General features: G+C 33.3%; 57 protein-coding genes and 1 riboswitch (1 of these 58 cut by a window edge). Of the genes, 19 read left to right on the forward strand and 38 right to left on the reverse strand.

Features of this window, described 5'->3' with window-relative positions; translation table 11 throughout:
- Positions 1 to 370 precede the first annotated feature (370 nt).
- The 5 genes from E0Y80_RS08710 to E0Y80_RS08725 form a co-directional block, all read right to left on the reverse strand.
- Positions 371 to 1,084: an AAA family ATPase gene (locus E0Y80_RS08710; RefSeq protein WP_156307278.1), complete on the reverse strand. Its 714-nt coding sequence runs from the start codon at positions 1,082 to 1,084 to the stop codon at positions 371 to 373.
- A gap of 211 nt (positions 1,085 to 1,295) precedes the next feature.
- Positions 1,296 to 1,667 (reverse strand): MFS transporter, encoded by a 372-nt coding sequence (locus E0Y80_RS20610; RefSeq protein ID WP_197091523.1) that lies wholly within the window; start codon positions 1,665 to 1,667, stop codon positions 1,296 to 1,298.
- Between the two features lie 24 nt (positions 1,668 to 1,691).
- Positions 1,692 to 2,438 carry an MFS transporter gene (locus E0Y80_RS08715; RefSeq protein ID WP_197091524.1) on the reverse strand — a complete coding sequence of 249 codons (747 nt, stop codon included), beginning with the start codon at positions 2,436 to 2,438 and terminating at the stop codon, positions 1,692 to 1,694.
- 14 nt (positions 2,439 to 2,452) lie between these two features.
- Entirely contained in the window at positions 2,453 to 3,028 is a 576-nt protein-coding gene (locus E0Y80_RS08720) for a GNAT family N-acetyltransferase (RefSeq protein WP_156307279.1), read from the reverse strand.
- 39 nt (positions 3,029 to 3,067) lie between these two features.
- Positions 3,068 to 3,985 carry an SRPBCC family protein gene (locus tag E0Y80_RS08725; protein WP_156307280.1) on the reverse strand — a complete coding sequence of 306 codons (918 nt, stop codon included), beginning with the start codon at positions 3,983 to 3,985 and terminating at the stop codon, positions 3,068 to 3,070.
- 185 nt (positions 3,986 to 4,170) lie between these two features.
- On the opposite strand from E0Y80_RS08725, the gene E0Y80_RS08730 reads away from it, so the two are divergent.
- Positions 4,171 to 5,157, forward strand: coding sequence for a GlxA family transcriptional regulator (locus E0Y80_RS08730; protein WP_156307281.1), 987 nt, complete (start codon positions 4,171 to 4,173; stop codon positions 5,155 to 5,157).
- A 225-nt stretch (positions 5,158 to 5,382) separates the two neighbouring features.
- Here the strand turns inward: E0Y80_RS08730 and E0Y80_RS08735 are convergent, their stop codons facing one another.
- The 3 genes from E0Y80_RS08735 to E0Y80_RS08750 form a co-directional block, all read right to left on the reverse strand.
- On the reverse strand, positions 5,383 to 6,174 hold the full coding sequence (locus E0Y80_RS08735; RefSeq protein WP_156307282.1) for a hypothetical protein: 792 nt from the start codon (positions 6,172 to 6,174) through the stop codon (positions 5,383 to 5,385).
- A 313-nt stretch (positions 6,175 to 6,487) separates the two neighbouring features.
- Positions 6,488 to 7,465 (reverse strand): TraB/GumN family protein, encoded by a 978-nt coding sequence (locus E0Y80_RS08745; RefSeq protein WP_231596001.1) that lies wholly within the window; start codon positions 7,463 to 7,465, stop codon positions 6,488 to 6,490.
- Positions 7,466 to 7,577: 112 nt separating this feature from the next.
- Positions 7,578 to 9,977 carry an ABC transporter permease gene (locus E0Y80_RS08750; RefSeq protein WP_156307284.1) on the reverse strand — a complete coding sequence of 800 codons (2,400 nt, stop codon included), beginning with the start codon at positions 9,975 to 9,977 and terminating at the stop codon, positions 7,578 to 7,580.
- Between the two features lie 538 nt (positions 9,978 to 10,515).
- Between E0Y80_RS08750 and E0Y80_RS08755 the strand changes: the two genes are divergently transcribed.
- The 5 genes from E0Y80_RS08755 (at position 10,516) to E0Y80_RS08775 (ending at position 17,674) form a co-directional block, all read left to right on the forward strand.
- Positions 10,516 to 11,142 (forward strand): RNA polymerase sigma factor, encoded by a 627-nt coding sequence (locus E0Y80_RS08755; RefSeq protein ID WP_156307285.1) that lies wholly within the window; start codon positions 10,516 to 10,518, stop codon positions 11,140 to 11,142.
- 80 nt (positions 11,143 to 11,222) lie between these two features.
- Positions 11,223 to 12,296 carry a FecR family protein gene (locus E0Y80_RS08760; protein WP_156307286.1) on the forward strand — a complete coding sequence of 358 codons (1,074 nt, stop codon included), beginning with the start codon at positions 11,223 to 11,225 and terminating at the stop codon, positions 12,294 to 12,296.
- Positions 12,297 to 12,332: 36 nt separating this feature from the next.
- Positions 12,333 to 15,413, forward strand: a complete 3,081-nt coding sequence (locus E0Y80_RS08765) for a SusC/RagA family TonB-linked outer membrane protein (protein ID WP_156307287.1) — start codon at positions 12,333 to 12,335, stop codon at positions 15,411 to 15,413.
- 13 nt (positions 15,414 to 15,426) lie between these two features.
- Entirely contained in the window at positions 15,427 to 17,004 is a 1,578-nt protein-coding gene (locus E0Y80_RS08770; protein ID WP_156307288.1) for a RagB/SusD family nutrient uptake outer membrane protein, read from the forward strand.
- A gap of 310 nt (positions 17,005 to 17,314) precedes the next feature.
- Positions 17,315 to 17,674, forward strand: coding sequence for a VOC family protein (locus tag E0Y80_RS08775; RefSeq protein ID WP_156307289.1), 360 nt, complete (start codon positions 17,315 to 17,317; stop codon positions 17,672 to 17,674).
- Positions 17,675 to 17,789: 115 nt separating this feature from the next.
- Here E0Y80_RS08775 and E0Y80_RS08780 read toward each other — a convergent pair whose 3' ends face one another.
- The 4 genes from E0Y80_RS08780 to E0Y80_RS08795 all read right to left on the reverse strand — a co-directional run bounded on the left by E0Y80_RS08780 (position 17,790) and on the right by E0Y80_RS08795 (position 20,616).
- The gene (locus tag E0Y80_RS08780; protein WP_156307290.1) at positions 17,790 to 18,209 is read right to left on the reverse strand and encodes a hypothetical protein; all 420 of its coding nucleotides are present in this window, start codon (positions 18,207 to 18,209) and stop codon (positions 17,790 to 17,792) included.
- A 178-nt stretch (positions 18,210 to 18,387) separates the two neighbouring features.
- The gene (locus E0Y80_RS08785) at positions 18,388 to 19,107 is read right to left on the reverse strand and encodes an ABC transporter permease (RefSeq protein ID WP_156307291.1); all 720 of its coding nucleotides are present in this window, start codon (positions 19,105 to 19,107) and stop codon (positions 18,388 to 18,390) included.
- Complete coding sequence (locus E0Y80_RS08790) at positions 19,097 to 19,972, reverse strand: ATP-binding cassette domain-containing protein (RefSeq protein ID WP_156307292.1); 876 nt, start codon at positions 19,970 to 19,972, stop codon at positions 19,097 to 19,099. The genes E0Y80_RS08785 and E0Y80_RS08790 overlap by 11 nt, the downstream gene beginning before the upstream one ends.
- A gap of 146 nt (positions 19,973 to 20,118) precedes the next feature.
- The gene (locus E0Y80_RS08795; RefSeq protein ID WP_156307293.1) at positions 20,119 to 20,616 is read right to left on the reverse strand and encodes a DUF1990 family protein; all 498 of its coding nucleotides are present in this window, start codon (positions 20,614 to 20,616) and stop codon (positions 20,119 to 20,121) included.
- A gap of 270 nt (positions 20,617 to 20,886) precedes the next feature.
- On the opposite strand from E0Y80_RS08795, the gene E0Y80_RS08800 reads away from it, so the two are divergent.
- The gene (locus tag E0Y80_RS08800; RefSeq protein WP_156307294.1) at positions 20,887 to 21,654 is read left to right on the forward strand and encodes a hypothetical protein; all 768 of its coding nucleotides are present in this window, start codon (positions 20,887 to 20,889) and stop codon (positions 21,652 to 21,654) included.
- A 72-nt stretch (positions 21,655 to 21,726) separates the two neighbouring features.
- On the opposite strand, the gene E0Y80_RS08805 is transcribed toward E0Y80_RS08800, so the two are convergent.
- The 4 genes from E0Y80_RS08805 to E0Y80_RS08820 all read right to left on the reverse strand — a co-directional run bounded on the left by E0Y80_RS08805 (position 21,727) and on the right by E0Y80_RS08820 (position 25,411).
- On the reverse strand, positions 21,727 to 22,305 hold the full coding sequence (locus E0Y80_RS08805; protein WP_156307295.1) for a hypothetical protein: 579 nt from the start codon (positions 22,303 to 22,305) through the stop codon (positions 21,727 to 21,729).
- Between the two features lie 112 nt (positions 22,306 to 22,417).
- Positions 22,418 to 23,416: a TlpA family protein disulfide reductase gene (locus tag E0Y80_RS08810; RefSeq protein ID WP_197091525.1), complete on the reverse strand. Its 999-nt coding sequence runs from the start codon at positions 23,414 to 23,416 to the stop codon at positions 22,418 to 22,420.
- Between the two features lie 466 nt (positions 23,417 to 23,882).
- On the reverse strand, positions 23,883 to 24,605 hold the full coding sequence (locus tag E0Y80_RS08815) for a LytR/AlgR family response regulator transcription factor (RefSeq protein WP_156307297.1): 723 nt from the start codon (positions 24,603 to 24,605) through the stop codon (positions 23,883 to 23,885).
- Complete coding sequence (locus E0Y80_RS08820; RefSeq protein ID WP_197091526.1) at positions 24,602 to 25,411, reverse strand: sensor histidine kinase; 810 nt, start codon at positions 25,409 to 25,411, stop codon at positions 24,602 to 24,604. The genes E0Y80_RS08815 and E0Y80_RS08820 overlap by 4 nt, the downstream gene beginning before the upstream one ends.
- A gap of 461 nt (positions 25,412 to 25,872) precedes the next feature.
- Between E0Y80_RS08820 and E0Y80_RS08825 the strand changes: the two genes are divergently transcribed.
- The 3 genes from E0Y80_RS08825 to E0Y80_RS08835 are packed head-to-tail and all read left to right on the forward strand — an operon-like array spanning position 25,873 to position 27,523.
- Positions 25,873 to 26,319 (forward strand): hypothetical protein, encoded by a 447-nt coding sequence (locus E0Y80_RS08825; RefSeq protein WP_156307298.1) that lies wholly within the window; start codon positions 25,873 to 25,875, stop codon positions 26,317 to 26,319.
- Positions 26,319 to 27,293, forward strand: a complete 975-nt coding sequence (locus E0Y80_RS08830; protein ID WP_156307299.1) for a hypothetical protein — start codon at positions 26,319 to 26,321, stop codon at positions 27,291 to 27,293. Before E0Y80_RS08825 ends, E0Y80_RS08830 begins: the two co-directional genes overlap by 1 nt.
- A 17-nt stretch (positions 27,294 to 27,310) precedes the next feature.
- Positions 27,311 to 27,523, forward strand: a complete 213-nt coding sequence (locus E0Y80_RS08835; protein WP_156307300.1) for a hypothetical protein — start codon at positions 27,311 to 27,313, stop codon at positions 27,521 to 27,523.
- A 123-nt stretch (positions 27,524 to 27,646) separates the two neighbouring features.
- Here the strand turns inward: E0Y80_RS08835 and E0Y80_RS08840 are convergent, their stop codons facing one another.
- From E0Y80_RS08840 to E0Y80_RS08850, 3 genes are all read right to left on the reverse strand, one after another.
- Positions 27,647 to 28,153, reverse strand: coding sequence for a GNAT family N-acetyltransferase (locus E0Y80_RS08840; protein WP_156307301.1), 507 nt, complete (start codon positions 28,151 to 28,153; stop codon positions 27,647 to 27,649).
- 20 nt (positions 28,154 to 28,173) lie between these two features.
- Positions 28,174 to 28,614: an NAD(+)--rifampin ADP-ribosyltransferase gene (gene arr / locus E0Y80_RS08845; protein ID WP_156307302.1), complete on the reverse strand. Its 441-nt coding sequence runs from the start codon at positions 28,612 to 28,614 to the stop codon at positions 28,174 to 28,176.
- Positions 28,615 to 28,870: 256 nt separating this feature from the next.
- Complete coding sequence (locus E0Y80_RS08850; protein WP_156307303.1) at positions 28,871 to 29,935, reverse strand: hypothetical protein; 1,065 nt, start codon at positions 29,933 to 29,935, stop codon at positions 28,871 to 28,873.
- A 245-nt stretch (positions 29,936 to 30,180) separates the two neighbouring features.
- Here E0Y80_RS08850 and E0Y80_RS08855 point away from each other — a divergent pair, with 245 nt between their 5' ends.
- Positions 30,181 to 32,403 (forward strand): S41 family peptidase, encoded by a 2,223-nt coding sequence (locus tag E0Y80_RS08855; RefSeq protein ID WP_156307304.1) that lies wholly within the window; start codon positions 30,181 to 30,183, stop codon positions 32,401 to 32,403.
- A gap of 17 nt (positions 32,404 to 32,420) precedes the next feature.
- Here the strand turns inward: E0Y80_RS08855 and E0Y80_RS08860 are convergent, their stop codons facing one another.
- Both E0Y80_RS08860 and E0Y80_RS08865 read right to left on the reverse strand, forming a co-directional pair.
- Positions 32,421 to 33,062: a response regulator gene (locus E0Y80_RS08860; protein ID WP_156307305.1), complete on the reverse strand. Its 642-nt coding sequence runs from the start codon at positions 33,060 to 33,062 to the stop codon at positions 32,421 to 32,423.
- Complete coding sequence (locus tag E0Y80_RS08865; protein WP_156307306.1) at positions 33,052 to 34,968, reverse strand: tetratricopeptide repeat-containing sensor histidine kinase; 1,917 nt, start codon at positions 34,966 to 34,968, stop codon at positions 33,052 to 33,054. Before E0Y80_RS08865 ends, E0Y80_RS08860 begins: the two co-directional genes overlap by 11 nt.
- 117 nt (positions 34,969 to 35,085) lie before the next feature.
- On the opposite strand from E0Y80_RS08865, the gene E0Y80_RS08870 reads away from it, so the two are divergent.
- Both E0Y80_RS08870 and E0Y80_RS08875 read left to right on the forward strand, forming a co-directional pair.
- Entirely contained in the window at positions 35,086 to 35,727 is a 642-nt protein-coding gene (locus E0Y80_RS08870) for a hypothetical protein (RefSeq protein ID WP_156307307.1), read from the forward strand.
- Between the two features lie 403 nt (positions 35,728 to 36,130).
- The gene (locus E0Y80_RS08875) at positions 36,131 to 36,634 is read left to right on the forward strand and encodes an SRPBCC family protein (RefSeq protein WP_156307308.1); all 504 of its coding nucleotides are present in this window, start codon (positions 36,131 to 36,133) and stop codon (positions 36,632 to 36,634) included.
- Positions 36,635 to 36,836: 202 nt separating this feature from the next.
- Here E0Y80_RS08875 and E0Y80_RS08880 read toward each other — a convergent pair whose 3' ends face one another.
- The 4 genes from E0Y80_RS08880 to E0Y80_RS08895 all read right to left on the reverse strand — a co-directional run bounded on the left by E0Y80_RS08880 (position 36,837) and on the right by E0Y80_RS08895 (position 40,709).
- Positions 36,837 to 37,361 carry a DinB family protein gene (locus tag E0Y80_RS08880; RefSeq protein ID WP_156307309.1) on the reverse strand — a complete coding sequence of 175 codons (525 nt, stop codon included), beginning with the start codon at positions 37,359 to 37,361 and terminating at the stop codon, positions 36,837 to 36,839.
- Between the two features lie 71 nt (positions 37,362 to 37,432).
- Positions 37,433 to 38,251, reverse strand: a complete 819-nt coding sequence (locus E0Y80_RS08885; protein ID WP_156307310.1) for a glycoside hydrolase family 16 protein — start codon at positions 38,249 to 38,251, stop codon at positions 37,433 to 37,435.
- Between the two features lie 65 nt (positions 38,252 to 38,316).
- Positions 38,317 to 39,072, reverse strand: a complete 756-nt coding sequence (locus E0Y80_RS08890; protein WP_156307311.1) for a hypothetical protein — start codon at positions 39,070 to 39,072, stop codon at positions 38,317 to 38,319.
- 122 nt (positions 39,073 to 39,194) lie between these two features.
- Entirely contained in the window at positions 39,195 to 40,709 is a 1,515-nt protein-coding gene (locus E0Y80_RS08895) for an NAD(P)H-dependent oxidoreductase (protein WP_156307312.1), read from the reverse strand.
- A 179-nt stretch (positions 40,710 to 40,888) separates the two neighbouring features.
- Between E0Y80_RS08895 and E0Y80_RS08900 the strand changes: the two genes are divergently transcribed.
- Both E0Y80_RS08900 and E0Y80_RS08905 read left to right on the forward strand, forming a co-directional pair.
- Entirely contained in the window at positions 40,889 to 41,803 is a 915-nt protein-coding gene (locus tag E0Y80_RS08900; protein ID WP_156307313.1) for an NADP-dependent oxidoreductase, read from the forward strand.
- 168 nt (positions 41,804 to 41,971) lie between these two features.
- Positions 41,972 to 42,334, forward strand: coding sequence for a DUF2200 domain-containing protein (locus E0Y80_RS08905; protein WP_156307314.1), 363 nt, complete (start codon positions 41,972 to 41,974; stop codon positions 42,332 to 42,334).
- Between the two features lie 10 nt (positions 42,335 to 42,344).
- On the opposite strand, the gene E0Y80_RS08910 is transcribed toward E0Y80_RS08905, so the two are convergent.
- Both E0Y80_RS08910 and E0Y80_RS08915 read right to left on the reverse strand, forming a co-directional pair.
- Entirely contained in the window at positions 42,345 to 42,863 is a 519-nt protein-coding gene (locus E0Y80_RS08910; RefSeq protein WP_156307315.1) for a hypothetical protein, read from the reverse strand.
- A gap of 51 nt (positions 42,864 to 42,914) precedes the next feature.
- Positions 42,915 to 43,892 carry a hypothetical protein gene (locus tag E0Y80_RS08915; RefSeq protein ID WP_156307316.1) on the reverse strand — a complete coding sequence of 326 codons (978 nt, stop codon included), beginning with the start codon at positions 43,890 to 43,892 and terminating at the stop codon, positions 42,915 to 42,917.
- 238 nt (positions 43,893 to 44,130) lie between these two features.
- Here E0Y80_RS08915 and mgrA point away from each other — a divergent pair, with 238 nt between their 5' ends.
- On the forward strand, positions 44,131 to 45,159 hold the full coding sequence (gene mgrA, locus E0Y80_RS08920) for an L-glyceraldehyde 3-phosphate reductase (RefSeq protein ID WP_156307317.1): 1,029 nt from the start codon (positions 44,131 to 44,133) through the stop codon (positions 45,157 to 45,159).
- Between the two features lie 68 nt (positions 45,160 to 45,227).
- Here the strand turns inward: mgrA and E0Y80_RS08925 are convergent, their stop codons facing one another.
- Complete coding sequence (locus tag E0Y80_RS08925) at positions 45,228 to 46,754, reverse strand: CotH kinase family protein (RefSeq protein ID WP_156307318.1); 1,527 nt, start codon at positions 46,752 to 46,754, stop codon at positions 45,228 to 45,230.
- A gap of 159 nt (positions 46,755 to 46,913) precedes the next feature.
- The gene (locus E0Y80_RS08930; protein WP_156307319.1) at positions 46,914 to 47,444 is read right to left on the reverse strand and encodes a hypothetical protein; all 531 of its coding nucleotides are present in this window, start codon (positions 47,442 to 47,444) and stop codon (positions 46,914 to 46,916) included.
- Positions 47,445 to 47,647: 203 nt separating this feature from the next.
- Here E0Y80_RS08930 and E0Y80_RS08935 point away from each other — a divergent pair, with 203 nt between their 5' ends.
- Both E0Y80_RS08935 and E0Y80_RS08940 read left to right on the forward strand, forming a co-directional pair.
- On the forward strand, positions 47,648 to 48,124 hold the full coding sequence (locus tag E0Y80_RS08935; protein WP_449448577.1) for a carboxymuconolactone decarboxylase family protein: 477 nt from the start codon (positions 47,648 to 47,650) through the stop codon (positions 48,122 to 48,124).
- A 137-nt stretch (positions 48,125 to 48,261) separates the two neighbouring features.
- Complete coding sequence (locus E0Y80_RS08940) at positions 48,262 to 49,170, forward strand: NAD(P)/FAD-dependent oxidoreductase (protein WP_156307321.1); 909 nt, start codon at positions 48,262 to 48,264, stop codon at positions 49,168 to 49,170.
- A gap of 41 nt (positions 49,171 to 49,211) precedes the next feature.
- On the opposite strand, the gene E0Y80_RS08945 is transcribed toward E0Y80_RS08940, so the two are convergent.
- Positions 49,212 to 49,814, reverse strand: coding sequence for an NIPSNAP family protein (locus E0Y80_RS08945; RefSeq protein WP_197091527.1), 603 nt, complete (start codon positions 49,812 to 49,814; stop codon positions 49,212 to 49,214).
- 340 nt (positions 49,815 to 50,154) lie between these two features.
- Positions 50,155 to 50,221: riboswitch (Fluoride riboswitch) on the forward strand.
- A gap of 28 nt (positions 50,222 to 50,249) precedes the next feature.
- Here E0Y80_RS08945 and E0Y80_RS08950 point away from each other — a divergent pair.
- The gene (locus tag E0Y80_RS08950; protein ID WP_156307322.1) at positions 50,250 to 51,557 is read left to right on the forward strand and encodes a voltage-gated chloride channel family protein; all 1,308 of its coding nucleotides are present in this window, start codon (positions 50,250 to 50,252) and stop codon (positions 51,555 to 51,557) included.
- Between the two features lie 92 nt (positions 51,558 to 51,649).
- Here the strand turns inward: E0Y80_RS08950 and E0Y80_RS08955 are convergent, their stop codons facing one another.
- The 8 genes from E0Y80_RS08955 to E0Y80_RS08990 form a co-directional block, all read right to left on the reverse strand.
- Positions 51,650 to 52,000, reverse strand: a complete 351-nt coding sequence (locus E0Y80_RS08955) for a hypothetical protein (RefSeq protein WP_156307323.1) — start codon at positions 51,998 to 52,000, stop codon at positions 51,650 to 51,652.
- Positions 52,001 to 52,170: 170 nt separating this feature from the next.
- Positions 52,171 to 52,845: a response regulator transcription factor gene (locus tag E0Y80_RS08960; RefSeq protein WP_156307324.1), complete on the reverse strand. Its 675-nt coding sequence runs from the start codon at positions 52,843 to 52,845 to the stop codon at positions 52,171 to 52,173.
- Complete coding sequence (locus E0Y80_RS08965) at positions 52,842 to 53,432, reverse strand: sensor histidine kinase (protein ID WP_197091528.1); 591 nt, start codon at positions 53,430 to 53,432, stop codon at positions 52,842 to 52,844. Before E0Y80_RS08965 ends, E0Y80_RS08960 begins: the two co-directional genes overlap by 4 nt.
- Positions 53,433 to 53,569: 137 nt before the next feature.
- The gene (locus E0Y80_RS08970; protein WP_156307326.1) at positions 53,570 to 54,229 is read right to left on the reverse strand and encodes a hypothetical protein; all 660 of its coding nucleotides are present in this window, start codon (positions 54,227 to 54,229) and stop codon (positions 53,570 to 53,572) included.
- A 2-nt stretch (positions 54,230 to 54,231) separates the two neighbouring features.
- A complete protein-coding gene (locus E0Y80_RS08975; RefSeq protein WP_156307327.1) occupies positions 54,232 to 54,975 on the reverse strand; it encodes a hypothetical protein in 744 nt (247 codons plus the stop codon).
- Positions 54,976 to 55,232: 257 nt separating this feature from the next.
- On the reverse strand, positions 55,233 to 56,396 hold the full coding sequence (locus tag E0Y80_RS08980; protein WP_156307328.1) for a Gfo/Idh/MocA family protein: 1,164 nt from the start codon (positions 56,394 to 56,396) through the stop codon (positions 55,233 to 55,235).
- 29 nt (positions 56,397 to 56,425) lie between these two features.
- The gene (locus E0Y80_RS08985) at positions 56,426 to 57,190 is read right to left on the reverse strand and encodes an SDR family NAD(P)-dependent oxidoreductase (protein WP_156307329.1); all 765 of its coding nucleotides are present in this window, start codon (positions 57,188 to 57,190) and stop codon (positions 56,426 to 56,428) included.
- A gap of 17 nt (positions 57,191 to 57,207) precedes the next feature.
- Positions 57,208 to 57,671, reverse strand: the 3' end of a protein-coding gene (locus tag E0Y80_RS08990; RefSeq protein WP_156307330.1) for an IlvD/Edd family dehydratase. Its footprint extends 1,243 nt past the window's final position; the window shows 464 of its 1,707 coding nt (coding positions 1,244-1,707); its start codon lies beyond the right edge, outside the window; it ends in the stop codon at positions 57,208 to 57,210.

A 57,671-nucleotide genomic window follows, 5' to 3' on the forward strand; every position in this document is an offset into this window, starting at 1 on the left:
TTTTCTGTATAAGCTTATAGCAATTGAAGTAGGAATAATTTCAAAATGAAGTAGCCTAAATACAGTAGTATCAATAGTTTCTTGTTCCTCAAGATGTTCTATATTAACAAGGATGACCAAAATAAATAAAAAAATCTTTTTCATAATTAGGGAATAAATTTATTAGACAATTCAAAGAAACGAAATTGGAAGAACTAGTTGATTATAGGTAAATGCCAATAATGCCTCTTGGATCAGAAGTACTATTTCTTTATAATCTTTTCAATCATAAAATATCCTAGAATCAAGAACATGAACGAGAACAATAATATGAGAATAAACTTATGTAAAGAATTCATCTGCCTTATACATCTGTCGAAAATTTTAAAACCTAAAGATCTATGCCTAGTTCGGAAAGCATCTTTGTTCGATTATTCATAAAATATTTGGTCAATCTGTATTGTTCTGTATCTTCATAAGCGACCAGATTAATCCCTTCAGCGGAGACTTGGTAGATGTCCGCATCGGGATAAGCCATTAATATAGGTGAATGGGTCGCGATAATAAATTGGGAAGACTTTTCCACTAATTGTCGGATACGGGTCAGCATATTCAATTGGCTGATAATAGATAGTGCAGATTCCGGTTCGTCAAAAATATAGAGGCCCTTTCCGTTCAGCCGATGATGCAAAAGGGCAAGAAAGCTCTCGCCATGCGAACGCTCGTGCAAAGAGCCTCCGTAAGAATCCTGAACAATATATTCGTCTACTGCCGTAGCAACGTTATAAAAACTTTCGGCACGCAGAAAAAAACCGTCTTTATTCCGATTTGCGGTACGTATCAGCTGGATGTCTTCGAACAACGCAGAATGGGAATCCTGTGTGGAAAAATTAAAATTACGGCTTCCTCCCTCCGGATTGAAACCTGCATTGATCGCAATAGCTTCCACTAAGGTAGATTTTCCGGATCCGTTTTCTCCGATAATAAAAGTTACTTCTTTGCGAAACTTCAGCTCTTCCAGATTGATAATAGACGGAATATTATAGGGATATGATGTACGACCAACCAATGGTCTATTGTTTCGTATCTTGCTGATATATATCATGTTTCATTTTAATTAAAATGTACGGAAACAGAAGTGGTTGGAAATTTAATAAATCGAACGATTCCTTTAAAAAATTTCTGTATATATTTCTAATAAATATATCTTCAGTCTTACTCCTTCCATAATATTTGCCAATGAATTCAAATTAACCTCCCCGAAACATCTATAGGTCATCAGCATGATCTCGTTCATTATAAGCTAAAAGCAACCCTCAGATCCCGATAACAAAATAGCTCAATACAAGCGGTTTAACACCACTGTCCATCAGATTGCTTATTATAGAGCCCAAAGCTGCACCAACTGAGAAAAATATCGTGCCATAGATTGAGGAAGCCATTCCTGCAACATTTCCTAAAGGTTCAAGTGCCAGTGCACTGCTATTAGGTTCAATACTCAGGTTAATAGCCATCATCAATGTAACTGAAATGAAAAATAAGAGCATTGATGGAGGATCTCCAAAGCTTATTAAGACTAACATCAAGCATGCTGCTATGAGGGTATAAAAAATGAGCAAAAATTTTATTGTTCGTCTAGCTCCATATTTTGTTGCTAAGTACGAGTTGATAAAAGTTGATAAAGCCATAAAGAAACCCATGCTACCAAATATTCATGGGAATAACGAAGGTTTGCCATAAATCCCGCCAATGATATGCTCCGAGCTAGACACATAAGAACTGAGTGCGGTAAAAAGCAGGGTAGTAATTCCAGTATATCGAAGGAAAGTTCGATTCCGTAGAACTGAGCCTATCGATTTACCAATGCTGAAAAAATTCAGGGGTATTCTTTTAATCTTTGGCAAAGATTCTTTTAGCCTTAGCGACCATAAAAAAACGATTACAGCAAATAAAGGAGGTGCTAAAAATACAGCTTGCCATGAAGCGATATGCAAAATTGCCGATCCTAAAAATGGAGCAATGACAGGCGTAAAGAGAAAAATGGTGAAAATAAGGGACATGATACGTGCCATTTCATTTCCTGCAAAGCGATCCCTTACACCAGCGATAGTGGTCATAAAAACCGCTGAAGCTCCTACCCCGGCTATAAAGCGCGCAGCAAACATTAACGACAAACATGGGGCAAAAGCTGCAGCAATCCCGCCAAATATATAAAGGGGGAAGCCAATTCGAAGAATAGGTAAGCGTCCAAAACGATCAGAGAGCACTCCAAAGACAATCTGAGAAATCTGGCCAAGGAAAAAGTAGGAGATGATTTTTGCAGTTTCCGTTGATTTAGGGTCAAGTCCAAAATCTTTTCTCAATTCACTGAATGCTGGAAGCATGATATCAATTCCTAAAGCGGTCAGCATCATTGTTGAAGCCGATAGCGCAATAAATTCTCCCTGTTTCATTTTCATAATAATCGATTATATTATCGTGCTTTTCTCATCATGGGACGTAAGATGGGAGAGCTACCCGATTGAATCTCTCCGATAACTTCAAAACCATGACGTTCGTATAGTGAGATATTTTTAGGGTTTGATGATTCGAGGTAAGCCATTGATCCATCATGGTCAACTATCTTTAATGCTTCAATCATCAGTGCAGAACCCACTCCCATATTTTGATATGCCGGATCTACACCAATCATCGGCAAATACCAGTGTGGTTCCGAAGGACGGAATTTCTCCATCTGTTGAAAAATATTTGTCATATCCTGTTTTATCTCCTTGCATACATTTTCGTTAAACAACTTAGTTAATTCTTCCTCATCAGATCCCAGTCCAGGCGGTAGCCATAGGGCAATACCGGCGAAGCTTTCGGCCATATAAGCAGTACCCTTTTCGAATGCATTTCCACCAAATGCCATTCCGATGGAAGAAAAAATTTCCAGATATTTTTCAGCATTTGGCAGTGACCATCGCATCATGGGATCAATGCTAAAGGCAAGAGTCAAAGCGCTTATAGCTCGCGCTTCATCCTTATGTTGGACAATTCTTATGTTCATTTTTTTTATTTATTATCGCCTGCCTATACAGACGTTTTTTTATTGTTTATACCTTGGATATGGGGTCCCCTTCCCTGTTTCACACAATAACCTCATGCTGCGAAGGAATAGTGCCCAATCAAAACTGCAGGACGCGACATGATCATTATAATTTTTCCATCCTTGGTGATGAAAAATCAAGACGGTTCCTTTAACATGAGGTTCCAGTTCAAAAATCAGGCTGGTACCGATCCAATCTTCGTAAGCTTTCAGGCAACGCCACTTTACTAGCCTATATGGATGCAAGGCTTCCACCTGCATTTCCTTTGTATATTCGGGTTCGAAAGTGAACTTCAGCACGCTTCCTACTTCGTGCCTTGCCACAGTATTTGGTGTCCACCAGCCTGAAAGGCCTTCTTGTGTGGTAATGGCTTCATATACTTTTTCAACGGACTGATTAATAAGTAACCGATGATGAATAGCCGGATAGTCATATCTATCTTCTGGAGTAACTGATGGCATTGTAGTTAAAGGATCCTCTTTATCCTTTGCTGTGGGATTTCCATTCCCGGTAACAATAAGGCTCTTCAAACTGTCTTGTATATAATGGGTCCAAGCATTACCACAAACTTCATAACATTCCTGGGCAGGTACCAGTCCCTGGTGCGTAAAAACCAGCTTGGTATTATTATTTTCAGATATATCAAAAATAATCTTAGTCCCTTTCCATTCTGTTTTATTTTCAAAATAATGATTGGTTGCCTCTAGAATCAGCCACTCAATTCTCTGTTGGTTGAGTTCGGTAATCCTAATTTTTGTGGTAAGATATTTATCACGATAGATAAATACACTACCGGACTTGGTTGTATCGCCTTGAATGTTTTCTGACCACCAGCCTCGAACATTATTGATGGCATCAAAAACCTGTTGTGCTGTAGCCCTCACTATAATCTTTGTTGTGAAATCTTGCTGTCTCATAATTCATCCTTTTATTCGATAAATATTGGGTATCTAACCATTTATTATATCAAAGATACAGACAGATAATATACTTAACAGGGTGCAAAATAGACTTTACGCTAGGTTGATTTAGACAACTAATAAAACTAACTTTACAATTAGAGGCAATTTTATTTCGAACCTGAATACTAAAAACGGAATATATGAAACATCTAACCCTATTAATACCCGATGTTCAGACAGGACCAAATACTGTGTCCTGTATTATTGGAGCCTACCATGCTTTTAGTGAAGCGAATAGTTACTTTAACAAGCTAGGGAAGCCATCGGTATTTAAAATAGAGTTGGTCGGAACATCAAATTCTTCGGAATTTGTAAACGGCTTGCTGACTATTAGACCGCAGTTCACTATTCAGTCGGTCCATAAAACTGACCTTATCATTATTCCGGCATTAAATGGTGAGTTTAAAATGGCTAAGCAACAAAATAAGTTATTGGCTGATTGGATTCGAGGACAATATAAAGTGGGTGCAGAAATCGCCAGCATGTGTACCGGTGCCTATCTTTTAGCGGCAACGGAATTACTAAATGGCAGGAGTTGTTCTATTCATTGGGATTCTGTTGAGCACTTTAGAAAGTTATTTCCTAAGGTGCATTTAAAGGTGGAAAAACTAATCACCGATGAGCATGGCATTTATACAAATGGAGGTGGATTTTCATTTTTGAACCTGCTTATTTACCTAATCGAAAAGTATTATAATCGGGAAACTGCTATATATTGCTCAAAGGTACTTCAAATTGAGATTGATAGGCAATCGCAATCGGATTTTGTGATTTTCTCAGGACAGAAATCCCATGGGGATGATATCGTACATAAAGCTCAAGCGTATATGGAAAGCAACTTTTGCGAAAAAATATCAGTTGAAAAGCTTTCTAAAGAGCTCGCAATCGGTAGAAGGAACTTTGATCGTCGTTTTATAAGGGCTACGGGTAATACACCAGTGGAATACCTGCAAAGGTTAAAAATTGAATCTGCCAAAAAATCTCTAGAAACTACGCGCAAAACTGTTAGCGAGATTATGTATGAAGTGGGTTATTCGGACCTAAAAGCGTTTCGGGAGGTGTTCAGGAAAATTACTGGTATTTCACCTTTGGAGTATAAAAACAAATATAACAAGGAAACTAGCTAAAGCCACAGAAAATAATCAATAGAAATAACAGCAACACGGTACTAATTCGGCTCCTTACTAAATTCTATTCAGTGTCAATTGGTATATGAACCAAGGTTTTACCCATTGCCTTCAGGACATCAATCGATTAACCGGAGGATGAATTTTCCATCAGAAAAAAAAGTCCACTTTATTCACTGAGGTCCAGTAATACTTAATTTGTTTTTCAGGCAGATAGCAAAACCCCTATCGCTTATTAAAAGCCTCTACCATCCTATATAGTTCAAGGACTCCATTTTCCTCGCTATTCTCAATACGGTCAATTCGTCCTCTTAGATCATAATCTATCCGGGTGTTCCCGATTTGGATAACCCTACCACGAAGATCATAATCGATACGCTTATCTCCTATTCTTTCAACTCTGCCTCGAAGATCATACTCGATACGCTGATCGCCTATACGCTCTACACGTCCTCGTAGATCATATTCAATATCCTGATCACCTATTCTTTCCAAACGTCCACGAAGATCATATTCAACATCCTGATTACCTATTCTTTCCACACGTCCGCGAAGATCATATTCGATATCCTGATCACCAACCTTAGAAATCCTATTTCTAAGATCATATTCAATTCTTTGATCACCCACCTGAGTAATTCTTCCCCGAAGGTCATAATCTATCCTATGATCTCCGATTTGGCTCACACGGTCTCTTAAATCGTACATGATTCTTTGGTCACCAATCTGCGATAATCGACCTCGAAGATCATAGTCTAAGTGATCGTCCCCAATACGGCTAATGCGTCCAGATAGATCATACTCGACGCGATTATTACCAGCTATACTAGCTTGTCCAGCATATAATGGAAGTGTATTCACTAGATTTCCTTTTCCATCCAGCAGAATTTTAGAGTTTCCTCTCTGAAGTGTAATGACATTATTATTTATGACATCGATAAGTTCTAAAGAGATTTTTTGCGCATGCAAGTAGGTCGAGAAAATGAAGAGTAGGAATGAAAAAATGAGAGATTTCATATGCCGAAATAAGGTTAACAATTATCAATTTGACAATTGAAAACCGCCAACGTTTAATGCTGGAATTTCGAATATTGAAATTTATTTTCGACTTAACTTGAATTATTTAATCGAGTAAATTTCGATTTGATAAACTTTGAAGTGAACCAACTTACTACATTATTTCTTTGTCAGAACGTAAGCTATAGAGTTGGTCTATATCATTTAAATCAGCCCATCTAAGCTTTAACCTTTCCGTTTCAAGTTCAGGAAATGTAGAGAAATTGACATCTAGCATATTAGTTTTTTATATAAAAATTGGCTTTCCAATTGTCTACATTAATGGTGTAAGTGCCTTGGAATTTTTGAGCAGTACAATGTATTGAAAATAATCTAGGGTAGAAGTTCCCTGCCGCGGATTAAAACTCTCACCGAATATTCTGGACTTAATCGTTATCAGCTTGTCAGACTTACTATAAGGCGAATCTTTAGCATCAAGCTTAAATAAATTTATGGAATTGGGTTGTACCAACTTGGAAAAATCATTGATACCCTTCACTAACATAAACGGCCCATCTGCATTGATGATGTTTATTTTCTGGTCAGCTGGCGTTGGGAATTGCGGATTTTTAGGAAGGTACATTTCGCTGTCAAGAGTGTAACAGACTATGCTTGACACCTTAAAGCCTGAATTCTTAAGACGCTCAGCAAAAGGTTTTTTGCCTCCATTTGTTCCTCGTTGGAGTACATGGTAAAACCCAAACAGTCCATAAAACTTTTCATTTTCAATGTTCAGTTTTTTCAGCGAATTGGTAAAATTCACCATCATTGCCGAATCCCTGGAAACCTTAGGTGAATTATTGTCGAAATCCGTATCCACGCCGAGGACGGATATCTTAAGCGAATCCGCCAGAGTTTGATTATAATCATAAACAGCATTCCATTTTTCTAGTAATTCGATGCTGGATTGCTGCGGAATCCGTTTTCTGACTGCTGTCACAACTTCTGTGAGTAAATTCTGATCTTTAGTACTTCCAAGTAGAAAACGGTTGAGCTTATCTGAATTGGTACTGTCCATTTCAGCCACATAATATCTTACCCCCTCTTTTTTATTCAAAAATTTGAGAAAAATCGCATCCATTTTTTGGTTATCAGCAAATCCATGCACTTCCCCATAAAGGAAGATCTGCGAATTATAAAATTTTTCATCAAATAACATCCCGTCAATATTGTCAGAAATCTGTTCCTGATTAGTTTTAAGGTAATCTGTGAATTTTTGATCCTGACCCCCTATAAAAATCCGGTTACTCACAAAAAAATAGAAAATAAGAAGCAAAATTATTCTAAGTATGGCTAGTAGAGTAAACTTGAAGAATCTAAATATTTTTTTCATACTATATTTGGAATAAATATCGTGGAATTCTTTACTCATCTCTAAGGCTTTCTACTGGATTGGCTTTTGCAGCGTTCAAGGTATGGTAGAACATGGTTAAAAATGCAATTGATAAAGTTCCGAATGCTGGAATAGTAAACATCCACCAGCTTACTGTTATTTTATATGAAAAATCAGATAGCCAGTGGTTAATAAACCACCATGCAATTGGAGTTGCAATAAGAATTGAAACTACAATTAATAGAATGTAATCCATGGAGAGCAATCGAATAATTCCGTTGATAGTACTACCCAAGACTTTTCTAATTCCAATTTCTTTGGTCCTTTGTGAAGTCGTAATCGTAATCAAACCAATTAAGCCGAGGCAACTTAAAAATATCGTAATTATTGCTGATGAATTAATGATTTTAGCAAACTTTCTATCGTTTTCATAAAGCTTTTTAATGTTATCCTCATAAAATTGAAGACTAAAAGAGTCATCCTTATAATATGCTTTCCATTCTTTTTCAATGAATAATAAAGCTTCAGTCCAGTCCTTAGTATTTTGAGAAAGTTTAATGTTCATATAATAAAGTGATGGGTGATTGTATTCTGTTGTAAACGTAACTGGCTTTATTTCTGAATGCAAAGAATTACTATTGAAATCGTTGTATACTCCAACAATTTCTCTTGACTCAATTTTACTTTCATTGGTTTGTATTATTTTACCAATAGCTGAGGTCGGATTATTGAAACCAAGTAATTCTGATGTTCGCCTTGTAATTGCAATACCACTTATTGAGTCTTTAATTAATAAATCTCGACCGGCTAGTAATTTCAGATTAAATAATCTTCCATATCTTTCACCTACAATCTTCCGATTTGTTTGAATTTTTGTCACATCATCAATCTTTAAATCTAATGCTGAATAATATTTGCTTAATGGCATTCTGCCCAATGCAACATCCTGAATTTTAGCATCTGATTTCAAGGAATTAACGAATACATTAGGATCTTTATTTAATCCAGATCGGATTGTATTTGGGAGCGGTATGTTTACAATAGCATTATGTTCAAATCCTAAGTCTTTATTCATCATAAATTTCAACTGTAATCCAATAAGTAAAGATGCGATGACAAAAAATTGGGCAACAACAAATTGCAAGACTATCAATAATTTTTTAAATGATAAATTTCCAAATTTAATATGGGTGATGGATTTATGTTTTAATACTTCTACTACTTGGACCTTATTCGATAGATATATCGGATAGATACTTGTAATGATGACAAGTACAATAAGTAAAATAAAAAGAAATAAAACAACTTCTTTTGTATCCTTTACAAAATGGAAATTTTCAGGAATGTACTCTTGAATTTGGAAAAAAATTAAATCTTTTAGAAAATATGCTAAAAAGAAAGCAGCTAAACAAATAATTATGGTTTCTAATGCAAAACTAAATGCTAAATGCCTCGGACTTTCTCCCATGGTTTTTCGTATCCCAATATTTTTTGCTCTCTCGGGAATTTGTGAGGTTGAAATATTTATAAAATTGATTACAGATAAGGCTAACAAAAAAAATCCAATGCCAACTATTCCATAAATAGTCTTTTTATCTACAGAATTTTCCATAAAAGTGGAGAAATGAACATCCGATAGAGGAACAAAAATAAATTTTGATTTTTTAGTATAACCTACTCTAGCATTTTCGGATGCTAATTTATTATTGATAATTTTTAGAAGGTTTAACTTGTTTTTTTCTGAACTGACTTTAACATAAAGTTGATTTTGAGAAGATCCTCCTAAAAAATTTGAATCGCTCCATTCACTCTTACTAATTTTAATGAACTCTTTTCCTGAAAAATTGCTTGCTATGTTAAGATCATCTACAATTCCGGAGACAGTATATTGAACTGTATCATACATTACAGACTTCCCTATGATCTCTTCAGTTTTTAATTCCGGAAAGTACAATTTTGCCCTTGCTGATGTTAAAATAAGATCAAAAGGATTACTAAAAATTTTATATTTATTCCCTGCTAGCCAATTATAATTTATTAGCTCAAAATAATTTTTGTTTACTGAAACCACATTTGATGGCTCCTCATGGATTGAGGTCTCTCCATTTTCATGACCAATAATTGCCTCTGTTATATACTTGCCATAGATCGGAACAGTTAATTCACTGTTTGATACGTAATCCTGTATAAATGGTGGTAAACCTAATGGAATATAATCAAGAGAAGTATCATTTCCATCAGAAGAAAAATTTATTGCAACTCTATATATTTGCTCCCTTTCCGGAAGATCCCTATCAAAACTGAATTCATAATTCACCAGTCGAAAAATAACCCAACATATTGAAATTCCAACTGCTAATCCAGCTATATTTAAGCTGGTAAACAGTCTATTTCGCCAAAGATGCCTAATTATTTGAGTTAGCTTTTTCATATTAAAAATTTTCTGAGTTAATTTTTAAATGCAATTATTTTTTATTGCAGGTCTTATAACAAGTTTCTAAATTCCAAAAACTGAATAGTAATAGATACGATGCTGTCAGAATTAAAGATTTTAAAATATTGTTTAAAATAGTTTTTGTTCATAACGGTTAAAGATAAATTTATCTCAAATATTTTTGACAATCATTCTGCCACTTCCATAAAACATTATTAGTCAATAATTTATACATCAATATGAGGCACAAAGTGTTCACTTACGAACATATTTTGTTCGTAAGTGAACAGCTGTTGTAAAATATTACATCGATATTAAAAAAATTAAACTAATGGAATTATTAAATCAGGATTTTGGTTCAGAATGGAATTTTAATATCTATGTAGCAACCATTCCCTACTATTTAAACCTACTTGTTTTTAATTTTCAACATATAGTTTTTCTTGAACAAAATTTTACAATTTGTTAATATTATTATTGATCAATTAACTTAAGCAAAACCTTAGTTTTGTCGCGCTAATATCGAATAAAAATCATGATGATAAATCAAGGGGGTAATTCTATTGAATTTAACGAATTGGAAGCGATCCAAGGCATGGTTAATGGTGATATATCCTCTTTTAATTTGTTGTACAATCATTATAATAGAACGGTACATGCAAATATATTGAAGTTAATTAAGTGTCCTCATTCATCAGCAGAAATCCTTCAAGATGTATTTGTTGCACTATGGCAAAACAGGCACAAAATCTGTACGGAAAAGTCGGTTGGAGGATGGTTATTTGTTGTAAGCTATAACAAATCCTTAAATGCTCTAAAAAACAATCTAAAAGGCTCCATTTCCTATTTGGAGGAGTTAAATAAAGAGTTTGTAGATGAAACTGAAACGACAGACTTTGAAGTTCAATACCAGGTGCAACTTAAGGTTTTGGACGAAGCTGTTAGTTATTTACCAGCCCGTAAAAAAGAAGTCTTTAAACTCTGCCGCTTTGAAGGCCGATCTAAAGAAGAAGTTGCTTTGGCAATGGGTATAAGCTTACAATCTGTAAATGACTATTTGAAGCAGGCAAACCAAGCTATTCGAAAATATATTCTAAACCGTTACCCAGAACAAATTGCAAAATATATTCTCATCATCCTATCAAGCGCATTCTTGAAGTAATAATTAAGTTTAAAATTAATTAATAATTTCTTAACACCTTATTCCATCCCCTTTTTCCTACTTCGCTGTATTTATAATTGATGAAGGAGGAAATAAAACAAAAGATTGAACTTTTCTGGAAAGGAAAACTCACAGTTGAGGAGCAAAAAGAGTTATTGTCAAAACTTCAGAATGACCATGAACTTTTATTCAACGAACTGAAAAAAGAATTCGATGCGAGAATTGAAAATTCCGAACACAATTTCTCCGAAGAATTCTATCATGATATTCTTCAAAATGTTTTCGAGAAAACTCTAATACAAGAAAAACCTGGAAAATTTAGAAAGCTTGTTTCCAACAAATGGGCGGTTGCAGCAAGTATTTTTATAATTTGTGCAATCAGCAGCTTTGTTATTCTACAACAGATAAATAGCAGAAATTCCAGCAATGCAGTTTTAGCTCAGAATGATAGTACGATCCTAATAAATAACAAGGATATCATTCAGATTGCTACCCTACCCGACCAATCCGAAATCGAAATTTCCCCAAACAGCCAGATTGCTTACGGTCCACAATTTGGAAAATCCGATCGTAATATCGAGATGCATGGTATGGTGAAATTCAGGGTCGCACATGACCAGAAGCTTCCTTTTGTGGTCATTTCACAAGGGTATACTACCACAGCGCTGGGAACAACATTTATTGTTGAGTCCTATCCAAATAAAAAAATCTCCATTAATCTTTTGGAGGGGAAAGTTATGGTCAATGCAAAGGATCTAAAAACCCCAATGACCAATCCTATCTATCTGCTTGCTGGCGAAAAAGTCGAAATTGAAAATGATGAGATAAAATTAATACCTGTTAAAAAACAGCTGGAAAAAGAAAGAGATATCCTTAAACCAAAGAACTTAACCCCTCATCCAGAAGAAGATAAAATAACATTTACTGATTTGAAGTTGGAGGATGTCTTCTCTAGACTAGAACAGTTAAAAGGAGTTAAAATAGAATTTACAGTAGAAAATAATAGCGGAAGGACATTTACAGGCGAATTTTCAAAGACGGAATCAATCGATGAAATATTGAATATTATTTGCCTGATGAATGAATTATCATTTCAACATTTAGATGAAAAAATCATTATTCAGAATCAAAAAACAGGACAAAATAACAATTAACTAATCACAAATTATTAACGCAAAATGAAGAGTATCATGAAAATGCTACGGTTACTTTTAACGGGTATGGCAATTTTTGTCGTATCGACAGTTGTAGCTCAAACTGCAAGTAACCTCAAAGGGACGGTGGTCGGAACGGAAGGAAAGGCCCTCCCAGGAGCAACGGTTGAATTAATTAATTCTACAGGGCAAATTATAGCTCAAACTTCTTCAAATTCAAATGGAATATTTGAATTGTCAGGGCTTCAGAATTCATCAAGTTATAAACTCAGAGTAAAAATGTTGGGTTATAACAATTATGAAACTGATATAAAAACATCAAGCCAACCTGAAACCAAATCAATGCTGGTCAGATTGGAGGAGCAAACTTCTGATTTGGACGAGGTGGTGGTCATCGGATATGGACAACAGAAAAAAGGTGATTTAACAACGGCTGTATCAAGTTTAAATAATGTTGACGAACAGGTGGCTAGGCCATTAACGAATGTTTCTGAAATGCTTCAAGGTAATGTTGCGGGTATTACCGTGATGTCATCAGGGGGTGATCCTTCCAAAATGCCGAGTGTGATGATCAGGGGAATGGGAACCTTGAATGCGGAATCTCCATTATACGTGGTAGATGGAATGCCCTATTATGGTGGACCAATAAATCCAAATGATATAGAAAGTGTAAGCATCCTTAAAGATGCAGCATCTGCGGCAATTTATGGAGCTCAAGCAGCTTCAGGGGTTATCGTAATTACAACAAAAAGCGGTAAATCAGGCGCACCACGTGTTCAGGCAGATGTTTATCGTGGATGGCAGACGGCAAGCAATCTACCAACTGCTTTAAATGCAGTGCAATATTCAAATGTATATAATACTGCCGCTAAAAATGATGGCATTGCAGGTAAGCCAGGACACGACGCCGCATTGAACCCTTGGGGACAAGAAACACGTACAAACTGGATTGACGAAATATTTCAAACAGGAAATATACTGAATAGCAATGTTCAGGTTTCTGGTGGATCTGAAAAATCAAAATATAGTTCTTCATTCGGGTACCATGATAAAGAAGGATTGCTGTTAAATACTGGATATAAAAGGTTTAGCTATAGACTGAAATCAGAGTTTGAATTTTTTGATAGACTGACAGTAGGTCAAAATTTCTATTTAAACCATCTCAGCACTCTTGGTACAAATACAGAAAGTTCCTATAGTGGTTCAATCATCAATGCAATTTATATGAACCCTGCTGCTCCGGTATATGATGAAAATGGATTGTTTCATGGAACAGTTCCTTTCAATCTTTCAGGATTTTCAGGAACTTATGGTGATACTTACAATCCGGTTGCTTTATTGTTAAGGCCTAGAGTGCACAATCCTCAGTTGAATATCAATGGTAATGCCTTTATCAAAGTGGACATCCTTGACGGTCTTTCCTTTAAGTCAAACTTCGGAGTAAATCTAGATAGAGATTCTTACAAACGGTTCGATCCTAAAATCCCGGAAATTGGTCGCGCCAACGGAAATAACTATTTGACACATTCTGAAGCTAATGAAAACCGCTGGATTTGGGATCAGCAATTGAACTATACTAAACAATTTGGAGCTCATAATCTGGATTTAGTAGCAGTATATTCTGCACAGCATACCAGATATGATTATTATTATGTACAAGGAATGGGCTTTGAAAGAGAAGATGAGTGGTATCAATATATTGGAAATGCTTCTTCAATTCCAAAATTGCCTACAAGCAGTGTTTATGAAGATGCTTTAACATCCGCTATTGGACGTGCAAACTATAATTATGATAATCGATATTTCCTTTCTGCAAGTATTCGTCAGGATAGAACTTCTCGTTTATCAGCGAACAATCGTTCTGATGTTTTTCCTTCAGTTTCTGCAGCATGGAAAATATCATCTGAGCCATTCTTTAATATCAGTCTTGTAAATGACCTGAAGATTCGTGCTTCCTGGGGACAGATTGGAAATATACAGTCCGTTGATCCATACGCTTTTAATCTACCATTAAATACAGGGATGGTTACTCCATTAGGTAGCGAAGGTGCCTTGGTAAGGCATTTTGCATTGACTACACAACCTAACCCTAACCTTATCTGGGAAAGATCTGAATCTTTTGATATTGGGTTGGACATGACAATTGCCAATAAACTTACATTAACCGCTGATTTCTATCGGAAGAAGACCCTGGGGATGATCTTGGCAAATCAACCAGACCCACATATTGGTATGACTGCTGTTGCACCTTCAAACGTAGGTGATGTTCTGAATCAAGGTTTTGAGGCAACGTTGAAATACCAAGATCAAGTAGGCGATGTCAATTTCAATGTACAAGGAAATCTTGGTATCAATGATAATAAAGTTCTAAATATTGATGATTATTATAACTCATCGATATTGCATGGTGATCATGTCAGAGGAACATTATTACCTTATCGTTCAACAAAAGGTCAACCTCTATATTCTTATAATTTAATTAAATCAGCAGGTATTTTTCAATCTCAAGAAGAAATAAATGCTCATGCTGTCAATGGAGAACTGATACAGAAAAATGCAAAACCCGGAGATCTTAAATTTATAGATGTGAATGGTGACGGAAAAATAAACGACGATGACCGTCAGTATATGGGTAGTGCAGTTCCTAAGTTTACCTATGGATTTTCATTGAACATGAATTACAAAAAATTTGATCTGAATGTGCTAACATACGGAGTATCTGGATCAAAAATTTTCAATGGATATAAATTCTCAGCTTATAACGCAGGTCTTCAAGGATATAATTTAGACAGTCGTGTATTGAATGCTTGGTCTGAAGAAAACAGGAATACAGATATTCCAAGGTTATCAAATCAAGACCCTAATGGCAATTTTGGAACTATCTCTGATTGGTATTTAGAAAATGGAGATTTCTTTAGGATAAAAAACATAACCTTAGGGTATTCATTGCCAAATTTCGTAGGTAATCTATCGTCACGAATCTATCTATCAGCAGAGAACCTGTTTACAGCAACTAAATATTCGGGTATTGATCCTGAGGTAGGAAGAATCGGCTTGGACGTTGCAAATTACCCAGTTGCCAAAACGTATTCCATTGGTATAAATGTCAATTTCTAATCAAGTATCAATCATGAAAAATCAATTCATAAAAAAATATATCTATGTTCCAGTGGCCTTCCTTGGTCTAGCAGTAGGAATACAATCATGTAGTAAGAGTTTTACCGACCTTACTCCACAAGGTTCAACAACGGTTGCCAATTATTGGAAAACAGAATCAGATGCCATCTTTGCATCAAATGGCCTATACGAACATTTTAACGATGACAATATGTTCGGTAGAGGCTTGTTTTGGTTTGTCAATGCATCTGATGATATGGTTACAGGTAGAACAGACGCAAATTCTGCAGCTGTTAGGAATTTTACAGCAACCGGAAACGAAAGCCGTATCAACAGCATGTACAAAAAATTCTATGCTATAATCCAAAGAGCAAACAGCATTATTGCTAATGTCCCTGGAATGCAAATCGCTGATGATGTGAAAAAGCAAGTGCTCGGTGAGGCTTATTTTATGCGCGCTTATTCTTATTTCTATCTATCTCAATATTATGGGGATCAGCGAGCGGGAGTTCCGATCGTGACAGAACAAAATATGAATGAAAGTAAATTCAAACGCCCTGCAAATGTTCAAGAAAATTTCAAACAGATCGAAGCGGATTTGTTGAAAGCTGCTGAAATGCTTCCATTAATGACCACTTATAGTGCAACTGACCTGGGGCGTGCGAACAAAGACGCAGCATTTGCTTACCTGGCAAAAACAAACGTACAATGGGCCCGTTATGATAAAACTAAATGGGAACAGGTCGTTAAATATTGTGATATGGTAACGAATTCTGGATCTAACAGGAAGCTATTAAATACTGGAAAACCTGAAACAGATTTTGCTAGTGTGTTTTATGTTGAGAATAATTATTCATCGGAATATATATTTTCAGTGGTCAGCAATAAAGTCTATGGCAGTATTTTACCAGCTGTGCTTTTTGAAAATACAGGTTATGGATTATATAATGGATGGGGATATTTCCATCCAACCTTGGAACTGTACAATTCATTTGAAGCCGGAGATCAGCGCAAAAAAGCAACTATTCTGGAATTTGGTGATACCTATACCCTATTTGGGCAAGAAAGAAAATATTATTCTTCGAATTCCCAGACTGGATTCCAATTCAAAAAGTATATGCAGCCATTTAGATTTCCAAAAGATCAGCATTTGAATCCAAATGGTGATTATCCAACTTCTGATTTAAATATTCCATTAGTGCGATATGCAGATATACTGCTTATGAAATCAGAAGCACTAATCATGCAAGGCAAAAATGGTGATTTAGACCTAAATAAGGTTAGAAACCGCGCAGGATTAAAAAGCATTACCGCTGCTACCTTGGCAGATTTGAAAAAAGAACGTAGGTCAGAATTTGCTGCAGAATACACTGACAGACATAGTGATTTAGTTAGATGGGGAGATGCAAAATCTGTTTATTCCAAACCGGCAACCGGAAGACAGCATGCAGACAAAACTAATCCTAACTCAACTTTTACGGTTATTCAAGTTTGGCCTGGCAGAGTGTTCAATCCGTCCATTCATAATGTGTGGCCAATACCGCCGCAGGATATTACCAATTCTGGTATTTCACAAAATGAAGGCTGGTAATTGAGGATAAATATTAAAGAAAAGGTTAAGAAAAATGCTTAACCTTTTCTTTTAAGCATACCACCTATTGGACATCAGGTTTCGGACGAGATTTCAAATCAGGTTATCTTTCTTTTTCAGATTTGAGCTGCGGATATGTGGGTTGAATAATAAATGGTTTTGCCAATAAACAAATATTGTCCAACATGAATCAAGTATTGATTTGAAAACTTCTTGCCATATGATAAGTATTCTTAAGATGTTGAGAGGTTATATTTGTATATATAACGAGAATGTGTAAGGATTTAATTTATCTAAAAACAAAGACTATATGAATCAGAAATTCGAAGCAGGAATTAATATTGCTATCAAGATACCTAAAGGTAAATACGAAAAAACAATTTCTTTCTACAGGGATATACTGAAACTTGAAGTTATGGAAAAGCCCATAGACAATCCTACTGTCTCCAGAACACACGAAGTAAAATTCGGAAATAATATAATTTGGCTAGACTGTGTGGATAACTATACTCATTCAGAAACTTGGTTACAACTCACCGTTCCAAATGTGGCTGAAGCTACCGATTATTTACTGTCTAAGGGTGTCGAAACATGCGATGAATTGGAAGAGTTGCCGGAAAATATGCATTGGATTCAGGACCCCGCAGGTACAGTTTTCAACTTACAATAAAGAAAAGAAGAATAAAATCTTTGAATTTTTTATTAAAATCAGAGTTCAGGACTTAACCTTGTTGAAAGATAATTATAAAACTGACCTGGCGTAACTTATTTTCATAAAACAGGAGTTACTCCATAACTTTCTTCCATAGAGATATAAAGGAGCCTCCTTCTGAAATCATATTCATATGGATATAATAAGAATTCGAAATACTATTGTTAAAAAATTTGAAGTTATTTTTTATTCCACCTTCTAAACTTTGATCGGCTTCCCAAAACAAGGTCTGTCTATCGTCATATTTAGGTCTGTTTTGAGCTCCGTATGTGGGTAAATAATAATCTAGAAAACCTGAATAACCAGGAATCTTTTCTATCCGTATCTTGGAAGTCCCTATATCTTTATTCCGAGAATCGACTCCAGAAGTGTAAAACATAATCGCTCCTCCGCCCATTTTATTGTGAATATATTTTTCGTAGATCCTTATATATTCTATTTCTGAAACGTGCATAGGAATCTCGCCTCCCTGATAGTTGTGACGGTTGTTCACGAGAAATTCTGCTTGAATGCTCCGGAGTTTTGGATATTTGTGATAGAGATGGTCTATGCTGATCTGTCAGTATGGAAATGCACATCCTCTTGAGCATACAAGTAACCTTGAAGATAAAAAAGACTGATAATTAAAAACAGTGCAAACCTCATTTCGGCAATTTATAATTTTAATATTCTCAAATGGTTCTTGGAATTTTTAAATTGTGAATTAATAGTCTGAATATAACTGCAAGGGTAATAAACCATATCAATAATGTCAGAACACTAAAGTTTTCATGTCTCATATAAGACAATAACTGGGTTGTCGGCAATAATTCCTTTATAAATTTTAAGATAGGATGAGCATTTGTCATGCTATAAAAAATGTCGCCGACAAACATTAATATAAAATAAACAATATTGGTCAGTGTTCTGCCAGTATCTTTTTTGCTTAAAAAAGAAATGCATAATCCTAATAAAGAAAATATCACTAAACTACTGATGCTACCGATTAAATACCGTGGCATTTCCTTCCAAACATTAAAATCGTAAATAAAATGGGATAAAACTAATAGTAAAAGGACGGAAATAATAAAGAATAGCATACGTCCCAATAAAAAAGAAATAAAAAAATAAGAAATATCTACTGGCATAAATTTCATATACCTGATACGGCCAGAAGAAAAGTACTCTTTAATCACGGGTCCAATAGAAAACAATCCCTCACTCATTCCCATTAAAACAAACAATCCTGGCAAGATAAATCCAACATAATTTGGATTATCTGCAGACCAAATGGCACTAAAAATTATAAACAATAATAGAGGAAAAAGAATTGAAAAAAACACGGCTATCCTTAACCTAAAAAAACTAAGAATATCTAAATAAACGCTATATAGAAATGTTTTAACTTTCATTTTTTATCAGATAATAATATACATCATTTAATGATTTCTGAGTTCGCGTAAATACAATATCATTTTCATTTAGCCAAGAAATAAGGTCTTCATTAAATCCGAATAACATAATTTGTTGATCATATTTAAGATATAATTCAACCTTTGAGTAAACAACAGACAAATCCTCAATCTCTCCTTCCTGAATAACTAGTTTTTCCTTAAACGGAATATATTGATCAGATAAAAGAGTTTCAACAGAAATACCATTTGAAAATAATTGTTTGCCTCTATAAATAAAGAATATTTTATCAGCAAATTTCTTAGCTGCTTCCCAATCATGAGAAGCTATAAGCACAGTTCTAGGTAGATCAAAAATTAACTTATGGATTTTAAATTGACTATTTGGATCAATGCCACTCATTGGTTCATCCAAAATTATTAACTCAGGAAAATGAAATAAAGCTGTAAATAAGCCAACTCTCTTTTTTTCTCCGGTAGATAACTTTCCGATTTGCTTATCCTTAATTCCATCTAATTCCAATATTTCATAAATGGAACGATCTTTTTCTTCTGAAATTGAATATAATAATCGATATAGTTTTATAATCTCTTTAACCCTTAAAATATTTGAAAAAGGATATCCATCTAGCATTAAACCAATTTTATCCTTGTTTGATAAATTTCTTTGAATGTTCCCCGAAGCTTTTAAATTGCCTAATAAAACGTCTAGAAGCGTAGATTTTCCAGATCCATTATTACCTAATATAAACCATTTTTCATTTGGATCTACTTGAAGAGTTATATCCTTTAATATTTCGTTTCGATTGCTTAAATACGATACTGATTCTAATTTAAATATGAATGGAAAATTATTTTTTATCATACTACGAAATTAATCCAAATGGAAAATGTAACTATAGCAATAATTGCTGTGATATAAGGAGTTATTTTAAATAACACAATTTTTAATTTAACAATTAGAGAGAACCAATGTTTGAAATTTTATTGCATTTCAATATAAATACGGCTCTATTGCTTTTCTAACTGATCTCTTACAAAAGCTAAAGCTTTTTTTGTACAATATCTCTGGTACGGAACTGTAATTATTGGACCGAATAATTTTGTTAAAAAATTTCCGGGCTCAGAAAATGTCTGGATCTTAAATTTAAGTTCATCACCTACTTGCTCAATTGTAAATATTGAAATGCCCTTTTCTACGTGTCCTTCTATTGTTTCATAAGAAAACCCCTTTTTGTCTTCTTCGTTAATTATTTGGTTAATGCGAACAGCAAAAATAACTTTTTGAGACAGCCTTTTAATTGGGGGCAAAAAGGCTTGTTGAACAATTGTATCGCCAATATTCATTGTTCTATTCTCTAAATTCCACTGAGTTTCATAAATTAAAATATTAGAAGGAAAAATATTATAATGAAAGAAAAAATCTAGATTCAACTCGTTTAATGATTTTTTTGTCTCAATTCTAATTTCTGTAATTTTCTCAACAAGTTTACTTTTATCATATTTCATAACACTTTTTGACTTAAAGTTCTCGAGGTGTTTGTGGAGCCTGTTATGTTGATTTATTAAATAAACTTTCATTTGTTGGAATGTTGGGGAAAACTATTTTATAACAATTGATTACGCAATCTAAGATACAAATTGTTTCATTTATACATTTCTAAGTCTCCACCTAGCATTAACATTTGTTTATTATAAAACCCTAATTTTATATGGGATGAATCTTGAAGGTTTTTAAGTAAATTCGAGTGTTATACCTAAAAATTTGGAGCAACGATCGTGCGAAAAGTATTTCACTTGTTAATATTTGCCCTATTATCTTCGTGTAATTTATACGAAAGAAAAGAAGAGGTTCTTATTACTGACAATGATTTTGTTGAAAATTATCGTGAGTTTTCTCCCGATAGTTCGATGGTTTTAATAAATTATAGTTTAGATCATGGTGCCTTTGGCTATGGTTATGTAGGAACTGCAATTTTGAAAACAGTTGATACAACAAAAAATCTCAGGGAATACACATTAGCAAATGAATACACCCGAGTGAAATGGATTGATAACAAAAATATTTCAGCCCAATTTGACATTATACCCTCCATAAGAGCAGGTTTAAAAGTCAAAACCAAAAATCTTGAAATAAATAATATTTTAATTCATGTTTCAGCATTAGACTATATTGATCAAGGAGCTCAACAAATAGTTGAGTATCGAGAAGTTTCTCCGAATGGATTGTATGAACTTGTCGTATTTCGCTATATTAAAGAGAGAGATAACTTAAATTTCATTCATATTTCTTTAATTAAATTTGGGGAACAAATTCCTAAATATGGTAACTACTTCATTGCAGATACTTATTCAGATTACATATTTTATGGAACTTGGACAAAAGATAATGAACTTGAATTTTACTCCAATTCTCAATTTGCAGAGTTAATCCCATATTATTTAATTCAGAACCGACCAAAAGTTAATTTCCGTATTATAACTGACGACAAAAAATATGGAAAGAAATATAGATGGGTACAAAATGGGAAGTTATTTAACGAATAATGATTAAAAAAAATCGAGTTTTGTTTCATATGGATCACAAGAATATGCTTCATAGAAATGTGAAGTATGTTTTTATGTCCGCTGATATGTATCCCAGAGTAGATTTCCGTCAAAATCTATTTTGTATTTTGTTTTGGCGAAATCAGTTAATAAAATTCCGTCACTTTCAATTGTAAATACTTCTTCATTGTCAATAGAAACAAAAATGTCAGCTCCTTCAAATTCCCATTTTTTATTTCCGTCTTTGTCAAGTTTAGTTATCTGAAGTTCACCATGTACAATGTAGTCTGATTGATGTAGGAAAATTTGAAAACAAGTCGCTAGATCCGCTTGGGTTCTCCAATTTAATTCGAGGTTAGGGAGTGACAAGCTGAATACGGAGTCGCAACAACAGATTAATAATCTGTCATTGTCTACAAGAGTTGAATTTTGATTAACACCTGTCGCAGCACCTGTTCCAATGACTATACAACTTTCAATAATTTGGTTTTCTCTATAAATTTTTATCCCGTGTTTCGAAGTTGGAGTTTGTCCTTCAATATCAGCTAAGTAGGTTTTTGAAAAATTGAAATTATTGTCTTCAGAACCATTTATGTAAGTCGGTTCATCAATAACCTCAATTGTAAAGTCTTTATATTGATGTAGGATCATTTAATTGTATTTCTAAAATAGTAAATTACGAATTTCGATTTGCAGAAGCCAGAGTTTTCATTGCAGCGAATGTTATTAAGTTACTATTAATTAAAGATTCATTATCAAAAAATTATTCCAACGCTGCCAATAATTCTTCCAACTTGTCGATTGTAAATCCTGTCCGGATTACCTTGCCAGAATTGCTTTCAATAATCATATAAGTTGGAAAGCTATTTAATCCCAATGAATTTTTGAGAATATTTTCTGAATCATCTCCAAACCAAAAGTTATCATACTTAAATGGATGATTATTTAAGTGAGAATTCCAGGTATCTATTTGTTTATCTACCGATATTCCAATAAACTTGATGTTCTTTTTACTTCCAAGAGCTATTCTTTCGAATTCGGGATGTTGAGCCAAACAAGGCTTACACCACGTCGCCCAAAAATCAACCACCACATAATCTGTTTGCTTCAAGACATCTTTTATATTGAATTGTTCGTTCTTTACATTGCTTATCATAATCTCTGGAAAAGGGATTCCATCCTTAAGTTGGTATCTGTTGTTTACCAATTCTTGGTTTTTGAGCAATTCATCTAAACTTCCTTTAGGTAGTTGATAAGTTTTTAAATCTGTTATCAGATTATTTATGGTATCTAAGCTTCCATGAGTGAGTTGCTGAAGACCAGCTGCCATAATAGGATCATCTAATATTCTATTTAAATAGTTTATTGTAAGCAAAGAAGCAGGGTATCTCTGTGCAATTTTCAAGTTTTCTGAAACAGACCAGTTACCTACTTCTTCATCAGGCATGATTTTTTGTTTATATCTTTTCCGCACTTCTTTGGACAACTTTACCATCTCGGAGTTCTGCACGTTGAGTTTGCTTCCATTTATTAAAGCTATCTTTTCATTAGCATCAATTTCTATTTCTAATAAATTGGAGTCAATTAAAATAGATATTGGATCCTTTTCCCAAGAAATCTCAGATCTTTTAAATAACTCATCTTGTAAGATCTGAAGTGTCGGAAATTCTGTTTTACTAAGAACAAAATAAGCATGGTTCAATTTATCTTTTCCATGATCATTATTTATCTTAAAATCAAATTTCCCATGATTTAATTTCATATAATGATAGCCCGAGTCAGTTGAAAGATTTATGAATTTTATACTGTCCGGCAGATTTTTAATCACTCCTTTTATAACTGTAAGTTCTTGTGAAAAAGTTAGGTTAGTATATAAAAATAAAAATGAAAAAATTAAGGAATATAGCTTCATAATAGTTTATATATTGGTTCTTAATTAACAATAAATATAAATAATAGTTTCATTTTTTTGTTTTAAAAGGCATTCTTATGCTTTACTATTAATATTTTTCGTCTTACCATAATCTAACTAATAGAAAGCAGAACAAATAAGTTTTTTATTTTATTGAGAAAATCAAGTTGTAAATCATATTTGGGAGATAGAAGAAGCAAGAGTGTTTGATGCAGCATTTGAGATTTATTGATGAAACTTTCAAAAACCTTATTGAGTCTATTAACTCTGCGTTTTCGGTTGATTTTTATCTAGGATATGAAATTACCAGTTAAAATCATTTTCCTGATAAAAGTCCAGCAGAATACCTACTGAAAAAATCCTTTTTAAAAACTTCACCCAATGGTATCTCTTGCTCTTCAACAAAAATGGAATAATGGTCAAAAGAAATAACATAGTTGAAGTTTACTATATATGATTTACTCACTCTAATAAATAGATTGCATGGTAATTTTTGATAGACAGATTTGAGGTTCATTGCGGTTATCAGTTTCTGATTATGCGTGTGGATAATTACATAATCTTTCAATCCCTCAATATATCGAATATCGGAAAACAAAACTTTGTAAAATCTTCTTTCTGCTTTTATAAGCAAAAACTCAGTACCTGCTTCCTCAATCTCACTTTTAGCAGTATTTAATGATAGTAATCTTGAATATGTAAAAGCCTTGTCTATAGCTTTTTTAAGGCGGGTAGAATTAACCGGTTTCAATATATAATCCAGTGCATCAAACTCGAAACACTTTACGGCATATTTTGAATACGCTGTTGTGAAAATGATTAAAGTATTACCATCAATTTTCTCTGCAAATTCCAAACCCGAAATTCCTGGCATCTGGATATCTAGAAAAATTAGATCGACCTGGTTCTTTTGGATAAAATCAAGCGCTGATCTCGCAGTAGAAAAGTCACCTATTATTTCTAATTTAGAGACTTCATTAATTAATATCTGTAGCTCTTCTCTTGCTAAAGGTTCGTCATCTATAATAATACATTTCATCTTAGAGGAATTTTTAGTTTTACATTGTACACATTTTCATCGCTTTCTATTTTTAGATCATACGTATCTGCATATAAAAGTTTCAAACGCCTGCTTATATTTTTGAGACCTAATCCACAATGTTTAATATTAATTGGTGTTTGAGTTTTGGAATTTCTACAGATAAAATACAGTTCATCATCTTGGAGGTAAAAGCGAATTTTGACGAAAGTTTGAATATCATCTTCAAGCCTACTATGCTTTACTGCATTTTCCACAAAGGTCGTAAAAAGATTTGGAGGCACCTTAATACTGTTTAGAGTTACATTCTCTATCTCAGCTATGATCTGAATAGAAAACTTTTCTCTTCTAATTTCTTCAAGATTTAGAAAATTTGAAATAAACTTGATTTCAGACGCGAGTGAAGTCTTATCTTCGTTATTTTCATAAAGCAGATATCTTAAGAAATCGGATAATTTTAATATGGTTTCTGTAGCTTTCTCTGGATTTTTACGTATCAATGCCTTCACATTATTAAGGCTGTTAAAAAGGAAATGTGGATTAATCTGATTTTTCAATTCATTAAGCTCCATTGTTAAAGCTATATTTTTTAGTTCTAAAATCCGTTCATTATCCTTAATCCACCTTTGAAATAATTTTAAGGCAGTTGTAAGCAATATTATTGGAATAGAAATGATGATTCCTTCATGTAAGGTTCTGAAACGCTGTTGTTCTACACCTCCACTAGAAGTTCTTGGTAAGACTAAATACTGCTCTGTGAGATATGCTGTCAAGGTCAGACATAAAATTACCAGTGCTATTAGCATTAATAGATATATTAAATACTGTGAATTGAAGAAAAAAACAGGAACAAGAAAATACATATTTAAATAAAACATCAGCATAAATATTGACCAAATAGAGAACAAAAAATAGAGCCTAAACTCATCAGTCAACTGTTGCGTGATGTGAGCCCTATAATAGAAGACTAACAAAAAACCGAAAAGAAAGCTTACATGTCTTAAGAAGCGATATCGATCATCTATGAGGTAGGTGATTATATTATTGTTTTGGAAATCTTGCATGAACTTTTTCATTACATATTGTCATCAATAATGGACAAAATTAAAATATAAGGTGGATGCATGTTAGATATTATACCAAACAATCCACCTTTTATACAAAGGTGCTATTAGCGCATGGTTTGTATAAAATTTAAAGGGGTTAGTATAAAAAGGAAAAATCAAATTATCCTATTTATTTCCTTTGTTCCATCAATTAAGTAAATATGACACTTGAAAACTTCACAACACTCGCTCAGTACATAGATGATGAGATTTCATTATCAGATTCTGAAAAGATACAAAAAATGGTTCAATTGGCTGATTTGTGCCGCTTTATTCATTCTTATAATTCAGATGAGGAATCTTTAGGTTTATTGATTTTCAACGAGAACTCAATTCAGGGAAAGGTCAATCACACTTACTATGATAACGTCAGAATAGGAATTGTATTTTACGATATCGCAGACTTATTTTCTGGACATTTTTCTATCCAATTGTATAAAGACCATGTTGATTTGAAAGAATTATGGCATGTGTTTGTTAACGAACCTCAGAGTCATAACTTCGAGTTATTAGCGTTACACTTTAAAGAAAAACCCGAAGATAGAATCCACGATCGTTACTTCCTGATGGATTATCCAAATTCAACTATTTTACGCCTTGACAGATAATGTACAAATTTATTAATAGATTAAAAAAAATATTAGTGGTTGGCAGCATCATGATAAAGTACAATGTAGTTCTAGCTCAAGGCCAGGATAGCACTAGTCGTAAAGGAATATCCTATTTTTCTAATAAATTCCCAGTGACAAGTGTGATTAATTTGGAATACAAACAATTAACACCTTACAAATTTTCATCCAAGTATATGGGGGCAGATATTCCTGAAACCGAAATAAATAATTTATACCACTTTCAAGGCAGTGCCAATTTAAACTTTTTCAAGAAGAACAATTTTGTTGTAGGTACTACATTATTCTATAGATATCTTTCAATGAATGCGGGGCAAATGAAAAATGAACAATATCACTATCATTCGCAATCACTAAACCTGACCTATTTTTCCAAGGTTTTCGGTAAAACTGTTATTTACTCAGGAAGTCTCATTACTGATGGCAGTGATAAAAGATTTCACGAACGCATGCGTGGTATGGCATCAGCAAACATCTTATTAAAAGCTTCACGAGAATCCCTATTAAGTGTTGGAATAATTGCGTTTCTTGATCCAAGTGCTTTGCTTCCAGCTTTGCCTTCCTTTACTTACAGGCAAGATTTCGGAAAAGGACTTATAGCTGATATATTATTGCCTAAAGGATCTTATTTACGAAAAAATATAGGTCAAAATGGAAGATTGTCCATCGGGAGTGAATTAGGAAGTACCTATTTTTATTTACATAATATAGATGAGACTAAAAAGACTTATGCTCTATATCAGATTGATATAAATTCTGGTTTAACTTATGAATACAAACTTGGGAAATCTTTTATTGCCACCTTCAAAACAGGATATAGAAATTCTCCAAATTCCAGGGTTTTTGAAAAAACAGCTGCACAAAGAGATTACATCCTACAGGCAACTCCAGGTGCCGCATTCTATTTTAATGCAGGTATATCTTTGAATCAATTTGGTAAGAAAAAAAAATAGCAAAAGGAGCATTATATATGGTTATTGTATTTGAAACAAATGTGCAAACAAGTAGACAAGCTAATTTAGTTATACAGGAGCTAATAACTTGTTATCCAGAACTGAAGATAAATTTTGATTTGGAGGATTGCGACAAGATCTTACGTATTGAAGGTGAGGAAATCAAGGCTGTTGATATTTCTGCAGCAGTTCAAGTACTTGGATACAATTGCAAGGAACTTCCTTATTAAACCAACGCATTAATATTAAAACACTTAAAAGCGTTATAAATTAGGTTTTATAAAAATCTTCGTCATTGACTGCTGTCAATGACGAAGCAAAATAAATGACATAATTTTTTAATTTCCATGCATTTAGATTGATGTCCTGTCTAAATATACATATTTTGCTAAGGTCAAATCACCTTCAATAAAATTTTCTTGAAATTTGAAATTTAGCCTGGTCAATAAATGTATGGATTTTGAATTGTCGGGATATAATATCGCAATAATCTTTTCGGGGTTAAGTTTTTCTTTTGCAAACTCTAGAACCCGTTCAGCTGCTTCGTATGCATATCCAAAGCCTTCATATTGTGGTAAAATAGCAAATCCTAAATCGGGAAAGTCCTGCGTATCACGGAATAGAAAAGTAATTAAACCTAAAGGGGATTTTGCTTCCTTCAAAGAAAAAACAAAGTAATGGTAGTTCTTATTTTCTAAAATCTTTGAAATGTAATTTGCGGCGTCTTCAGTGCTCTGAATATTCTTGTCTCCAATATATTTTTTCCATCCATCTGTATTTAGCAAATTGTAAATAAATGGAGCGTCAGATAAATCTAAGGCTTTGATAAACAACCTTGGGGTACTTAATTCAACATTCATTGGTTATTATTTAGTTGGAATCAATCAATTATCAAATCAATACCCTGCTCTCTAAGATTTCGCAGACCATTTTTCATTGCTTTGATTTCTTCGCTCGAATGGGGCTGCCAAGTCTTTACCTCTCCTATGATTTTAAATGGTTGTGTTGATCTGTAGGGCATGGTAGGATTTCCAGGGAACTTTTTGTCGGTTACATTTGGGTCATTCTCAATTTCTCCTGTAGGCTCAACTAAATAAATTCTTTGGGGTGCATCCCCTATTGCCAATTCTGCTCCCCATATTGCAGCCGTCAATGTTGAGGCAACATAAATATGATTTAATTTTCTATTTTCCATGTAATTACATTGATATCCTGGTGAAATATAATCGCCGATTTTTAAATCGGCTTTTGTACCATGAAAGAAAGTCTGTGTAAATGGGTTATGTTGAAATTTTTCGGGTTCTGTTTTATCATTATTCATAGTTGGTTGTTTTGAGTTTTTTTGTTTTTAAAATGCTATAAACTTGATAATTCCAACAATATATGAAATAGGATTTTTTATTAAATGCAATTGATTCAAAATTTTTAATTTCTTATTTCGTTTTTGCCAAAAGAAAAAGTTAGAATATAAATCCTAACTTTCATGCCAATAATATCAAAAACTATTAATCTTTCAAACTGAACAATTGTTCCATTTTTGAAGCTATCAATACTATTTTTCGTTATTTTTTACCTGTTTATTTTACCACAAAATCATTCAGATAGATTTTTTTACCTTCTGCGAATAATACTTTAGCTTTTCCATCTGTCCAAAGTATAGGAGTCGATTTAGTTCCATTTAAATAATTTCCGACAATATATACCTTTCCTGATACAACTTGAATTGCATTTGCAGCAATGCTTTTATCAGGACTAAGTTGATAAAGCTTGGTTTTGTTTTTGTAAACAACTGTTGTTCCTTTATTATTCTTGTAAAAGTTAGCCACAAAATAGTAATCCTTTCCCGACATGGTTCCTACAACGTTTGATACCAAATCTCCAAGTGGAAGCTTGAATATTTCTACATCATTTTTCCAAACTACTGCTGCATCTGAATTGCTATTATAATTTTCATGCCCAATAACATAGATATCCTTATCGATTGCATGTATATAATCGGCATAGGTATTGGGGCCAGCCAATGCCATTGCACTTCCCACAGTAAACATATGGGCATTACTGGCAAATCTACCTGTTGAATAAGGCTTACCTGCAGCTTCCGTTATTGAGGTTACTTTTGATTGAGCCAGACAACAAGCTAGCCTTGATTCAATAGTATTGGTCCAAAGAAATAGTCCGTATAAACTCAAATTATCTCTACTCCCTGCAACATACACTTTTGAACCAAAAACGCCGATTGCTGTACCTGTATTATTGTTACCGGCAGTTGTCAGGTATGTTAACTTATTGTTTTTCCAATATGTAACCCTCTTCTTCCCTGCTGCATTCAACTGATACCCTGTTAGGTGGGCTTCTTTATTATTTACAGCTGCGATGGCAACCGCATCAGAACGTAAGTTTGGCGAGAGGTTAATTAGCGAATCACCTATACTCAATATTGCGTATCGATCAGCAGATTTATAATCGTTATTATATTTATAACCTGCATAGAAAAAAGTTAGAGGTTTTGCTGTTGGAGGCTTTGTGATCGGAGTATCGATTTCACCCGGATCCTGATCTTCAACCTCGTTCTTGCTACATGAAGCAAGGAATATCAGTATGCCTAAAACAAATATTATCGACTTCAAATTTAAATCCTTCATAAAATTCCTTTATTGATATTTAAACAAAGAAACAGCCAATTAGGCTTTTTATTAAATCGAATACTAACGGATTTATATAAAAATGGCACTGGAAAACTGAAATAATTAAGAGTTTTGCTGATAGCTATAAAAAAATAATGTTCAATAATAAATTGTAACTTCATAGAAACAATTCTGTTAAATTTTAGAATGTCTCAAAAAAAGTATGATAATATTTATCATTTGCTAACATTAATAATTTATTTGTGAAAACTACTCCTAGAGCAATCTTTCTAATATCTTTCCTTATATTTTTCAGCTGTAGGCAGATTTCAAATGATTCTACCCTAAAACAGATAAATTTAGACATTGAACTTGTAAAAGATAATATTCCGCTGAATTGGAAGAATTCAGGAGATTCTAGTGTTATTATTACGGTTGATACATTAAACAAACAACAAGGAAAATATTCCATTTTAATTGAAAATATTGATTCAATAAGAAAATTTAAGGAGATTGCTCTTGACCTACCTGCCAACTATAAAGGAAAGGAAATAGTATTAAAAGGATATATAAAATCTGAAATTTCAAATGATGGTTTTGGGAGCCTTTCGATTAAGTTGGAACCTAATAATATTTATAAAAGCTTAGATAGTTATAACCTAATTAAGGGTAAGAGAGATTGGCAGGAATATTCCATCAAACTACCTTTAAATCCTGAAAGAACTGAAAAGATAATTATAGGAGGATATCTATTTGGTTCGGGAAAGTTATGGTTTGACAATTTTCAAGTTCTAATTGACGGAAAACCACTCAATCATAAAGACATCCAAGCTGTTGTCCCTAATATCGACAAGGAATTTGATAATAGTTCAAAGCTGGATTTTATAGCTATAGATGAGAACAAAGTGCGAAATCTTGAATTATTGGGTAGAATTTGGGGATTTCTTAAATATCATCATCCGAAGGTTTCTTCAGGCGATTATAATTGGGATTATGAACTTTTTAGGATTTTACCCGCTTATTTAAATGCTTCAGATAATAAAAATAGAGATATCATACTAATTCATTGGATAGATAAACTCGGAACAATCCCTACATGCAAAACCTGTCAGGAGTCTGCAAAAAAAGCATTTTTAAAAGCAGACCATTCTTGGTTGAATAATTACAATTTATCGAATGACTTAAAAAATAGATTAATTGAAATTTACAAAAATCGAAATCAGCTTGATAATTATTATGTTAAGTTTCATCCAAAAATAGGTAATCCAGAATTTACAAATGAAAATGCTTATCCTGAAATGCCCTATCCGGACCCCGGGTTTAGATTATTATCACTGTTTAGATATTGGAATATGATTGAATATTTCTTTCCATATAAATATTTGACTGACAAGAATTGGAATGAAATATTGAAATTATATATCCCAATTTTCTTAAATGCAAAGAATGAATTGGAATATGAGTTTGCAGTGCTACGAATTATCGGAGAAATTAATGATACTCATGGAAATATTTATGCTGGACATGATAAGATACAGGAAATTAGGGGGGACAAATCTCTTCCATTTATTGCCAGGTTTATTGAAAACAAACTGGTAGTTGTTGAATATCCAAATCCTGCATTGAAAAAATCAGGCAAGCTTAAGATTGGTGATATCATTACTCATATAGACGGAAAAGAAATTAGAGCTATCATTGAGAGTATTAGTGATTTTTATCCTGCTTCTAATGAAGATGTCAAATTGAGAGACATTTCTAGGGATCTTTTAAGGTCATCAAAGGATCATCTTAATTTAAAAGTAATTACTTCAAATCAAAATAAATCTGTTACCGTGCCATTATTTAGCTATGAAAAATTGGGATGGAATAATTCAATGAAGACAAGGAAAGAGAAAAAATCATATAAGCTGTTAGCAGATAATATAGGATATATTACACTTGAAAGTATCAAGACATACGAAATACGTGAAATTATGAAAACTTTTAAGAATACTAAGGCCATTATTATTGATATTCGTAATTACCCCAATGAATTTGTACCCTATATATTAGGTTCATATTTAGTAGAGGCACCAGCAATATTTGCAAAGGTTTCCATTGCTAATTCAAAGAATCCCGGTGAGTTTATTTTAAGAAATGGAAGTATTATTTCTCCAACATTCCCAGTCTATAATGGAAAGATTATAGTTCTTATTAATGAATATTCTCAAAGTCAATCAGAATTTACAACAATGGCCTTCCAGGCAGGTAAAAATACGACAGTAATTGGAAGTACAACAGCAGGAGCTGATGGAAATGTTTCGTATTTGAGCTTACCCGGTAATATTTCGACGGCATTTTCGGGTATGGGAATTTATTACCCTAATGGGAAGGAGACACAAAGGGTAGGAATCATTCCAGATATCAATGTAAAGCCTACTATATTAGGAATTAGGCAGGGAAAAGATGAAATTTTGGAAAAAGCAATCTCAATAATTAACAAATAAATGCATTATTAAACAAACTACAACAAACCATATTCTTTTGCTTTATTGATTAGGATTACGAGGCTACCCGTCTGGAATTTCTGAAGAAGAGTTGCTCGATGGGTTTTCACTGTCAGTGGGCTTATAAATAAGCTTTCCGCTATTTCAAGCGATTTTTTTCCTTCTGCTAGTAATTGTAGGATCTGTTTTTCACGTTTTGTAAGTTCTGGAATATCTTCGGGTTTACGTAGGTCTGCCATATCAAACAATTCCCTTATTTCTTGGCTCAGGACAATTTCACCATCAATTGCTGCTTGCAAACAATATAAAATATCATTTGAATCAGCAGTCTTTAATAAATATCCGTTAGCTCCATTTTGAAGCATCTGCTTTACAATACTTCTTTCGCTCAAATTACTAATTCCCAAAACAATGATTTCAGGATTTGCCTGTTTAACTTCCCTGCAAATATGTATTCCATTTCCATCTGGAAGGGTGATATCCAAAAGTATGATATCCACAACTTCGGTTGCCATAAAATTCTGGAAATCTTCTGCCTTTCTAAATTGTCCGACTATTTGAAAATCTAAATGGTCCTTCAGTACATTTTTAAACCCCTCAATTACTAAAGGATGGTCATCTACAATGACAACTTTCCGTTTTTTTATATTATCCGACATAAAGTTCTATGTTGATTACAGTCCCTTCTTTTGAAGAATCTATATCTAATTTTCCTTTCAATATTTCCACTCTGTTTTGAATGTTCCCTAAGCCCTGGCTAGTACGTTTTTTTTGGTCTAAATCAAATCCTTTTCCATTATCTTCAATGGTGATAAAAAAATACTCATCAGCTTGGCTGCATTGCACTATAATTTTAGATGCATGGGCATGTTTTATTGCATTTGTCAATAGTTCTTGGATTATTCTATAAATCATAACCTTAACTTGAGGCGCTAGACGCTCATGGAGGTCAAAAAAAGAGGATGATATCTGGGTTCCGGGAACTATTGCATCTTCACAAAGATCTCTCAGGGCTACTTCTAATCCTGATTGAAGAAGGGATTCAGGCATCATATTGCGGGAAATTCTACGTAATTCATGTACTGATTTCCCCAATCTATCAATGGTCTGTTGGAGGTCTACCTGTTGCAGGTCTTGCTTATCATTGACCATATGTGAAAGGTTCAGCTTTATTCCAGCGAGCATTCCTCCAAGTCCATCATGAAGGTCCCTTGCCAATCTTTTTCGTTCATTCTCCTCCCCTTGCAATAAGGCTTTTCCTAATTCAATTTGCTGCTGTTGTTTCAAGTTCTGTACCTCTCGTTCATTTTTTATTTTACGATTTCTCCACCAATAGTAGAATAGTATCAAGGATATTAACAAAGAAAAAATAATTATCCAGATGAGGATTTGTTGTTTTTTTGCCTTTTCTCGTTCAATTATCAATTCTTTTTCCTTTTGGACAAAATTGTACTTTGCTTCCAGATCGGCAATTTTAGTTTTGGTTTCTCTTTGATATATTTTCTCGGAAGCATCGAGTTGCTTAGTTGTCCATTCATATGCTTCTTTATAATTCCCCATTTGAACCTCAAGAAAACTTAATGCAGCAAATAATTTTTTCTTATCTGTATCGAACTCAACATGACCTTTGTCAAGCAGCATGAGCAGTACCTCTTTGGCTTCGGACCATTTGTTTTGAGCCATTAACAACTCAGATCGTTGATAGTACAATAACTTTATTTCAAATCTACTATTGAGCTTTTCAGCAATTTCTAAACCAGCTTTTATGCTATTTTCGGCTTGATTCCATTTCCTGATCATTATATAATACATAGCCTCCATGGAATAGAAGTTAGGTCCATATATTGATTCTTGATTTTTTTTGAGAAGTGAATTTCCAGCCAGGATATATTTTTCAGCATCAATTGGTCTCTTTTGCAAAAGATAAACTTTGGCTAGGTGGGCATAGACATCAATAGCTCGAGGGTCGTTGGGTGCCAAACGTTTAAAGATGTCTATTGATTTTTGGAGATAAAAGGTTGCTCTATCAAAATTTTCATGATTTAGAAATGGTATGGCGATATTGCTATATCCATCAGCCATGCGGAGGCTATCATCTGCCAATCCAGCAAATGGGATTACTTTTTCCAAATAAAGCCTTACAAAAGTCTGATTATCCTCTGCCATTTGAGCCAATAAAGCCTTATTTGCCCATGCCCTGCTTAAATAAAGGTATGCTTCCTTTGTTTTGATTGTATTCAATATTTCAATTGCAGAATCCAGAACAGAATTAGCTTGTGGCAGGGAATAATCCAGGTATCTTCTTCCCAAATAAAAATAACCCATCCCCACATACATCGGATTATTTTTACTAAGTTGAATACCCTCTCTAATCATTTTTATTGCTTTCAAACTATCAGCAAAAGCAATTGTATCAGCCGTTAAAAAATATATTCTGGATTTTTCAGCATTAGAATTTGTCCTTTGTAGTTTTTGATTTAGACCAGAATATCTATTATCCTGGGCAGATGCATAGGATACGCGTAATGCAAGAAGAAAAAGGATAAGCAGTCTAATAGAATACATAGTATAATATTAATCAAAATTTGCTATTGATACCTACCCACAGTTAAAAATACTCCCTACGGAGTATTGTAATCAAATGGATAACTCGGGAACTTTGATTAAGAAAATAATATAATTATGAGAAAGTTAACCTTATTATTTGCTTCGATATTAGTTCTGCTTTTTAATTCCTGTAGCAAGGATGGCACAGCCTCCTTTGAGGAGACTATAGTTTATGAAGATAATTTTAATGATGCTACTGGTATATTCTGGACTGGGACAAAGGGACCTGTTACGATTGATATAAAAGATGGCTATTATAATTACTTAAATGAGGATAGCGAATATACCTACCATATTACTATACCAGCGATATTTGATCAATCGCTGCCGAGGACCGCAATAGAAGCACGTTATTCCTTGACTAATACAGGAGGAGATAATCCTGGATCGGCAGGATTGATATTTAATTATAAAAAATCTGATAAAACTTTTTACCGGATTACCTTAAATGGGATAAGTAAGTTTCGGGTAGATGAAAGTGTAGGTGAAGAATATGTGGTTCACCAAGATTGGCTTTATAATAAAGTAATTAAAAATAAAGCAATGAATGTTGTAAGGGTTGAATTACGGAATGATAAACTAATTTTCTTTATAAATGGAACGAAAGTATATGAAATGGTTCCAGAAGAAAAAGTGACATTAGATGAATGTGGATTTATCGTGAGCTATCATACCTTTTTAAAAGCAGATTATTTTAAAGCTTATAGATTAATGTAAGACCGGTGAAAATATATCGTTAAAAAAAGCAATGAAGTCACACTAACTATATATTAAGAACTACGGTTCTAAAAATGAAAATCCGAAAGAAAAGAATTGAATTTTGTTTATTTGGGATTACTCGAAAAGGCCGCATCAAAATTAAAAATTTAGGTGCGGCTTCTTTTTAGAATTGGATTTTGAAAGGAAATCGGTTGAACTCGTAAGCTTCATCCTTTAATTACTTCTATCCTACTTGAATAAAAAAAAATAAAAAAATTCTTGCGAAACCGAATGGTTGCAATTATATTTGCAACTACATGGTTTCATTTATTAATTTAAAAAAATGAAAACTTATCCAATTTTAGATACTTCTACTAGTATGAAAATGGATAGCTAATTCTAACGATTAAAACGCAAGAAGATGAAAAGCAATTTATTATTTGACTTTAAAGTCAACAAAGAAAACAACAGCATTCATATTCAAAAGGAATTTGATGCGGAATTAAAATTAGTTTGGGACGCATGGACCAAGGCAGAATTATTGGATCAATGGTGGGGTCCCGAACCATGGCGTGCCGAGACAAAGAAGATGGATTTCCGTGAGGGTGGTTCATGGTTATATGCTATGGTTAGTCCAGAGGGTGAGAAACATTGGAGTAAATCCAGCTATATCGCGATAAATGAAGGAAAATCTTTTAAGTCCAAAGATGGTTTTTGCGATGAAAATGGTACTGTAAACCAAGATATGCCCGAGAATTTATGGGAAAACACTTTTAGTGCATCTGATGATAAATCGAAGGTTGACATCGTATTGACGTTCGAAAAATTAGCAGATCTTGAATCTACGATTTCCATGGGATTCAAAGAAGGCATGACCCAAGATTTATACCAATTAGATGAACTTTTAGCGAAATTAAAGAAGTAAGAAGTTCATTGATTTAATTGAAAAAACTCATTAAAACAGCCATGGATTTAAAATATTCATGGATGTTTTTAATTTTAATATTTATAGGATTAATTCACCAGTACTTAAACTACATTCCAGTATCGTCAATAGGAAATAGTTTCCAGAGCTAAAGCGCTGGACAACATCCGCTTTCACGATTTATTCAACCCTTTGGGGGATCTTAATAATTTATTTTTTCATCAACGTCGTATTTCATACTTGGATAATCAAGTATTCGCCTCATCAGGGCCATTTGGCCGCATAAATAATCCTGTCTGCCAATACACATTCCAATAAAATTCAATTTATCTTCTTTGATAAATGGAATATCCATATGGATCTCGAACATTTCTGCAAGGGTGTCATCACTTACTGATAACAGAGCTTGGTAAACTTTTGGAGATATTTGATGAAAATTGTTAAGTAATTGATTTAAGGAAGGATATTCTTTAGTTGTGTCTAATGCCTTTCCCATGAAAAATAGGTCCTGATAAGGGTCAACATCTGTTAAACCTAACACTGACCCCATGCCGTAACGTACATTAACATAATTTCCTGCCATCCATATTAAATGGTTTGTTCTATTATCGATTCTTTTAGCAGCATCTGCATCAGATATATCCTGAAGGACATTCAAAAATGTCTGTGTATGCATTCTGTATGCAGGAATAACAATATTTAATTGAGATGATTTTGCCTTGTCCATAACGTTAGAGTTTAAATGTATTTCAAAGTTATTGGTAACCTATTGATATATACTTGACATAGGGCAAGTTTTTACATTTTCTGATATACTCTAACATAATCAATAACAAACTTATGCGGGAATAATTCATCGTCTATTCCTTTCTCTCCACCCCATGAGCCACCAATAGCTAGGTTCAATAAAAGGTGAAATCGTTCATCAAAAGGCCACTCTTGAGCTGTATCGCCTTCTTTTTTATATGTAAAATAGGGTTGATTATCGATTTCAAACTTAAATGAGTCCTGGTCCCACTCTACTTCAAAAATATGAAAAGACTTGTCCAATCCTTGAACTCTAATGGAATCTCCTCTTTGGGTATTTTTGGTATGGTTAAAGCTTTCAGTATGTACTGTTCCAAATAAATAATCTGGATTCCAACCTACGTACTCCATGATATCAATTTCTCCGCTTTTAGGCCATCCACCAAACTTTTCGTCGGTAGGTAGCATCCAAATTGCTGGCCAAGTGCCTCGGCCAGTAGGAACTTTTGCACGAATTTCTAATTTACCGTACTTCCAATCACCTTTATTCTTACTTGTCAATCGGGCTGATGTATAATTCTTCTTACCAACATTTTTTCGCAGAGCGGTAATGGTTAATGATTTTCCATCCACATAAGCATTTGAAGTATCTTTATCTGTATAAAATTGGGATTCTTGGTTCCCCCAGTCGTAAGCATTTCCTGCTGTGTCGAAATTCCATTTGGTTGAATCTGGTAAACCTTTGTAATTGAATTCATCATGCCAGACCAATTTCCATTGCTCTTTCTGACTATATTTATTAACAGGAGTATCACTTCCGAAACATACAGAAATAAAAAGGGAGATCAGGATTATTTTATTCAGAACCATAATTTGAAAAGGTAAAATGATTAAAATAAATATAGCATTTATTCGATGAGTATTTTCTGGAATTTTTAGGACTCTAAGTTCATTCTTGATATTAATCTGAAAAGTTGAACAAATTTATCTTCGGTGTGTCCGCTTACTGATTGAATTTTTCCTTTCATATCATATTCGATTTTTCGATCTCCAATTAATACAATTCGATTATGCAAATCATAATGAATCAATTGATTTCCAATTTTTTCGATACGTTTATTTAAATCATAGGCTATAGAAACCTCTCCGATTTTATTAATTCGATTATTTAAATCATAGTCAATCTCTAGAGATCCAAATTTCCTGACTCTACCATCTAAATCATATTCGACCTTTTGAATACCCATTTGATTAACTTTTCCAGAAAAGAAATCATACAAAACGGGGTTATCTCCAATTTTTATAATTCGTCCCTGGATATCATATACAATTTTGCTTTTTCCAATTTTATCGATGAAATCATTTAAGTCATATTCGATTGTTGTATTGCCAACTTTTATTAGTTTATTTCTTAGATCATACGAAAATTTTAAGTCAGCAACTTGTATAATCCTTCTTCTAATATCAGTTTGTATATGATCGTTTCCTTTAATTCCGAAAGCTGGTTCAATCTCTTTGATGTTGCCTTTAAAGTCAAGATAAAGGTAAAGAGCATCTTCAATTATGCATATTCTAGGAGATTGACTATTTCCACCGACCCATAATTTCTGAGCAAATAAAGTGTTAGATAAAAATAAAAGAAGGAATAGGATAGATAGTATTTGTATTTTCTGGGATAATAATAATTTCATTTGGATCTGGTTATACGTTAATCTAAAAATATGACCAGAAAACAAAAAAATAGTTTAACTGTAGGGTAAATATTTATCAAAATATTTAGCGATTTAAATTGAGAAAGACAAATACTTCAGTTTTAAACCAATTTAAAAAAGGGTACCAAGACGAACCAAAGAATATACATTAAAGCAATTGCCATCATTCCATCAATTCTCTTTGGTTTTTTTCTTTTACCTATGAAATTCAATAGCATATAAATTAGTAATAAAGCATGAGCAATTGATAAGTAAATAATATCGTCAAAAAATATTTCGAAAGCAGAGTCATGAATAATTAGCATGGCGGATACCAATGAAAGACACACAAAAATGATTGCCAGAAAAATTGCATTTTTCACACCCATTCTAACGACTAAAGTGCCTTTTCCTGCTTGTTTATCAGCATAATAATCTGGAATACCTGCCATAATAATAGCTGGAACTATTGAAAAGAACAATGGGATTCCAACAATCCAAGGCGTTGGATTTGCAATATTTCCACCTTGGAAAATAAATCCGCATAATATAACTGCAAAGCTATGAGTAAATCCGACAACAAGTTCTCCCAATCCATTATAAGAGAATTTTAAAGGAGGAGCCGTATAAGAAATTGCTATGAGAAATAATGCAACTATAGTTAATATGACATGATGGAATGCTGATAGGGATAAAAACCCCAATAGTACTGTGGCAATACATCCTAAACTAAATAGGATAATCATGGCTTTTTTAATCTGAGCATCGGAAATCAATCCATTTACAAGTACTCTAGATCCTCCCGAAAAAGTGCTGAAATATTTGTTTAATCGATCTGTTGTTTTATCAAAATAATCATTGCTGAAAACAGTTATTACTTCTATTAAGAACAATACGAGATACCCTAAAATAAATACCTGATAATCAAATTGATTAAAAATATTGGAATAGATCAATGAGCCAACTCCATAGGCAAAAAATGTCATTGGATAGAATTGGAATCGCACTGCCTGAATCCAAGGGCTGACATTTTTCCAAAGTTTTTCCCAGGGGCCAAGCACTCCATTTTCAAGGTTTTTGCCTAATTCGTAGACTTGTTGAATCCATTTTTGTTTCTTTTCCAATGAAGAATGCTTGATAGGGCTAAAGATTATTTTTCTGACGGGTTTCACACCACAGAATTTAAGGGTTGCATTGCTGATTGACTTTGTTGAAGGCGCACCATTCACTAATCTATCAATAATAACAGGGGTATCCATGGTTATAATTAGTTGTGCAGTTCGAGGACTGAGTAATTTTTGAAAAGCATCGGGTTGAATTTCATAGAAGGCAAATCCAGGTGTAAAAACACGGTCAATAAAGCCTTTCAATAAGGCTGGCATATTTCCCCACCAAGTTGGAAAAACAAAGACGAGGTGGTCTGCCCATTTTATTAACTTCTGAGATTTGATTAAATCCTTCTCCATGAATTGATCTTGTGAAGAAGGAGTACTTACATTTATTTCAAATTCGAGGTCTGCCAAGGCTAAGTATTCAATTTCGACACCCGCCTCTTTAGCTCCAGAAATATATGCCTCTGCTAATTCTGCATTATAACTATCCTTTCTCGGGTGCCCTAAAATCACTAAAACCTTCATACCTTAACGTTTAATAAACAACAGGTTATAGATAGAAAGTGTTTAAAAAAATTGGAAACAACTATTTTATGGCTAGTTAATGGGTATTAGTTACCTTTAGGATAGTGGTTACCAGAAGGTAAGTAATACCATTTAATAGCATTTGTATATTTAATTTTGTATCAACAAATTGAAGAACAATGGAAAATCAAAATACAATTTCTACTATACTCATCGCTAATTCCTATGGACAATCCGATGTGTTATCTTTTCAGGATTACAAATTTGAAGGTTTGGAAAATGGCTTTGCAAGAATAAAAACTAAGGTAGCAGGAATCAATCCGATTGATGCTCGCAGGATGACTGGAGAATTTAAACATGCAGCCTTGCCACAAACATTTGGGACCGAGTTTAGCGGTGAAATTATTGCTATTGGTGACAATCCAGAAGGATTTAAGATTGGCGATATTGTTTTAGGTTCAGGGGGTGGATTTACTCATGCAACGGTTATTGATATACCTATTGGGAATCTCATCAGGAAACCTGAAAATATATCCTTTGAAGTTGCAGGATCAATTCCTGGTGTTGCACAGACGGCGATGACTATTTTGGACGAATTGGGTCCTATACAATCTTTGTTAATCCATGGTGCATCGGGAGGTGTTGGTTCAATCACAGTTCAATTGGCAATAGAAAGAGGGATTAAGGTGGTTGGAACAGCATCCAAAAGAAATCTTGACTATGTTAAACAATTAGGTGCAACGGCAATTGAGTATGGTGATGGTTTAATTGAGCGAATTAAAGAAGTTCACCCAGAGGCATTTGATGCTTCAGTTGATATGGCGGGGACTGAAGAAGCTACCCAAGCCTCATTAGCTACTGTTAAAGAAAATGGAATTATCAGTAGCATAGCTGGTAAAAGATCTTCATCACCTCGTGTAATTCCAATATGGGTAAAGCGTAATCCAAAAAACTTACAACATGTAGTAGATGGAATTGCATCTGGAAAATTCAATTGGGAAATTGATGCAACATTTCCATTTTCGGAGGCAGCTAAAGCATATACAAAAGTTTTAGAAGGACATACTAGAGGAAAAATAGTATTTACATTTTAAGAGTTAAGCTCAAAATAAAAATTGAAGGGGGATTGTGTGTAACAGTTCCCCTCTATTATCTGTAGACGTTTTTACTGGGTTGACAATGGTAGGCTAATAATGATGTTTTATTTTGAATTAACCCTCAAATAATATTAAATTTATCTTCAACAATCGAACGTTTTAATTATGAAAGCATCAGCAAACACCAGGGTTTATAAAATGTCTTTTGCGGGAGTTTATCCGCATTATATCACAAAAGCTGAGAAAAAAGGTCGTACGAAGGAAGAGGTTGATGAGATTATTTTTTGGTTAACAGGTTATAATGAAAAGGATTTGAAAAGGGTTTTGGAGGATAAAACAAACTTTGAAGACTTTTATTATAATGCTCCAAACTTTAATCCGAATGCAAAATTAATTACTGGTGTAATTTGCGGGTACCGTGTGGAAGATATTGAAGATCCTTTGATGCAAAAGTTAAGATACTTAGATAAGATGATTGATGAATTAGCCAAAGGAAAAGCAATGGATAAAATTTTGAGAAAAGGTTAATAAGTACAGGTTATCTGATCATTATCTTATTTTTTTCTTTAATATTCTCTGCTGTTTTGGTCAATACAGTTAAGGTACTAAGTTCTTGTTCCAATCCTTCGACTCTTAGCTTTCCTTTGCTTATGCTCAAAATAAATTCTTTATCAATTAAAAAATGATTGGGATTAATGGTTACTAAGTTATTATCAACAATATAAATAATTGGAGAGTTTGTTTCATCTCCATTCAATTTTCTAATATCAGGTAGGGTTCTTAATTCAACTTTTTTATTGTTCTTCAATTTAATTTTAATAATTCCGGAAAAATTTGATTTATTAAAATCTTTAATTACATCCAAGGAATCTATTGAATTAGGATCCAACCTAAATTTTTCAATGTTTTCATAAGTAACTCCATTAATTTCAATTAATGGAAATTTCTTTTTCCCATCCCTATCAAAAATTTCAATATTTGATTGAGTTGGCTTAATTTCTTGGCCCAATAGCAATGTTCCATAACACAAGCTTAAAAGCATTAATAGTAATTTCATAATTATTAATATTTATTAAATTAAAAACCAATAATCCAATATGGACATAAATTAACTTCCCCCAACTTCAATCTTTTTTTGGATAATAGGAGAAACATCTTTTTTCAAAAGGATAAGTTCATTCTTCTTGAATTCATAAGTATGTTTTTCGGACCATTCCCAGCCTTTGGATTCTCTTAAATTAATTCCGCTTGCTTTAAAGAAAATGATAATCAAATTATCCTTTACCTCTATATTAATTTCATCAAATGTATCTTGAATGGTCGCTCCATCGGGAGTAGTAGGGCAATTTTCCAATTCTTTTAATATTTGTGGATTGTTTCGAAACCAATACTTCAATAATTCCATTTGTTTTGAAGAGCATTGATATCCTAAATTCAAGGCCCAAGGAATTTTACACTTGAGATTTGAACGATTTTCATTTGCTTGACCATCCCAAGAACATTCATTTCCAACAAAAGTTGAGACAAATGCGACAGCTGCCTTTTCAGGTTCTGTAATTGTTTTAATGTACTCTTCGTTAAGAATGATGGAATTAACTTCAGTATCAATCTCTTTGTTGTATCTATTCTCGCGCCAAAGGAATTTAATATTTTTATTAGTCAGTTGAAGTGGTTTAACCATCTTCGACCTCGTTAAAAATTCAGTAAAATTTAAGAATTCAGGATCCCCTGCATAACGGATACTATCCATTCTCCATTGAATTTCTATAATGTCTCCTCTTACATAATCAGGATTTTCGGTTTTATAAATAATCCCTACTGTATCTTTTGAATTTAGATTTTCAACAAATAATATAGGCTCGTCCGCAGTATCCTCAAATCCAATATATCTCACAGTATCGATCAACACCGTATTGATTTTGAGTTTTATACCTGGCCTTAAAATGCTTTGGAGAGTATCAATCTGAATATTAGTTGAATCCTTTGTATTGTTTTCAACTTGCTTAGAGCTTTGATTACATGAATTTTGTAATAGACAAAGGATTACAAAAGGAAAGTAAAATAATATGTGATTGATTTTAGCCATTTAAATTTGCTTTTACATAAAAATCTGAATAAATGGTTTAAAATAAAAATGTCAGTATTAATTTGGGTAAATAAATAAAACAACTCTTCATAATTGCCTTTGAATTTTTCAAATGCAAATAACTTAATTCGTATTTTTAAATAAGGATATGATCTTTATCGGTTTCTATTTTGTTAAACAATTTTTTAAAGATTCTGTTGAAGATATTAATTTTGAAAGAACAAGCTAAACTAAAATAATGGAATGGACTGCGAAGAGTGATCGATACGATCACATGATTTACAATCGCTGTGGAACGAGCGGATTGAAACTACCTGCGATATCTTTAGGATTATGGCATAACTTCGGTGATGATACCCCACATAGCACTAAGGTTGATATTTGTACAACAGCATTTGACTTGGGGATCAATCATTTTGATTTAGCAAACAACTATGGACCTCCTCCTGGGAGTGCTGAGTCAGCATTTGGACGAATTCTTAAGGAAGAATTTTCAGGTTTAAGGGATGAATTAATTATTTCATCGAAAGCAGGATATTTGATGTGGCCGGGCCCTTATGGGGAATGGGGAAGTAGAAAATATGTAATTGCGAGTTGTGATCAATCTTTAAAGAGAATGGGAGTTGATTATGTTGATATATTCTATTCCCATAGGTTTGACCCCAACACACCTTTGGAAGAAACCATGATGGCTTTAGATCAGCTAGTAAAATCAGGGAAAGCGCTATATGTAGGAATTTCATCATATAATTCACAACGAACACAGGAAGCTTATGACATTTTAAAATCATTAGGCACGCCTTTTATCATTCATCAGCCAAGTTATTCTATGTTGAACCGTTGGGTAGAATCTGATGGTCTACTGAACACATTGGAAGATCTTGGATTGGGATCGATCGTGTTTTCACCACTTGCTCAAGGGATGTTGACAAATAAATATTTGGGAGAGACACCAAAAAATAGTCGAGTAAATCAAGGGAAATCATTAAGCAGTGATTTTCTTTCAGAGGATAACATTAATAATATCAAAGCATTAAATCATATTGCTGAAAGCAGAAATCAGACCTTAGCTCAGATGGCAATTGCATGGGTTTTACGAGAGGGAAAAGTTACATCTGCTTTAATTGGCGCAAGCAGACCGCAACAAGTTATTGATTGCGCAGGAGCTGTAAACAATTTAAATTTCACAAAAGAAGAATTAGACGAAATAGACAAATTTGCAAAAGACGGAGGTCTAAATATTTGGAAACAATCCGCTGAATTGTAAAGCTGAGGATAGACAGGAGACATATCAATCTAATGTCTTATGTCTATTAATCTATTGTCTATCCACTATCAATCAAATTGTGGGTCTGAAAATTGAGTATCAAGCCAAGTTAGACGGGCAGTAATAAAATTCTTAATAAAATCAACATAATCTTGGTGAGAAACGCCTATATACCAGCTTTGGTTGATGTTAATCCCTAAGATTTCCCATTTAATAAAATTATAAGGCTGGCTAAAAGAAATAAGTTTATTTCTTTGGTCTATATATTCAGGTAGAGATGTTAAATTGCTTTTTACTTCTTTCCATCTTCTGCGAACTAATTTTTTGAATTCTGGGTCTTCCAAGAATTTATTCGTCCATGCTCTTGGTTCATGGGCATGAAATAGCATCAGTTTATTCTGTGCATCCTGAAGTCTTTTGTCATTATTGAATGCAAGGTCAAAATCCCATACTGGACCTACATAAATTTTAGGATCAATATTGCTCTTTTTATACATTCTCATACTCCATAACATATCCGGATTACCACATATTTCATTGATAAGATAATAATTCACGAAACTCTTAAGGTCAAAATATTTTTGATAGTCCAATGATGGATCGTTATTGGAATTAAACAAACTGTTCTCAAAAGAAGTGATATAGTCTTTGATATAATTGAATTGTTCATCAGTAATATCATCCTCATCGGGAAATTTAACAGTAATGGGCATTCCTTTGTTAGTCGTAAAGTTTACAGGTTCAGAATAGGCATATCCATCTTCTTCAATAATAAAACCGCCATTGTCTTCATCTATTGGGATTCTATTTTCGCCTTCTTTAACATGTTCAGTCAAGGTGTAATTACCCATATATTCACCATTTAAAAAGAACTCTACATAATGTTGACGTGGAGTATATTCTAGTCCTAATCTTCTGCTAACTTCAAAGGCGACATCATTTCTTAATAAAGATTGATCGCCATAATTTGCCATCAAGGCCCAACTTTTGTCAGCAGGCATTCCCAATAGTTCAGCTTTCTTATCCAATTTAATTCGGTATGGTTTTTTAGGCATCCACCAAGTAGAATTTCCCCTACCCTTAACCTCTGTTTTTCCCTCATAGATAACAGTTCCTTCGAAACCACGAGTAATTGTAATATTACCTTCCACATACACATCTTTACTATCAATAGGTTTCCCATCAGTTGTTAAATAGATTGCCGGCAAGCCTGTATCGATTACCTTAACAATATAAGTCTTGTTATTTCCATTTTCGGCAACAACATCATACTTGACTATTTTCGAAAAATCTTGTTTACTAGTACCGCTGATCTGTTCAAGGTTATTGACTGTTATTTTTACTCCTTTATGTTCAAATTCTGGGACTAGCGCACTGACATCAGTTCCTTTTAAAGTCCTTACAAAAATTGTATCACCGATAATTTCCGAAGTCATATCAAACCACAAATGTGGCTGCTTTTCTTTCTTAATAATAAAGTTAGTCAGTTCATTTTCAGAAGATAGATCAGGCAATTTATCTTTTGAGCAAGATATAAATAGGATCAATAAGAGGTTTATAGAGAAATACCGTACATAAAGATTTTTATTCAACATAGGTTTTTATATTAGGTTAGCGGTTTCCAAGGTAAATTTACATCCACTAAAAAACTGTATTATAAATTGGTAAATATTTGAAAAAACAAAAGTCGTTTTATAAAAATATAAAACGACTTTTAGTAATACAAATTGATAATCAGTTAATTATTAAATGACTTATCTTACGATGAGATCAAATTGTTTATATTTCATTAATAACCATTCCTTCTTTTCTTCAAAAGTCGATATTTCATTATTGTTTTCTGCTTCTTCCAATTTTTGAATAATTATTCTACTGTATTTCAGCTGAAGTAAATCTGAAAGATGATCAATATGTTCCTCACTTATATCATTTTCAAACCAGAAAGTAAGTTCTTCTAAAAAAACTCCATCCCAAGTAAAAATGGTTGGATCTGAAATTCCTTCTTCTAGGAAATACTTGATAAATCCATATGTCTTCAAGTCATAGGCAATAATTTCTGAATTTCTAATTTCCAAAATAGGCCTGAATCTTTCTGTCTGATACGTGAATTGTTCTTCAGCACCCAAATTGAATATAGAATCTGGCTTATTATAGTCATATGCTAATTCCTCTCTAAAAATCGGATCTGATATTTTTCCATTATAAATTTCATTTATTATTGGAGGGAACTTCACATTATCAAATAATTTTCTTACATCCAGTTCAGTAATCTTTTTATCACTCATAATCTTACATTTCTTTTAATACCTTAATTTTCAATAATTAAATTTCTGAAATTAAAATTCAGAACCTTTATAAAAATTTAAACAATCTATATACATTATTGTAAATAATATCTACGAACCATATACAAATTACAAACAGGAATAAATTCTTATAATTCTAAAACTTTTAAGTAGAAATTTTGAAGAACAAAATACTTATTCAGATGTTTGGAAAAATAAAAAAGATGAATAAAAGAATCGATATTCAGGAGTTAGAACCAAAAGGTTATAGAGGAATGCTGGTTTTGGAAAGTTACTTACAAAATTGCGGCTTGTCAAAAACACATCTTCATCTTATTAAAATAAGGGCGTCTCAGATCAACGGATGTGCATTTTGTATAAATATGCATACTCAGGATGCATTGAAGGATGGAGAAACGATTACAAGAATTGTTTTGTTAGATGCATGGAGAGAAACAGAAAGTTATACGGAAGAAGAGCGATCTATATTAGCAATTACAGAAGAGGTTACTCTAATTAACCAACATGGATTATCTGATGCAAGTTATGAAACTGCTAAAAAATATTTTGATGACCATTATATAGCTCAAGTAATAATGGCTGTTGTTACGATAAATGGTTGGAACCGAATTGCCATTAGCACTCAAAAATTACCTGACATAATAAGTCCTGAATCCTAAAAACATGCTAAAGTATTTTTAAGATTATTTTATACTAAAGGTGAAAAAAATACACAATTGCAATTAAGTTGCAATTGTGTATTTTTTTTTACCTTTGAGTTATCAATGAATTAACATTGAATAATGAAATAATGATTATGAGCAATAATAAAGAGTTTGACGTCATAATAGTAGGTGGAAGTTATGCTGGTTTATCTGCCGGTATGTCATTAGGTAGGTCTTTAAAACAGGTTTTGATTATTGATAGTGGATTGCCCTGCAACAGACAAACTCCCCATTCCCAAAACTTTATAACTCAGGATGGCGAGAAACCATCTGAAATTGCTAAAAAGGCAAAACAACAAGTTTCAAGATATCAGTCGATCGAATTTTATGAAGGTATAGCAGAGAAAGGCAAAATCTTGGGAAAAGGATTTGAAATCACGACTCAACAAGGGGACAAATTCACTTCCAACAAACTAATATTTGCGACTGGAATTCGTGATATAATGCCAGATATTAGGGGATTTTCTGAATGTTGGGGAAAGTCAGTGATTCATTGTCCCTACTGTCACGGATATGAACATAGAAATAAAAAAACTGGAATATTTATTAATAATGAACGCGCATTTCATTTGACACAATTGGTTAACAATCTCACTGATAAACTAAGTATTTTGACCTCTGGAGTTTCCATATTTACTGTTGAACAACTTGAAAAGTTAGGAAAGCATCAAATATCCATCATTGAAGACCAAGTTATAGCATTTGAGCACAAACATGGCCAAATTAAAAACGTAATTCTTGAGGGTGATAAAAAGGTAAGTTTTGATGCGATTTATTCATCAGTTCCTTTTGAGCAGCACTGTAATATTCCCGTAGAACTTGGATGCGAATTAAATGAGCAAGGGTACATTAAGATTGATGCTTTTCAAAAGACTAATATTCCAGGCATTTATGCCATCGGAGATTGTAGTAGTCCTATGCGTTCAGTAGCTAATGCTGTAGCTGCGGGTAATTTTGCAGGAGCAATGGTAAATATGGAACTAACAGAAGAAAGGTTTTAATACAGCAATTAAATGGTTGCTGTATTAAAACCTCAAAATTATTATATATCAGAGTATTCTGTTGGTCTACAAAGAATAGTTACATTTTTAGACACATTATTTTGGTATTGGGGCATTTCTGCCATTGGTTTATAAAGTGGTCCAAAAGCTTTCCAATGCGCTTCACGGTCTGTCATATTCTCAAAAGTAGTCAGGTACATTAGATTAGGCATTGTACTTCCGGAAATAACTTGTCCATAAAAAACAGCATTAAAATTTAATTTTTCAAAGATTTCAATTTCGCCATTATTAAACATGGATATTTTATTGGCAGATAATTTTTCGGTCGGACCTTCATAACTTCTGAGCTCATAAACTCGTTCACTTTTATTTGCTTTTAGCTTTGGTACAGAAACAAATGGCATGCCTTTGAAAGCCTTCATTATTATTGTTTCAACTCTTGAAAATGGCGCATTATTGTATGATGCATCCAAATATTCTTTTCCTGACTGTAAATATTGATTATCTTTTAAAATTAGTTCATCAAGGCTTGCGAATTTTTCGAGTTTTGGGGAGGAACTAAATACATAAATTATTTTATCTGCTTTGTCAATATTATCTATTGGTTTAAACACTGCAAGCTCCTTAAATCCTAATTTGTGCATAGCAGGTAAATAGGTTTTTTCAAGATAACGATCAATTACCTGTTCCTGTTCAACAGTTTGAAAGTGATAAACTTTCAATTGAAAATAAATTGTTTTTGCTGACGCAAATGAGCTGGAAAGGATACTGATGAAAATCAATATCATGAAAATCCTAAGCCGATTGTTCATCGATGTAATCATGTATAACATTTTAGTTTTTATAGGTTTAGATTATTATTATTTTTTTCTTTTATTCTAAAAATAAAGTTTAAAAGTAGGGTTTTTAGATTATTATTTATAGAATAAAAATATACATTGATATATTTCTAAAAATTACATATTTATTCTTATTTTAGATAAATACGAAAAAGGAAATGGTGTTCTTCCTTACCCAACCGCTTAAAAAAGCTGATGACGCCTGATTAAATAAATTTTTATAATTTTATCAGGTATATTATGTCATCAAAGGTGCAACGATCAGCTTTTAATAAATCTAAATTATCCATACAGTTATTTTTCCGTCAGTATCCTGGTTTTATCTATATCCTAAAATGGACTTTGATTAGTTTAGTTACAGGATCATGCATAGGTAGTGCATCAGCAGGATTTTTGATAACATTGGATTGGGCAACAAACTTTAGGGAGAGCCATCTTTGGCTTATCTGGATTTTGCCTTTTGCTGGATTATTAATAGGATTACTTTATCATTATTATGGGAAATCAGTTGAGGCAGGAAATAATCTGTTAATTGATAACATCCATCAACCTAAAGAAATCATACCATTTAAGATGGCTCCTTTTGTTTATTTGGGAACCATTGTGACTCACTTCTTTGGCGGTTCTGCTGGCCGTGAAGGCACTGCTTTACAAATGGCGGCTGCAATTGCGGATCAATTTACAAAGCCTTTCAAACTATCTACCTCAGATAGAAAGATATTATTAATTGCAGCTGTTGCTGGAGGATTTGGGTCGGTTTTCGGCACACCTCTGGCTGGGGCAATTTTTGGGATGGAATTCTTTCTTTTAGGAAGACTAAGATATAACGCTATATTTCCTGCATTTATAACCGCAATTTTTGCTGATTTAGTAACCAAGCTTTGGCAAGCCGAGCACACACACTATCATATTGAAATCATTCCTGACATTTCAGTACCCAATATTCTATATGCAATTCTTGCAGGTGCCATTTTTGGGATATGCGCTGCGACTTTTAGTAAATTAATGCACAAAACGGGAGATTTATTTAAGTCAAAAATTAGCTACCCTCCTCTCCGACCTTTTGTAGGAGGAATATTAGTTGCGTTTGCAGTTTTTTTCATAGGTACAAGTAAATACATTGGTTTAGGTATTCCAGTAATTGTGGATTCTTTTGATGAACAGTTGCCCTTTTATGATTTTGCAGTAAAAATGATATTCACTATCGTAACACTTTCGGCAGGATTTAAAGGAGGTGAAGTAACACCTTTATTTTTTATTGGGGCAACATTAGGCAATGCATTAGCCTTATTCCTCCCCTTACCAATTGGATTATTGGCAGGAATGGGTTTTGTAGCTGTATTCGCTGGAGCAACAAATACTCCGATAGCCTGTTCACTCATGGCGATAGAATTGTTTGGGGCTGAATGTGGAGTTTATGTTGCAATCGCTTGTGTCGTTTCATATTTGCTTTCTGGAAACAATAGCATCTATAAAAAGCAACAGATAGGAGAACCAAAGAACAGTAGATTCTCAAGTTTGGAAGGAAAAAGAATTGCGGATCTTTAAAAAAAGAAGGTTCTTAACTCCCCAGTTAAGAACCAAATTTGAAAATACTTAATCTAAAATTACTCAGGATATTTTTATTAGCTACACAAATCCTAAGCTTGGAATAATGGTTTGGTACCAAAATTTTCTTTGTTGCTGGATGCTCCAGAGGTAGCAATGCGAGAACCATTTGTAATAGTTTTCTCTAGAATTTGCATTGCCTGATCAACAAATTTACTGTTATCTATAACCAATTTTTGAAAGGCATTTTTTATATTATTTTCTAATTTTCCAACCATTCCCTCCCATTTTTGGGCAGAATCGATACTTAGTATTGAAGATTCAGAATTCATCTCCTCTAAGTGATAATTGTAAAGATAATTATAGGCAATAATTGAATTAATATAATTACACATGTTTACATCATAACCGATTGAATTTTGCTTCTCTTCGAAGCTCTTCATAAATTTATTTTTAATTACATGTGACATCTCGGAATCAATATTAGATTAATAATTAAATACTCGTTGTATTTGATATATCAAAGTTAATAAGGACTCCCTATTCAAAATAGAGTGAAAAAACTGTATTTTTCGATTAAGTATTTATACGGAATAGGTGATAAAAAAATAATTTAGAGATGTTTTTGTGGGACAAAAATTTCATTTGCTAGCGCATAAATAACTAAACCTACTGTATTTTTAAGTGCTAATTTTTCTAGAATTCTAATTCTATGACTTTCGACAGTACGTTTACTTAAAAATAACTGGTCTGCTATTTCCTTATTTGTGAATTCTTGGCAAATTAGTCTAATTACTTCAATTTCACGATCAGTTAATTGATCTTTCAAATCGAAAGAAACTTTTTTGTTAGGATTATTCAAATATTGATGTAAAAGCTGATAATCGGATGCAGTGACATATACACCTGTTTTATAGACTGTCTCCAATGCAACTTTAAGAGTATCTAAATCTATTATTTTGGGCAGGAATCCAGAAACTCCCAGTTTGAGCATATGACCTATCATATTTGATTTATAATGTGATGATAGGATAAGGATCTTAATATTTGGAAATTTTGGAAGAAGCTGTTCAACAAGTACTAAGCCTGAGATAGGTTCCATTTGGATATCTAATAAGAGAATATCTGGAATTTGATTGTCTCCCATTTCAGAAAAATCAGAAATCAGCGTTGATGGATTTGTATTTTTATATACAACCCTACAATTTGGTATCTTATGAATTAATAAGCTTAATCCTTCAATGAATAATGATTCATCATCCATTAACGCTATTTTCAATTCACTCATGCCGCAACATTTTTTGGAAATACCATTGTTAGTCTTGTTCCTTTACCCACCGAGGAATTAATTTTCGAGTGACCATCTAGAAGTTCGATTCTTGCTTTTATATTTGAAAGTCCCATTCCATTACTCTTTTTCATTTCGAACCCTATCCCATTGTCTTTTAACAGAAAACTTAAAGTTTTGTCTCCCTCCCGAACTAAGATATCGATTCTATTCGCCTTCGCATGTTTGAGGGTATTACTAACAAATTCTAAAATAATTCGATAGATTTGAACTTCAAAGGATATAGGACGTTCCAAATATTTTGAAAGGTCATAGAGATTGTATTCATAGCCTACTAAGTTTTGTTTCATTTCATCTAAAGTTAAAATGAGTCCAAAATATTCTAGGTTTACTGGATACATGCTATGAGAAATTTCTCTGGACGAATCTATTAGTTGTTCAACCTTTTCTATGAGAATATTAAACTGATATTGTTCAATATGTTTCTGATGCGAAACAAGGTTTAATTTAAGTAATTGAAGTTTATTGCCAATTTCATCATGTAGAGTCCTTGCAATTCTCTTCCTTTCTTCTTCCTGAGTTTTCACAGCTAATGCTTTAGATTCCGTTTGGAATTGCAATTCTTGCTGGTGCCTCAAATTATTTTCTTCCTGAATTTTTTTATAATATTGATTATAAAGAATGATAACGAATACAATAAAAAGAAAAGCTAATACCAATAAAATTATGATTTCATAAATTTCAAGGTAGATTTTGGAATAGTATAAAAATAATAGAGACATACTGCATATAGGCTAAAAGACAATAAATTGTTTATTGACCACAGATAAGCCGCATACTCTAATTTCAATGTGGATAGCTGATTTAAAATCAGAAATAAAATTGTAGAAACAAAGTAATAGAGTAATAGGGCAAATAAGACATTGAAAAGTCCGCGATCATGGTTTTGAAATCCAGACTTCAATGCATACAATAAACATCTTCCTAATTCAAAAACAATAATAATATTAGAAATGGGTTTTATCCATTTTATCCAAGATACAGGCTGTATATAACTATGGATAAAAGAAGCAGCAATCAAAAACAGAAACAAACCGATGTAAAGCACTGAAAGTCTGCTTTTTTTAGATAAAACACTATTTGTAAAGTTAGTTAATAATAACAATTCTCCAGCAACAAATATATTGAACAGAAACTCAGTTTTCTGCGCCCAGAATACATAGATCAATAATTTTGAAATCAATTCAATTGCTAGTAGAAATATTAAGAAATATCTTAGATTCTGAGCTGCATTAGAAAATTGAAAATGATTTTTAATATTCCAGATGCTGGCAATTAATAACAAGACATTGGAAAGTCCAATAGTCAGGTAAAAAAATAACATAATTAATCTTGAAGTAAAATATAATCATCCTTTGGCCTGCAAAATGGCGGGCAAGGTTGTGACCAATTGTATAAATTAGTCTGTATCGAATGCACTTTATTATTTTCTAGAAGACAACTTTCATCTTGAACAAAAATAATTGTTGGAATAACTTCCGTATAAATTTTGGAGTATTTAAATGCAAATAGCCCAATTACTTCTGTACTTCCATCGGAAAGATCTTCTATTGGAATATTAAATACATTAAAAATAGTTTCTCCTTGATGTTCATGAATTTGTTTGTAAAACCAATCCGGAGAATCATTTCTCCAATCTTCAATTTCAACGAGAATTGTATCTTGACAATCAATATTATGTTGAAATAAAGGAACAGTTTCTTTGACAACTCTAGAGATAACTTGAATATCAGCTGATAGAACTGCAATTTTTGTCAGGGTTTTGACTTCTTGTTCAACAAACTTAATCTCAGAATCCAATCTTTCTAAAGTAGAATATGGATGTTCTTTCAATCTTATTTCTTTTCCTGAGGAGTCTAATGGGAAAAACATCATAATAGCTTTATTTTCATGTACGCCCATATAAGCATGAAAACGATTAACCTTATTATGCTCCTTCAACCATTTGATATCTTTTGGAGAGATCTTGACTACATAATTAGCCGGAATTAACCGTAATACTTCATTCACATTTCTTTTAGAAGATTGCCATTTTTTCAATGCAATTTGACATTCCTTTCTACTTAGCATAATCGATTAGTTTAGTTGATAAAGATAAGTAAACTAATCAATCAAGTCAATGAAAACGGTAAAATTAAAGATTACAACAAACTGATTGTTAATAATTTATAGAATTTAAATTCTATAAATTCTATAAATTATATAAATTATTAACAATACAATTTTTAGAAAAAATTATTAATTAATGGATTCAATTTCTATGTAAGAATTATTGAAATCAAGGTATATTTTCAGTGAGTAGGAAAATATTTTTTTTCTAAATATTATTAAAATGAGGTCCATTTTTCTTGGGAATCATTAGATACCAATACTCGGTCAATAAATTTCATTCCACGTATTCCTTCTTCAATGGTTGGATACTCTGGAAAATTCACATCATCATTATTTCCTGAAATTTTATTTAAGAGTCTAGCAGCAAAAGATTGATATATATTGGCAAATGCTTCCAGATAACCTTCAGGGTGTCCAGTTGGAGTCCTAGTAAATGCAGCAGTAAATTTTGATAATGGATAACCTTGATTTCCCCCTACCCTGTAAATCTGGATGGGTTGATCTACCCATTTAACTAATAAGGTATTAGGTTCCTCCTGTCTCCATTCTAATCCTGCTTTTTCACCATAGATCCTAATTTTTAAAGCATTCTCTTCACCTGTTGCGACTTGAGATGCACTGAGAACTCCAGTAGCGCCCTCTTCAAATTTTAATAGAACATCACCATCATCATCTAATAGCCTTCCTTCCCCATAAATATTAAGATTAGCACAGAGATGGGTTATTTTTAAACCAGATATGTGTTCAGCCAAATGAGCCGCATGTGTTCCAATATCGGCCATACATCCACTTTTACCACTTCTTTCTGGATCAGTTCTCCATGCAGCTTGTACACTTCCGGTATTTTCAATTCCTTTACTTAACCATCCTTGTGGATATTCAACCATAACCTTTCTAATCTTGCCGATTGCTTTCTGGTCCACTAGGTCTTTTGCTTGTTTTACCATAGGATATCCTACATAAGTATGAGTAAGGCAAAGCATCAATCCAGTTTCTTCCACTACTTTGGCCAATTCTTCGGCTTCTGCAAGAGTGAAGGTTACTGGTTTATCAATAACCACATGAAATCCATTTCTTAAAGCTAGAACTGCAGGTTCAAAATGTACATTATTCGGAGTAACAATTGAAACGAAATCCATGCGAATATCTTCAGACAATTCCTTTTCTTTTTCAATCATTTCCTGAAAAGACGTGTACACTCTATCACTTGATAGAGCCAATTCCTTTCCAGATTGAATAGCAACATCTGGTCTTGAACTAAATGCTCCACATACTAGTTCAATTTTGCCATCTAATAATGCTGCTGAACGGTGTACAGCACCAATAAATGAACCTTGTCCTCCACCAATCATTCCCATCCTTAACTTTCTGTTTTCCATAATCAAAATTTTAACCCTAAATTTTTTTTTTAAAAAGGTGAAGGGCTCACGGATGTCCATCCACCATCAACCACTATTGTTTGTCCAGTAATATGACGAGCATCCTCACTAACTAGAAATAAAGCAACTTTTGCAATATCTGTGGGATAAGCTGCAGTTCCAATTGGAGTTAGGTTTGCCCATGTTTTTACGTATTCGGGATCCTCCAATGTTCTTTCAGTTAATGTTGCACCAGGAGCAATAGCATTCACATTAATTCCATAAGGTGACAACTCAAGAACAAGATGTTTTGCCAATAACTCCACCGCAGCTTTCGTCATACCATAAGCAGCAAGATCTTTATGTGCCTGATGGCCAGTTACTGATGAGGTAAATAAAATTGAACCTTTTTTATTATTGGATATAAAATATTTACCAGCAGATTGAGCAAGAAAAAATGCTCCTCCAATATTTACTTGTAAAACTTGGTATAAATCCTTAGGTTGATATTCTAAAAAGCTTCCAAACAAAGTTATTCCCGCATTTGCCAATACAATATCTAATGTTTTTGTTCTTGCTACAGCAAAATCAACAATTTCCCTATTGAAATCAGGATCACTTACATCTCCTGCGAATGCTAGACAGGTTCCAAATTCAGATAGAGCAGCGGCAGATTTTTCACTTAATTCATAATCTAAATCATTTAATATGACGGTTGCTCCTTCAAGTAATAAACTTTTCGCAATTTCATAACCAATTCCTTTGCCTGCCCCTGTGACGATTGCAGTTTTTTTTTCAAATCTTTTTCTTTCCATTTATAAATTGCTAGATGTTAATGAGAATCTCTTAATACTTCAGATCCAGACCCACCTTTCAAGAAATCTAAATCTGCTCCCAAATGAGCTTGTTCAACGTGGTCAACATATAACTTGACGTATCCACGGGTATATTTATTAAGGTCTAACTTCAAGTTTTGTTTTCTTTTTTCCAGCTCAGCTGCTTCTACTAAAAGATTTAATTGTCGTGCATCTACATCCAATTCTATTAAGTCTCCATTCTGTACAACTGCTAAAAGTCCACCTACAGCAGATTCAGGAGATACATGAAGAATTACGGTACCGAACCCCGTTCCACTCATACGACCATCAGAAATTCTAACCATGTCAGTAACCCCTTTTTCCAGCAGCTTTTTAGGTATGCCCATATTGCCAACCTCAGGCATTCCAGGATAGCCTTTTGGTCCAACATTTTTAAGTACTAAGACACTATTCTCATCAACATCCAAGTCATCCGAAT

The sequence above is a fragment of the Sphingobacterium endophyticum genome, assembly GCF_009733535.1.
Taxonomy (GTDB): Bacteria; Bacteroidota; Bacteroidia; order Sphingobacteriales; family Sphingobacteriaceae; genus Sphingobacterium; species Sphingobacterium endophyticum.

Bases quoted from the DNA above. Each gene is read 5' to 3' on its own strand.
- E0Y80_RS08985 (WP_156307329.1), bottom strand. From the start codon at position 57,190: ATGGAAAGAAAAAGATTTGAAAAAAAAACTGCAATCGTCACAGGGGCA.
- E0Y80_RS08875 (WP_156307308.1), top strand. From the start codon at position 36,131: ATGAAAAGCAATTTATTATTTGACTTTAAAGTCAACAAAGAAAACAAC.
- E0Y80_RS08840 (WP_156307301.1), bottom strand. From the start codon at position 28,153: ATGAATGTTGAATTAAGTACCCCAAGGTTGTTTATCAAAGCCTTAGAT.
- E0Y80_RS08810 (WP_197091525.1), bottom strand. From the start codon at position 23,416: ATGAAATTAAATCATGGGAAATTTGATTTTAAGATAAATAATGATCAT.
- mgrA (WP_156307317.1), top strand. From the start codon at position 44,131: ATGGAATGGACTGCGAAGAGTGATCGATACGATCACATGATTTACAAT.
- E0Y80_RS08970 (WP_156307326.1), bottom strand. From the start codon at position 54,229: ATGTTATTTTTTTACCTGACTATTGGACTTTCCAATGTCTTGTTATTA.
- E0Y80_RS08925 (WP_156307318.1), bottom strand. From the start codon at position 46,754: ATGTTGAATAAAAATCTTTATGTACGGTATTTCTCTATAAACCTCTTA.
- E0Y80_RS08930 (WP_156307319.1), bottom strand. From the start codon at position 47,444: ATGAGTGATAAAAAGATTACTGAACTGGATGTAAGAAAATTATTTGAT.
- E0Y80_RS08975 (WP_156307327.1), bottom strand. From the start codon at position 54,975: ATGCTAAGTAGAAAGGAATGTCAAATTGCATTGAAAAAATGGCAATCT.
- E0Y80_RS08945 (WP_197091527.1), bottom strand. From the start codon at position 49,814: ATGCACAAATTAGGATTTAAGGAGCTTGCAGTGTTTAAACCAATAGAT.
- E0Y80_RS08790 (WP_156307292.1), bottom strand. From the start codon at position 19,972: ATGATAAAAAATAATTTTCCATTCATATTTAAATTAGAATCAGTATCG.
- E0Y80_RS08935 (WP_449448577.1), top strand. From the start codon at position 47,648: ATGTTTGGAAAAATAAAAAAGATGAATAAAAGAATCGATATTCAGGAG.
- E0Y80_RS08760 (WP_156307286.1), top strand. From the start codon at position 11,223: ATGAAGGAGGAAATAAAACAAAAGATTGAACTTTTCTGGAAAGGAAAA.
- E0Y80_RS08770 (WP_156307288.1), top strand. From the start codon at position 15,427: ATGAAAAATCAATTCATAAAAAAATATATCTATGTTCCAGTGGCCTTC.
- E0Y80_RS08735 (WP_156307282.1), bottom strand. From the start codon at position 6,174: ATGAAATCTCTCATTTTTTCATTCCTACTCTTCATTTTCTCGACCTAC.
- E0Y80_RS08825 (WP_156307298.1), top strand. From the start codon at position 25,873: ATGACACTTGAAAACTTCACAACACTCGCTCAGTACATAGATGATGAG.
- E0Y80_RS08755 (WP_156307285.1), top strand. From the start codon at position 10,516: ATGATGATAAATCAAGGGGGTAATTCTATTGAATTTAACGAATTGGAA.
- E0Y80_RS08725 (WP_156307280.1), bottom strand. From the start codon at position 3,985: ATGAGACAGCAAGATTTCACAACAAAGATTATAGTGAGGGCTACAGCA.
- E0Y80_RS08750 (WP_156307284.1), bottom strand. From the start codon at position 9,977: ATGAAAAAGCTAACTCAAATAATTAGGCATCTTTGGCGAAATAGACTG.
- E0Y80_RS08730 (WP_156307281.1), top strand. From the start codon at position 4,171: ATGAAACATCTAACCCTATTAATACCCGATGTTCAGACAGGACCAAAT.
- E0Y80_RS08830 (WP_156307299.1), top strand. From the start codon at position 26,319: ATGTACAAATTTATTAATAGATTAAAAAAAATATTAGTGGTTGGCAGC.
- E0Y80_RS08710 (WP_156307278.1), bottom strand. From the start codon at position 1,084: ATGATATATATCAGCAAGATACGAAACAATAGACCATTGGTTGGTCGT.
- E0Y80_RS08880 (WP_156307309.1), bottom strand. From the start codon at position 37,361: ATGGACAAGGCAAAATCATCTCAATTAAATATTGTTATTCCTGCATAC.
- E0Y80_RS08890 (WP_156307311.1), bottom strand. From the start codon at position 39,072: ATGAAATTATTATTATCCCAGAAAATACAAATACTATCTATCCTATTC.
- E0Y80_RS20610 (WP_197091523.1), bottom strand. From the start codon at position 1,667: ATGGCTTTATCAACTTTTATCAACTCGTACTTAGCAACAAAATATGGA.
- E0Y80_RS08860 (WP_156307305.1), bottom strand. From the start codon at position 33,062: ATGTCGGATAATATAAAAAAACGGAAAGTTGTCATTGTAGATGACCAT.
- E0Y80_RS08850 (WP_156307303.1), bottom strand. From the start codon at position 29,935: ATGAAGGATTTAAATTTGAAGTCGATAATATTTGTTTTAGGCATACTG.
- E0Y80_RS08950 (WP_156307322.1), top strand. From the start codon at position 50,250: ATGTCATCAAAGGTGCAACGATCAGCTTTTAATAAATCTAAATTATCC.
- E0Y80_RS08870 (WP_156307307.1), top strand. From the start codon at position 35,086: ATGAGAAAGTTAACCTTATTATTTGCTTCGATATTAGTTCTGCTTTTT.
- E0Y80_RS08955 (WP_156307323.1), bottom strand. From the start codon at position 52,000: ATGAAGAGCTTCGAAGAGAAGCAAAATTCAATCGGTTATGATGTAAAC.
- E0Y80_RS08785 (WP_156307291.1), bottom strand. From the start codon at position 19,107: ATGAAAGTTAAAACATTTCTATATAGCGTTTATTTAGATATTCTTAGT.
- E0Y80_RS08960 (WP_156307324.1), bottom strand. From the start codon at position 52,845: ATGAGTGAATTGAAAATAGCGTTAATGGATGATGAATCATTATTCATT.
- E0Y80_RS08820 (WP_197091526.1), bottom strand. From the start codon at position 25,411: ATGCTAATAGCACTGGTAATTTTATGTCTGACCTTGACAGCATATCTC.
- E0Y80_RS08980 (WP_156307328.1), bottom strand. From the start codon at position 56,396: ATGGAAAACAGAAAGTTAAGGATGGGAATGATTGGTGGAGGACAAGGT.
- E0Y80_RS08805 (WP_156307295.1), bottom strand. From the start codon at position 22,305: ATGATCCTACATCAATATAAAGACTTTACAATTGAGGTTATTGATGAA.
- E0Y80_RS08720 (WP_156307279.1), bottom strand. From the start codon at position 3,028: ATGAACATAAGAATTGTCCAACATAAGGATGAAGCGCGAGCTATAAGC.
- E0Y80_RS08715 (WP_197091524.1), bottom strand. From the start codon at position 2,438: ATGAAAATGAAACAGGGAGAATTTATTGCGCTATCGGCTTCAACAATG.
- E0Y80_RS08940 (WP_156307321.1), top strand. From the start codon at position 48,262: ATGAGCAATAATAAAGAGTTTGACGTCATAATAGTAGGTGGAAGTTAT.
- arr (WP_156307302.1), bottom strand. From the start codon at position 28,614: ATGAATAATGATAAAACAGAACCCGAAAAATTTCAACATAACCCATTT.
- E0Y80_RS08895 (WP_156307312.1), bottom strand. From the start codon at position 40,709: ATGAAGGTTTTAGTGATTTTAGGGCACCCGAGAAAGGATAGTTATAAT.
- E0Y80_RS08905 (WP_156307314.1), top strand. From the start codon at position 41,972: ATGAAAGCATCAGCAAACACCAGGGTTTATAAAATGTCTTTTGCGGGA.
- E0Y80_RS08835 (WP_156307300.1), top strand. From the start codon at position 27,311: ATGGTTATTGTATTTGAAACAAATGTGCAAACAAGTAGACAAGCTAAT.
- E0Y80_RS08815 (WP_156307297.1), bottom strand. From the start codon at position 24,605: ATGAAATGTATTATTATAGATGACGAACCTTTAGCAAGAGAAGAGCTA.
- E0Y80_RS08795 (WP_156307293.1), bottom strand. From the start codon at position 20,616: ATGAAATATGATAAAAGTAAACTTGTTGAGAAAATTACAGAAATTAGA.
- E0Y80_RS08900 (WP_156307313.1), top strand. From the start codon at position 40,889: ATGGAAAATCAAAATACAATTTCTACTATACTCATCGCTAATTCCTAT.
- E0Y80_RS08910 (WP_156307315.1), bottom strand. From the start codon at position 42,863: ATGAAATTACTATTAATGCTTTTAAGCTTGTGTTATGGAACATTGCTA.
- E0Y80_RS08765 (WP_156307287.1), top strand. From the start codon at position 12,333: ATGAAAATGCTACGGTTACTTTTAACGGGTATGGCAATTTTTGTCGTA.
- E0Y80_RS08915 (WP_156307316.1), bottom strand. From the start codon at position 43,892: ATGGCTAAAATCAATCACATATTATTTTACTTTCCTTTTGTAATCCTT.
- E0Y80_RS08885 (WP_156307310.1), bottom strand. From the start codon at position 38,251: ATGGTTCTGAATAAAATAATCCTGATCTCCCTTTTTATTTCTGTATGT.
- E0Y80_RS08775 (WP_156307289.1), top strand. From the start codon at position 17,315: ATGAATCAGAAATTCGAAGCAGGAATTAATATTGCTATCAAGATACCT.
- E0Y80_RS08865 (WP_156307306.1), bottom strand. From the start codon at position 34,968: ATGTATTCTATTAGACTGCTTATCCTTTTTCTTCTTGCATTACGCGTA.